Consider the following 53,951-nt stretch of genomic DNA (forward strand, 5'->3'; position numbering starts at 1 on the left):
AGAACAACACTCCATAAAACGTCGGGAACATCCTCACACAAAAACTGCCGGCTCCGACCAGCCTATGGCACTCGAACCCATGTCAAATCGGGCCTCGTCGGCCCCCGCCAGTCCCGCCTAACTCGCGTGTCCTCCAGTCGGACATCGCGAGTCGTCCAGTGGGACATCGCGAGTCGTACGTTCAGGTCGGGTGAGTCGTACGTTCCGGACCGGCGAGTCGTACGTTCCGGTCGGGCGTGTCATGCGTTGGGGACCGGCGTGTCATGCGTTCAGAGCCCGCGTGTCATGCGTTCGGGACGCGTGTGTCATGCGTTCGGGGCCGGTGTGTCATGCGTTGGGCCGGTGTGGGGTTAGAGGAGGTCTTCGCCCTTCAGGCGTTGGCGGAGGGTGTCCAGGCACCTGCCCCTCGTGGGGCCGATCGAGCCGCGGGGCATGGAGAGGGCTTCGGCTACCGCTCGGTAGTCCGCGCGGCCCGCCAGGACGGTGAGGCGGAGGAGTTCCTGGCACTTGCGCGTCATCTTGTTGAACGCTTGCCAGAGGCGGCGGTCGCGGTCGTCTCGCAGGGCTTCCGCTTCCGGTAGCCAGCGGTCGTCCGGCATGTCCAGGGCCGAGTCGGTGGAGAGGGCCGGGCGGCCGTTCTGGTCGCGCCACGCCCGTTGGGCTTCGCGGCGGGTCGCGACGATCAGCCAGCCGGCCACGGCTCGTGGTTCCTGGAGGCGGTCCAGGTGGCGGAGGAGGCTCAGCCAGACCGTCTGCACGACGTCCTCGGCGGTCGTCCGGTCCAGGCCGTTGCCGCGCGCCACGTGCCAGACCAGGGGGGTCAGCTCGGCCACCAGGGTGTTCAGGGCCTCGGTCGAACCCTCCCTGGCCGCCACGACCAGGGCGGCCTGGCGGTCGTGGGGCGAGGACTGCGCCATGATCGCCGCCACGCCCAGGTCGTCGGGGGCGGGGTCCTCCGGGATCGCCTCGGACAGCTCCGCCCGCAGGTGGTCCAGCCGGGGGTCCAGCTCGTCCGTCATCCCGTCCCCTTCCCGCGTCCCCGCACCCGTCGCTCCTCGTTGCCGACCTGCTCGGTGATCCGCGCCCTGGCCTCGGACACGTACCTGCGCACCGACTCGCGCCGGCAGCCCAGGACCTCGGCGATCTCGTCGTCGTCGAAGTCCCAGAACCGCAGCGCCAGGGCGGTGCGCAGGTGGTCCGGCAGGCCCGACACGGCCGCCAGGGTGCTGGTCAGCTCGTGCCACGTCTCGGCGTCCCGGTGGCGCTGCACCAGGACCCGGCACGCGCCGCGGACCTCGTCGGTCAGCTCGCTGGGCCTCTCCCACCGGCGCGCCTGGTCGACGAGCAGGTTGCGGATCACCTTCACCAGCCAAGCACGCCTCGACGTCGCCGTGATCACCGGCCAGTTCCGCCACGCGCTGACGAACGCCTCCTGCACCGCGGACTCGTGGTCCAGGTGCGGTGACATCACCGCCGCGAACCTGAACAGGCGCGTGCGCTCGCGGTGGTAGAAGTCGGTGAAGGTGGCTGCGTGGTCGTCGGGGTCTTCCGCCGTCACGAACCCTCCCCCCTCGTGGTCTGCGCCCGGCAACGGGTAGACGGGTGGGACCGCGGGTTGTGGAGGAAATCCGGTCAGACCTTCCTCTTGGCGAGGGAGCGCAGCAACCTGACCCACGGAGACCACCTGTTCGGGTGAACAGGTGGGTGGCCGGCGGCCCGCGCGGCGTTGTCCAGGAGGTCCTCGATCAGGGCGTCGTGCAGGTGGCGGATGCCCAGTGGCCAGGTCAGGCGGGTCCAGCCCCTGGTGCTGCCGACGAGGGTGTGGCGCAGGCCGCCGGGCACGGCTTCGAAGGTGTGCGTGCCGATCAGGCCGATGCTCGGGTCGAAGGCGAACTCGATCCGCTGGCCCGGGACGTAGCTGGTGCAGCGGTAGCGGACGAACGCGTGGCCGCCGGTCGCGCCCGGACCCAGGGGGCGGTCGAGGACGAGGGCCGGCCACGGGGGCGCCGGCCACAGCTCGGTGATGCGGTCGACCAGCCGGCCGGCGTTCGGGATGAGGCGCGTGTGGACGTTCCTGATCATGTTCCACCCTCCATACGGTGCCGTATGGTCCGGTAGCGTACGGAAGGGTGACGCGGAGGACGCCGGAGGACTGGACCGGGGTGGCGCTGCGGGCACTGGCCGAGGGAGGGGTCGCCGCGGTCGCGGTGGAACCGCTCGCGGCGCGGCTGGGCGCGACCAAGGGCAGCGCCTACTGGCACTTCCCGAACCGCGAAGCCCTGCTCAAGGCCACTCTGGAGCGCTGGGAGCGGGAGCACACCGAGGCGGTCATCGAGCTGGTGCGGGCGGTGGAGGGCCCAGCGGAGCGGCTGCGGCTGCTGTTCGGCACCGTGCTGGAGGCCGTCGAGCACAGCGCGGTCGAGCTGGCCGTGCTCGCGGCCAAGGATCACCCGGTCGTGGCGCCCGTGCTGGCCCGGGTCACCGCCCGGCGGGTCGACTACCTGGAGGGGATGCTCCGGGACCTGGGCTTCGCCGGGGACGTGGCGCGCCACCGGGCCGTCCTCGCCTACTCGATCTACCTGGGCCAGGCGCAGCTGCTGGCGGCCGCGCCGGAGGTGGTCGCGGCCCGGCGCGCGCTGCTGGAGGAGACGTTGGCCCTGGTGACGAGCCGTGGGTGACGGGTTCCGGTTCGCGGTGCGGGTCAAGCCCGGCGCCAAGCGGGAGGCCGTCGGCGGGCGGTGGGGCGACGGCGCGCTGGTCGTCGCGGTCGCCGCGCCGGCCGTGGAGGGCAAGGCGAACGAGGCCGTGCGCAAGGCGCTGGCCAGGGCTTTCGGCGTGCGGGCCCGGGACGTGGCGGTGGTGGCCGGCGAGCGCGGCCGGGACAAGGTCGTGCAGGTGGACCTCGCCCCGGCCACCGGCTCGGAGGTGCTGGAGCGGCTGCTAGGCGGCTAGCGCCCAGGCCGCGTGCGCCATCGCGTCGGCGTTGCGGTCCAGGGCGGTGGCGTTGACGTTGGCCGTGGTGTCGCAGGAGCGGTGGTAGCAGCGGTCGAACGCCTGGCCCGCGGTGCCGCCCCACTTCTGGGCCTGGGCGGCGGTCTTGGTGCCCTCGGCGCCGGTGAACGTGCCGCCGACCGGGATGCCCGCGCGGGCGAACGCCGCGTGGTCCGAACGACCGCCCACGCTGGTCAGCTCGGTCGGCACGCCCAGGGAGCCGAAGTAGCCCTGGAGGAGCTGCTGGAGCTGCGCCGACCCCGCCGGCTGGCCGGAGGCGCTGTAGACGAAGTAGCCGGGGTTCGGCGAACCGGTCATGTCGAAGTTCAGGTACGCCTTGATGCGCGACCGGTCCGTTGTGGACAACGAGTTGACGTAGTGCGTGGAGCCGACCAGGCCCAGCTCCTCGGCGCCCCACCAGGCGAAGCGCAGGCGCTTGCTCGGCTGGAAGCCGGTGGACCGGACGGCGAGGGCGACCTCCAGCAGGCTCACGGAGCCGGTGCCGTTGTCGTTGATGCCCGGACCCGAGGTGACGCTGTCCACGTGCCCGCCGAGCATGACGACGGCGTTCGCGTCGCCGGCGGGCCAGTCCGCGATCAGGTTGTAGCCGGTGGCGCCGTTGCGGCTGAACGACTGGAGCCGCGTGGTGTAGCCGGCGGCGTCCAACTTGGACTTGATCCAGTTCACCGAGGCGAGGTGGCCGGGCCTGCCGTGCGCCCGGTTGCCGCCGTTGGCGGTGGCGATGGCCTGGAGCTGGTCGAGGTCGGCCTGGAGGGCGGCGACCGGGATGTCGGGACCGGCCGGGGCGGCGGTGGCCGGGCCCGAGCCGAGGAGCGCGCCGGCGGTGGCCAGCACGACGGGGATCGTTCGCAGTCTCACGTTTTCTCCCGCAGGGTGTGGAGGTCCTCCTACCGTGCCCGGGCGGGTGCGGTCGCCGGTAGCGTCGTTCGGCTGGTGCCGGATTAGTCCAGATCGGCGGCACCGGGGAGAATGGCGGCGACGTGCGACGACAGGAGGTCGAGTGGGTGGTGTGACGGCGTTCCTCGGCATCGCCGCCGCGGTGCTCCTGCTCTCGGTCATCGCGGTGCGGTTGTCCATCCGGCTCGGCCTGCCGTCGCTCCTGCTCTACCTCGGCATCGGCGTGCTGCTGGGCGAGTCGGTGCTGGGCATCGAGTTCGAGGACGCGGACCTCACCCGGTCGCTCGGCACGGCCGCGCTCGTGCTGATCCTCACCGAGGGCGGGCTGACCACGCGGTGGCGCGACGTGCGGCCGGCGCTGGGGCTGGGCGTGGCACTGTCCACAGTGTCCGTCGGGGTCAGCATCGCGGTCACGGGGTTCGGGCTGCACTTCCTGCTGGACATGGACTGGCGCACGGCCCTGCTGTGGGGCGCGGTGCTGTCGTCCACGGACGCGGCGGCGGTGTTCAGCGTGCTGCGCGGGGTGGGGGTGGGCAAGAGGCTCATCGGGCCGCTGGAGCTGGAGTCCGGCATCAACGACGCGCCGGTCTACATCGCCGTCGTGCTGCTGGCGGCGCCCGACCCGATCACCTGGACCGCGCCGCTGCTGATGCTCTACGAACTGGTCGCGGGCTGCGTGATCGGTGTGGCGCTGGGGTGGCTGGGCGGCGTGGGGCTGCGCCGGGCGGCACTGCCCGCGACCGGCCTGTACCCGCTGGCCACGGTGGCGGTGTGCGTGCTGGCGTACACGGCGGGCGACCTCGCGCACGCATCCGGGTTCCTCGCGGTGTACATCTCGGCGCTGGTGCTCGGCAACGCGCGGCTGCCGCACCGGTCGGACACGCTGTCGTTCGCCGAGGGGCTGGGGTGGCTGTCCCAGATCGGGCTGTTCGTGCTGCTCGGGCTGTACGCCTCACCCGGTCGGCTGCTCGACGCGGTGGTGCCGGCGCTGGTGGCGGGCGTGGTGCTGGTGCTGGTGGCGCGGCCGCTGTCGGTGCTGTGCGCGGCGCTGCCGTTCCGGGTGCCGTGGCGGGAGCAGGTGTTCATCTCGTGGTCGGGGCTGCGCGGGGCGGTGCCGATCGTGTTCGCGCTGATACCGCTGATCCAGGGGGTGCCGGGGGCGCAGCGGCTGGTGGACGCGGTGTTCGTGCTGGTCGTCGTGCTGACGGTGGTGCAGGGGACGACGCTGCCGTGGCTGGCGAAGTGGCTGAAGCTGGTCCGGACGGGTGAGGCGCGGGAGGTGCAGGTCGACTCGTCGGCGCTGGACTCGCTGGGGGCGGAGCTGCTCCAGGTGCGCATCCAGCGGGGGTCCAAGCTGCACGGCGTGTACCTGTCCGAGCTGCGGTTGCCGCCGGGGTCGTCGGTGAGCCTGGTGGTGCGGGACGAGAAGGGGTTCACGCCCCAGCCGACCACGCGGTTGCAGGAGCACGACCAGTTGCTGGTGGTGTGCACGGACACCGCGCGCACGGCCACCGAGCAGCGCATCCGGGCGGTGGACCGGGCCGGGCGGTTCGCCCGCTGGAAGGGCGACGCCGGCCTCCCCTGACCGCGCGAGTCGTACGTTCCGGTCGACCGTGTCGTACGTCCAGGACCCCCGAGTTCAGCGTTCAGGCACCCATGTGGTGACGCGAACGCTGAACTCGGGGGTCCTGAGCGTTCGACACGATGGTCCTGAACGTACGACTCGCGCGTTCCGAACGTACGACTCGCGCGGTCTCAGGATTTGGGCGGGGTGGTGGGAGGGTGGGGAGGCGGTTACGGTGGTGGGGAAGGTCATGAGTGCCAGCGCCAAGCCCGAGCTCGCTGGCCGGCAACCCTCCTCACCGCGGTGGGGTGCCCTCGGTGAGGACCTGGTCGCGCGCGTCGGGCGTGCGGCAAGCGCGGGCCTCCGGTGGGGTCCCGGAACTCCTGGAGGGTGTCGTGACCGTTGCCGTTTCCCCTTTCGTCGGTGTGGCGCTGCCCCGGACGGTGGGCGCCTCGCTCAAGGTGCCGGTGCTGACGGGCGAGCGGGTCGAGTACGCGAACCTGGACCACGCGGCCAGCGCGCCGTGCCTGGAGCAGGTGCGGGACGCCGTGGACGAGCTGCTGCCCTGGTACGCGAGCGTGCACCGCGGGGCCGGGTTCGCGTCGCAGGTGACCACCAGGGTGTACGAGCAGGCGCGGGAGGCCGTGCGGCGGTTCCTGGGCGCCCGGTCCAACGACGCGGTGGTGTTCACGCGCAACACCACCGACGCGCTGAACCTGCTGGCCAGGAGCCTGCCGAAGCGGACGGCGGTGGTGCTGTTCGACACCGAGCACCACGCGGCGCTGCTGCCGTGGCGCGGGCCGCACGTGCGGCGGCTGCGGACGCCCGGTGACCCGGCCGCGGTGGTGCCGGCGCTGGACCGGGCGCTGCGCGAGGCGCCGGTCGGGCCGCGCCTGGTGGTGGTGACCGGGGCGTCGAACGTCACCGGCGAGGTGTGGCCGGTGGCCGAGGTGGTGCGGGTGGCCCGCCACCACGGCGCGCGCATCGCGCTGGACGCCGCCCAGCTCGCGCCGCACCGGCCCGTGGACCTGCGCGCGCTCGACGTCGACTACGCCGTGGTGTCCGGGCACAAGTTGTACGCCCCGTTCGGCGCGGGCGCGCTGGTCGGCCGGTCCGACTGGCTCCAGGCCGCCGAGCCGTACCTGGTGGGCGGCGGCGCCACGGCCCGCGTCACCGACCACGGCGACCGGCTGGGCGTGGCCTGGTCGAACGGGCCCGAGCGGCACGAGGCGGGCACCCCGAACGTGGTGGGCGTGCACGCCCTGGCCACCGCCTGCGACGTGCTGGGCCGCAGCTGGGCGCAGACGCGGGAGCACGAGCGGGTGCTGCTGGAGCGGCTGCGCGAGGGCCTGCGGTCGGTGCCCGGCGTGACGGAGCTGTCGCTGTTCGGGGCCGGGCACGACCGGGTGGGCGTGGTCGGTTTCACGGTGGGCTCGCAGGACGTCGGCTACCTGGCGGCGGCGCTGTCCGCCGAGCACGGCATCGGCGTGCGCGACGGCGCGTTCTGCGCCCACGTGGCCGTCCAGCGGCTGGCCGGCGGGCGCGCGTTGCGGGCCTCGATCGGGCTGGGCACCACCGCGGAGCACGTCGACCGGCTGGTCGAGGCGCTGCGCAAGCTGGTCACCGAGGGCTCGCGGTTCGCGTACGAGGTGCGGGACGGCCGGTGGGCGCCGGTCGACGACGTGCGCCCGCTCCCGCCGTTCCTGCGCTGACGGGGATGCTGGACAATGGGGCAGGTGAGCACTGAGCCCAACACCGAGCCCGACGCCGCGGACCAACCGGAGGCGCCGCTGCCCAAGCGCCGCGTCGCCCTGCTGGCCGTCATCGCGCCGCTCGTGCTGGCGCTCGACCTGGTCACCAAGGTCATCGCGGTGGACCGGCTGGAGGGCCGCGACCCGGTCGAGCTGTTCGGCGGCCTGCTCTACCTGCCGCTGATCCGCAACACCGGCGCGGCGTTCGGCCTGGCCGAGGGCTGGACGGTGATCCTCGCGCTGATCGCGTGCAGCGTGGTCGGCTTCATCCTGTGGATCGCCCGCCGGCTGCGGTCGGTCGGCTGGGCCATCGGCCTCGGCCTCATCCTGGGCGGCGCGACGGGCAACCTGGTCGACCGCATCTTCCGCGCGCCCGGCCCGCTGCGCGGCGGCGTGGTCGACTTCATCTCGGTGCTCGACCCGTGGGGCAACTTCTTCCCCGTGTTCAACCTGGCCGACTCGGCCATCTGCGTGGGCGGCGGCGTGATCGTGCTGATGGCCCTGCTCCAGCGCGACTACGACGGCACCAAGGTGGAGAAGAAGAAGTGAGCGGCTACCGCAACCTGCCCGTGCCGGACGGCCTGGACGGCATGCGCGTGGACGCGGGCCTGGCCAAGCTCCTGGGCCTGTCGCGCACCGCGGTGGCGGCGCTGACCGAGTCGGGCGACGTGGCGCTGGACGGCCGGCCGGCGGGCAAGTCGGACCGCCTGGTCGCGGGCGCGCTGCTGGAGGTCACCCTCCCCGAGCCCGAGCGCCCGGTGCAGGTGCAGGCCGTGCCCGTGGAGGGCCTGGTGGTCCTGCACGAGGACGATGACGTGATCGTGGTCGACAAGCCCGTGGGCGTGGCCGTGCACCCGAGCCCCGGCTGGACCGGGCCGACGGTGGTGGGCGGCCTGGCCGCGGCGGGCATCCGGATCGCCACCTCCGGCGCCGCCGAGCGGCAGGGCGTGGTGCACCGGCTGGACGTCGGCACGACCGGCGTGATGGTGGTCGCCAAGAGCGAGAGCGCCTACTCCGCCCTGAAGCACGCCTTCAAGGAGCGGACCGTCGAGAAGCTGTACCACGCGCTGGTGCAGGGCCACCCGGACCCGATCAAGGGCACCGTCGACGCGCCCATCGACCGGCACCCGAAGCACGACTACAAGTTCGCCGTGGTGGCCGGCGGCAAGCCCAGCGTCACGCACTACGAGGTGGTCGAGGCGTTCCGGGCCGCGTCGCTGCTGGACGTGCACCTGGAGACCGGCCGCACGCACCAGATCCGCGTGCACTTCTCGGCGCTGCGCCACCCGTGCGTCGGCGACCTCACCTACGGGGCCGACCCGGTGCTGGCCAAGCGCCTCGGCCTCACCCGGCAGTGGCTGCACGCCCGCACGCTGGGCTTCCACCACCCGGCCGACGGCCAGTGGGTGGAGTTCACCAGCGAGTACCCGGAAGACCTGGCGAACGCCCTGGAGTTGCTCCGCGTCGAAAGTCACTGAATCGACGTGACCTGAACCATATCGCTGTTCCCCGGTTGCTTCGTCTTGCGAAGCTTTTACCAACAGAACTGGGGGACAGACAGCCATGGACAACAAGGCCCGCCTAGTGGCCCTCCTGGGCACCCTGTGCTGCCTGGGACCGCTCTCCATCGACGCCTACCTGCCCGCGTTCCCGGAGATGGCCCGGGAGTTCGGGACGAGCGAGTCGCAGGTCCAGCTCTCGCTGACCACCTTCATCATCGGCATGTCCCTCGGGCAGCTGCTGGTCGGACCGCTGTCCGACTCGTGGGGCCGGCGGCGACCGCTGCTGGTGGGCATCGGCAGCTACGTCGTCATCTCGCTGGTGTGCGCCACGGCGCCGAGCGCGCTCGCCTTCTCCGGGCTGCGGCTGCTCCAGGGGCTCGGCGTGGCGGCCGGGTTCGTGGTGGCCCTGGCGGTGGCCCGCGACCGGTTCGAGGGCCTGGCCATGGCCCGCTTCATGTCACTGCTGATGCTGGTCAACGGCATGGGCCCGGTGCTGGCGCCGGTGCTGGGCGGGCAGCTCCTGCGGTTCACCAGCTGGCGCGGCACGTTCGTCGCGCTGGCCCTGATCGCGTTCGTGCTGCTGCTCCTGCTGGCGTTCGGCCTGCCGGAGACGCTGCCGAAGGACAAGCGCCGGCCCGCGAACCTGGCGCTGACCCTCCGGGTGTTCGGCGGACTGCTGGCCGACCGGAAGTTCCTCGGCTACGCGCTGGCGTCGGCCCTGGCGCTGGGCTCGCTGTTCGCCTACGTCTCGGGCGCCTCGTTCGTGCTCCAGGGCGTGTTCGGGCTGACGCCGCAGCAGTTCAGCTACGTCTTCGGCGCGAACTCGGTGGCGATCTTCCTGGCGGGCCTGCTCAACACGCGGCTGACCGGCCGGGTCATGCCGCGGCCGCTGCTGCGGGCCGGCCTGGCGGGCGCGGCGGTCGGCGGTGTCGGGCTGGTCGTCGGCGCGCTGGTCGGCGGCGGCCTGGCGACGTTCCTGCCGCCCCTGTTCGTGCTCACCATCAGCGTCGGGCTGCTCATGCCCAACGCGTCCACGCTGGCCATGGCGCGGCACCCGGAGGCCGCGGGCAGCGCGTCGGCGGTGCTGGGCGTGCTGACGTTCCTGATCGGCGGGCTGATGGCGCCGCTGGTCGGCGCGGGCGGGTCCGGGAGCCTGCTGCCGATGGTGGTCGTGATGGGGTCGGCGGCGGTGCTGGCCGGGGTGCTGTTCGCGGTCCTGACCAGGGGCGACGTGGGCATCACCCGGGACGACGCGGGTGACGGCGGCGCGCCGGCCGCGGTGCCCGCGCACTAGTCGTCGATCGTCCAGACCAGCGTGTTCAGGTCGGGCTCCGGGCGGGCGCTCCAGCGGACCGAGAAGATCCCCGTCTCCTCGGGCAGCACGTAGACGGTGTGCCCGCCCGCCGTCTCGCCCGGCTGCACGCCGATCTTGTGCGGCGGCCGGGACGACAGCGACACCGGCGCCTTGGTGACCGTCTCGCCGGTCGTGGTCATCAGCACCAGGTACATGTCCGGCAGCGCGTTGAACGGGACCTTGCCGGTGTTGGCCAGCTCGGTGTGCACGACCACGGCCCGCTCGCCGGGCGCGAGCTTGTAGCCCGCCGCGGTGAACAGGAAGTCGGCCGGGTCCACCACCTCGACGAGCTGGATGGTGAACCGGGCGCCCTCCAGGCCCTCGGTCGCCAGGGTGCTGCCGATCTTGCCGGTGCGGGAGCGCGGCGCGGGCTGCTGGTCGCCCCGCGCCCACCCGGAGGTGCCGGGCACGCCCCACGTGCTCATCGGCTCCGGCACCGGGACGGGACCCGACTGGGGCTGGGCCGGGAACGGCTGGCTGGGCGGGCCCTGGGCGGGCGTGTACGGGGGGTAGGGCCCGGACGGCGTGCCGCGCGCCGCGCCCTGCTGCGGGTACGGGCCGCTGGGCGTGCCGCGGACCTGGCCGGAGGGCTGCTGGCCGGAGCCGCCGGGGCCGGTGTAGCTGCCCCAGGCCACGCTGTTGGCCAGGGCCGTCCGGATGCCGTTCGGGTCGCACTCCACGCCGACCAGCAGGGGCAGCCCGCTGCCGGACAGGGTGATGAGCCGGGTCGCCGCCTCGCGGGGGTCCATGCCCAGCTTCGCCGCCAGCTCGTGGACCGCCGCCCGGCCCGATTCGGCGAGCAGCGCGAGCAGACGTGCGTCGACGGGATCCGGCGTTACCACACCTCCGAACGCTACCCGCCCACCGTGATCTCCGCGCCATCGGCCCGTCGAGTGGTGGCCGCCGACACGGTCGGACTAGTGTGCGACGGGCGGTGGCGCGCCCGTTCCGCCACCCGAGTTCCGTGCGGGTCCGCAAGGGGGTTCTGGCGTGGCTGACTCGTTCGTGCACCTCCACGTGCACACCGAGTACTCGATGCTCGACGGCGCGGCGAAGCTGAAGGACATGTTCGCCGAGTGCGAGCGGATGGGCATGCCCGCCGCCGCGATCACCGACCACGGCAACATGTACGGCGCCTACGACTTCTTCAAGCAGGCGACCGCCGCCGGGGTCAAGCCGGTCATCGGCATCGAGGCCTACATGGCGCCCGACTCCCGCTTCAACAAGCAGCGCGTGCTGTGGGGCGACCCCGGCCAGAAGTCCGACGACGTCTCCGCCAGCGGCGCGTACACGCACCAGACCATCTGGGCCCGCACCAACGAGGGCCTGCACAACCTGATGAAGGTCTCCAGCCGGGCCTCCACCGAGGGCCAGCTCGGCAAGTGGCCGCGGATGGACTCCGAGCTGATCGCCGAGCACTCGGCGGGCCTGATGGCGACCACCGGCTGCCCGTCCGGCGAGGTGCAGACGCGGCTGCGGCTCGGCCACGAGCGGGAGGCCCTGGAGGCCGCCGCCAAGTGGCGCGACATCTACGGCGCGGACAACTTCTTCGTCGAGCTGATGGACCACGGCATCGAGATCGAGCGCCGGGTCCGCGACGGCCTGCTCGTCATCGCCAAGAAGCTCGCCATCCCGTTCGTCGTCACCAACGACTCGCACTACACCTACGCCGAGGACCGCGAGGCGCACGAGGCGCTGCTGTGCGTGCAGACCGGCAAGACGCTCCAGGACCCGAACCGGTTCAAGTTCGACGGCACCGGCTACTACCTGAAGTCGCCGGAGGAGATGCGCGCGATCGACTCGTCCGACGCCTGGCAGGAGGGGTGCCGCAACACCCTGCTGGTCGCCGAGAAGGTCGACACGACCGGCATGTTCGCCTTCCAGAACCTGATGCCGCGCTACCCGGTCCCGGACGGCAAGACCGAGGCGGACTACTTCCGCGAAGAGGTCTGGGCGGGCATGCGCCGCCGGTTCCCGGACGGCGTCGACGAGGTCCACACCCGGCAGGTGGAGTTCGAGATCGACGTCATCCTCCAGATGGGCTTCCCGTCCTACTTCCTGGTGGTCGCCGACTTCATCAACTGGGCCAAGGCCAACGGCATCCGGGTCGGCCCCGGCCGAGGCTCGGCCGCGGGCGCGCTCATCGCCTACGCGATGGGCATCACCGACCTCGACCCGCTGGCCCACGGCCTGATCTTCGAGCGGTTCCTCAACCCGGACCGCGTCAGCCCGCCCGACATCGACATCGACTTCGACGAGCGCCGGCGCGGCGACGTGATCCGGTACGTCACCGAGAAGTGGGGCACCGACAAGGTCGCCCAGGTGATCACGTTCGGCACCATCAAGGCGAAGGCGGCGATCAAGGACTCCGCCCGCGTGCTGTACGGCCAGCCGGGCTACGCGGTGGCCGACCGCATCTCCAAGGCCATGCCGCCCGCCGTGATGGGCAAGGACATCCCGCTGTCGGGCATCTTCGACCCGCAGCACAAGCGGTACGCGGAGGCATCCGAGGTCCGCTCGCTCTACGAGACGGACCCGCAGGTCAAGGAGATCATCGACACCGGCCGCGGCCTGGAGGGCCTGATCCGCAACGCGGGCGTGCACGCCTGCGCGGTGATCATGTCCGCGGAGCCGCTGACGGACCACATCCCGGTGTGGATGCGGCCCCAGGACGGTTCGATCATCACGCAGTTCGACTACCCGACCTGCGAGACGCTCGGCTTGCTGAAGATGGACTTCCTGGGCCTGAGCAACCTGACCACCATCGACGACGCCCTGAAGAACATCGCGCTCAACGGCAAGGGCGACGTCGACATCACGCAGGTCCCGCTGGACGACCGGAAGGCCTACGAGCTGCTCGGCCGCGGCGACACGCTGGGCGTGTTCCAGCTCGACGGCGGGGCGCTGCGCGACCTGCTGCGGCTGATGCGCCCGGACAACTTCGAGGACGTCTCCGCCGTCATCGCCCTGTACCGGCCGGGCCCGATGGGCGCGAACTCGCACACGAACTACGCGCTGCGCAAGAACAAGCAGCAGGAGATCGTGCCGATCCACCCGGAGCTGGAAGAGCCCCTGGCCGACATCCTGGACACGACCTACGGCCTGATCGTGTACCAGGAGCAGGTCATGGCCATCGCGCGGAAGGTCGCGGGCTACACGCTGGCCCAAGCGGACCTGCTGCGCCGCGCGATGGGCAAGAAGAAGAAGGAGATCCTGGACAAGGAGTTCGCCGGCTTCGAGAAGGGCATGCTGGACAACGGCTACTCGCCGGAGGCCATCAAGACCCTGTGGGACATCCTGGTCCCGTTCGCGGACTACGCGTTCAACAAGGCGCACTCCGCCGCGTACGGCCTGATCGCGTACTGGACCGCGTACCTCAAGGCGAACTACCCGGGCGAGTACATGGCCGCCCTGCTCACCACGAACTCGGACAACAAGGACAAGTCGGCGATCTACCTCGCCGAGTGCCGGCGCATGGGCATCACGGTGCTGCCGCCGGACGTCAACGAGTCCGAGCGCGAGTTCGTCGCGGTCGGCGACGACATCCGGTTCGGCCTGGGCGCGATCCGCAACGTCGGCGCGAACGTGGTCGACGCGATCATCAAGGCCCGCAAGGAGAAGGGCCGGTTCACCGACTTCTCCGACTTCCTGCGCAAGGTCGACGCCACGGTCTGCAACAAGAAGGTCGTGGAATCGCTGATCAAGGCGGGCGCCTTCGACTCGCTCGGCCACCCGCGCAAGGGCCTGCACATGGTCCACGTCGAGGCGGTCGACGCGATCATGCTGACGAAGAAGGAGGAGGCGCGCGGCCAGTTCGACCTGTTCGGCGACGGTGGCGGCGACGACGGCGTCGGCGGCGTGTTCGACGTCAAGATCCCCGACGAGCACTGGGAGTCCAAGCACCAGCTGACCCTGGAGCGGGAGATGCTGGGCCTGTACGTGTCCGGCCACCCGCTCAACGGCGTGGAGCAGGTGCTGGAGTCCTATTCGGACGCCTCGATCGCGCGGATCCTGGAAGGCGACGTGCCGGACGGCACGCAGGTCACCCTGGGCGGCATCCTCGCCTCGGTGACCAGGCGGGTGAACAAGAACGGCGAGCCGTGGGCCTCGGCGCAGCTGGAGGACCTGGCCGGTGGCATCGAGGTGCTGTTCTTCCCCAAGAGCTACGTGGTGCACGGCATGTCGGTCGCGGAGGACGCGATCGTGCTGGTCAAGGCGCGGGTGGCGAAGCGGGAGGACCGGATCTCGCTGATCGCCAACGACCTGGTCGTGCCGGACCTGTCGGAGCTGGGTTCCCAGGCGCTGAAGCTGAAGGTGTCCGCGTCGCGGTGCGACCCGAAGCTGGTGACGTCGCTCAAGGAGGTCCTGCGGGCGCACCCCGGCACCACCGAGGTCCACCTGAACCTGATCATCAACAGCAGCCGCAACACGCTGCTGAAGCTGGACGACGCGCTCCGGGTGAGCCCGACTCCTTCCCTGATGGGCGATTTGAAGGCATTGCTGGGACCGGGGTGCTTGGGCTGATCGGGTGATACCTGCCCTCCACGGGGACAAGATCGGTACCCGGATCGTTGGGTTAACAGGGTTAACTCGAATGAAGGGGTTCTCCATGGGGGAGAAGTTCCAGGGCCTGGACGTCCTCGGCGAGGAGTACTTCGCCGACCCGCACGCCTACCACGCGCGGCTGCGCGAGGAACGGGCCGCGACCGAGGTGGTGCTGCCCCGCGGCACCAGGGCGTGGTTGGTCACCCGGTACGACGAGGCGCGGGCCGCGCTCGCCGACCCGCGCTTCAGCAAGCACTACGAGGGCTTCCAGCGGGTGATGGAACTCGCCCAGACGCGCCCGGAGGACACGGGGGCGTTCGAGGAGTCGCTGACCCGGCACATGCTGAACATGGACCCGCCGGACCACACGCGGCTGCGCAAGCTCGTCACCAAGGCGTTCACCGCCCGGCGCGTCGAGCAGCTGCGGCCGCGCGTGCAGGAGATCACCGACCGGCTGCTCGACGACGCGGCCGGGGCCGTCGGGCCGGTCGACCTGGTGGACGCGCTGGCGTTCCCGCTGCCCATCACCGTGATCTGCGAGATGCTCGACGTGCCGATGGAGGAGCGCGACGACTTCCGCGCCTGGTCCAACGTGCTGGTCGGCGGCAGCGCGGAGGTCTCGGAGATCGAGGCGGCGGGCAAGGCGATGGCCACCTACCTGTTCGGGCTGGTGGAGCACAAGCGCGCCAACCCGGGCGACGACTTCTTCTCGGCGCTGGTGCACGCCGACGAGGACGGCGACCGGCTCGACCAGGGCGAGCTGATCGCCATGGCGTTCCTGCTGCTGGTCGCCGGCCACGAGACGACGGTCAACCTGATCGCCAACGGCGTCTACCACCTGCTGCGGCACCCGGACCAGCTCGCGAAGCTGCGCGCCGACCGGTCGCTGCTGCCGGGCGCGGTGGAGGAGTTCCTGCGCTACGAGAGCCCGGTCAACCAGGCCACGTTCCGCTACGCCCTGGAGGACGTCGAGCTGGGCGACGTGGTGATCCCCAAGGACGCCCTGGTGCTGGTGTCGCTGCTGTCCGGCAACCGGGACAGCTCGAAGTTCCCCGACGCCGACCGGTTCGACATCACCCGGCCCACGGGCGGGCACCTGGCGTTCGGGCACGGGATCCACTTCTGCCTGGGCGCGCCGCTGGCCCGGCTGGAGGGCGAGATCGCGGTCGGGGCGCTGCTGGACCGCTTCGACGTGGAGCCAGCGGACGACCTGGACGGGCTGCCGTGGCGACCGGGGACGCTGATCCGCGGGCTCGTGTCGCTGCCGGTTAACCTCAGCCCCCGTGGAGCGCGATGAGCTGCTGAAGCTGGACCGGGAACACGTCTGGCACCCGTACGGGCCGATGCCGGGCGCCCTGGAGCCGTTGGTGGTGTCCTCGGCCTCGGGCGTCCGGCTGCGGCTCGACGACGGGCGCGAGCTGGTCGACGGCATGTCGTCGTGGTGGGCCGCGATCCACGGGTACCGGCACCCGGTGCTCGACGCGGCGGTGCGCGACCAGCTCGGCCGGATGAGCCACGTGATGTTCGGCGGCCTCACGCACGAACCCGCGGTGGCGCTGTGCGCGCGGCTGGTCGAGATCACGCCCGAGCCGCTGCGGCACGTGTTCCTGTGCGACTCCGGCTCGGTGTCGGTCGAGGTCGCGGTCAAGATGGCGCTCCAGTACCAGCGCTCGCGGGGCCGGCCGGAGAAGCGGCGGCTGCTGACGTGGCGCGGCGGCTACCACGGCGACACCTTCCAGCCCATGTCCGTGTGCGACCCCGAGGGCGGGATGCACGCGCTGTGGCGCGGCGTGCTGCCGGACCAGGTGTTCGCGTCGGCCCCGCCGGCGGAGCTGGAGACCTCCTACGTGCAGGAGCTGGCCGACCTGGTCGAGCGGCACGCGGACGAGCTGGCCGCGGTCATCGTGGAGCCCGTGGTGCAGGGCGCCGGGGGCATGCGGTTCCACGACCCCCGGTACCTGCACGTGCTGCGCGAGCTGACGCTGGCGCACGACGTGCTGCTGATCTTCGACGAGATCGCCACCGGGTTCGGCCGCACCGGGGAGCTGTTCGCCGCCGACCACGCCGGGGTCAGCCCGGACGTGATGTGCGTCGGCAAGGCGCTGACCGGCGGCTACCTGTCGATGGCGGCCACGCTGTGCACGGAGCGGGTGGCCGACGGGATCTCGCGGGGCGAGGTGCCGGTGCTGGCGCACGGGCCCACGTTCATGGGCAACCCGCTGGCCTCGGCGGTGGCGCTGGCGTCGGTCGACCTGCTGCTGGGGCAGGACTGGCGGGCGGAGGTCGCGCGGGTCTCGGCCGGGCTGCGCGGCGGGCTGGCGCCCGCGGCCGGCGCGCCGGGGGTGCGGGACGTGCGGGTGCTGGGCGCGATCGGGGTGGTGCAGCTCGACCACCCCGTCGACATGGCCGCCGCCACGGCCGCGGCGGTGGAGCGCGGCGTGTGGCTGCGGCCCTTCCGGGACCTGATCTACACGATGCCGCCGTTCGTCAGCACCGACGAGGACGTGGCGGCGATCGGCGCGGCCGTGGTCGCGGCCGCCGCCGCGTCACGTGCGCAGCAGGGTTGAGCCCCAGACGAGCAGCAGGGTCGCGTAGGCCACGCAGATCCAGCCGATCTGCGCCTCGGTCGGCTCCTCCTCGTGGCCGAACAGCTTGTTGACCACGAGCCACCAGAGCAGGAAGGCCACGAGGACGGCGACGGGGATGAGGAACAGGCCGTACGCGCCCGCGAACACGCCCGCCCAGTAGTCGGTCGGCAGCACGACCTCGTCGGCGAGGCCGACGGGCGCGCACATCAGGGCGACCACCGCCCACGACCAGGCGATGACCTTGAGGCGCTTGACGGTGGCGGGGCGGGCGGTCTTCTCGTTGATCGCCAGGACGCCCCAGGCCATGAACGCGCCGCCGACGAACAGCCAGCCCGTGACCGTCGAGACGACCGGCACGCGGCCGACCAGCTCGCCGATGGCGGGGATCAGCTCGCCCCAGAGGAAGAAGTGGCCGACGACGACCGCCGCGACGCCGCCGAGGACGATGCCCGTCTGGGCCAGGCCCGACTGGCGGTTGAACCAGTTCTTCTGCGCCGCGGCGGCCTGGGCCGCGGCGTTCGCCCGGCGCTCGCGCTTCGCGTCGCCCACCTCAGGCCCCCGGCGCGATCGCGTCGGTCAGCTCGGCGTCGGTCGGCTCGACCAGGACCCGGCCGTCCGGCAGGACGACGACCGGGATGTTCTTCCGGCCGCCGGCGATCTCGACGGCCCGGTCCCGGGCGTCGTCGTCGTGCTCGACGTCCACCTCGGTGAACGGGACTTCGTGCTCCCGCAGCCATGCCTTAGCCCGGCGGCAGTCGCCGCACCAGTTCGCGCCGTAGAGGACGATCTCACCCATGCCGGTGACTGTAGAACGCGGTCGCCGGCAACGCTCCGTGCAGTCCTAGGCTGAACGGTCGTGAGCGTCCTCGTCATCACGGGCACAGGCACCGAAGTCGGTAAAACTGTGGTGGTCGCCGCCGTGGCCGCGCTGGCCGCGGCCGACGGCCGGCGCGTGGCCGTGCTCAAGCCCGCCCAGACGGGCATCCCCGACGGCGCGCCCGGCGACCTCGCCGAGGTGGTCCGGCTCGCGGGCCCGGTGACGACGCGCGAGCTGCGCCGGTACCCCGAGCCGCTGGCCCCCGCCACGGCCGCGCGCCGGGCCGGGATGCCGACCGTGCGCCCGCAGGACGTGGCCGCGGCGGCGGTGGAGCTGGCCTCGTCCCACGACCTGGTGCTGGTCGAGGGCGCCGGCGGCCTGCTGGTGCGGTTCGACGACGCCGGCACGACGATCGCCGACGCGGCCTGGGCGCTGAACGCGCCGGTGCTGGTGGTGGCGCACGCCGGGCTGGGCACGCTGAACACGACCGCGCTGACGGCCGAGGCGCTGCTGCGGCGCGGGCTGGAGTCCGTGGGCGTGGTGGTCGGGCGGTGGCCCGGCGAACCCGACCTGGCGTGCCGCACCAACCTGGTGGACCTGCCCGAGGCGGCCGGCGCGCCGCTGCTCGGCGCGCTGCCGGACGGGGCCGGGCTGCTGGGGCGCGACGAGTTCCTGGCGGTCGCCCGGGAAGGGCTGTCGCCCTGGTTCGGCGGCACCTTCGACCCGGAGAAGTTCGCAGCTCCGCACCCGTGTTGAGACTTCGCCCCGGAGTGACGCACATCGCTGGGCCGTCCGGTCCCCATGCGGCACACTGACCGGCGGACCACCGCCGTCGTTCGTCTGAGGAGATGACGTGACCGCAGCCCCTGAGCAGGTCGATGTGCTGAGCACCGCGCGCGAGCAGGTGCTGGAGCGTGGCGTCGGCCTGTCCGAGGAGCAGGTGCTCCAGGTCCTCCGCCTGCCCGACGAGCGGATCCCCGAGCTGCTGGAGCTGGCGCACGAGGTGCGCGTGCGCTGGTGCGGCCCGGAGGTCGAGGTCGAGGGCATCGTGTCGCTCAAGACCGGCGGCTGCCCCGAGGACTGCCACTTCTGCTCCCAGTCCGGCCAGTTCCCCTCGCCGGTCCGGTCGGCGTGGCTGGACATCCCGGGGCTCGTGCGCGCGGCCCGGCAGACCGCGGAGACCGGCGCGACGGAGTTCTGCATCGTGGCTGCGGTGCGCGGCCCGGACAAGCGGCTGCTGTCGCAGGTGCGCGACGGCATCAAGGCCATCCGCGAGGACGGCAACGACATCCAGATCGCGTGCTCGCTGGGGATGCTCACCCAGGAGCAGGTGGACGAGCTGGTGGAGATGGGCGTCCACCGCTACAACCACAACCTGGAGACCGCGCGGTCGCACTTCCCGTCCGTGGTGACCACCCACTCCTGGGAGGAGCGGTGGGACACGCTGCGGATGGTGGGCGAGGCCGGCATGGAGGTCTGCTGCGGCGGGATCATCGGCATGGGCGAGACGCTGGAGCAGCGGGCCGAGTTCGCGGCCCAGCTCGCGTCGCTCGACCCGGACGAGGTGCCGCTGAACTTCCTGATCCCGAACCCCGGCACGCCGTACGAGAACTACCCGGTGGTCGAGGGCCCCGAAGCGCTGCGCACGGTCGGCGCGTTCCGCCTGGCGCTGCCGCGCACGATCCTGCGGTTCGCGGGCGGCCGGGAGCTGACCTTCGGCGACCTGGGCGCGAAGCAGGGGATGCTGGGCGGGATCAACGCCATCATCGTCGGCAACTACCTGACCAACCTGGGCCGGCCCGCCCAGGCCGACCTGGACATGCTGAGCGAGCTGTCCATGCCGATCAAGGAATTGAGCAAGACGCTGTGACCTACTGCGGCTACTGCGGCAAGCCGGCGGGCGAGGGCGACCACGGGGCCTGCGCGTCGCGCCTGGGCGTCATCGACCCGCCGCGGTTCTGCGCGGAGTGCGCCCGGCGCATGGTGGTGCAGGTGACGCCCACCGGCTGGACCGCCTCGTGCAGCCGCCACGGCGAAACCGCCTCCACCCCTTCTTGACCCACCGCGCACCTCGCAGTGCCCAACCGGACGACACGCAACACCGGACCGGACGACACGCGCACCCCCGCGCGTGTCCTCCACTCCGGCACCGCGAGTCCTCCACTCCGGCACCGCGAGTCGTACGTTCGGGACGCGCGAGTCGTACGTCCAGGACCGGCGAGTCGTACGTTCCGGTCGCGCGTGTCATGCGTTCCGGGCCCGCGAGTCATGCGTTCGGCACCCGCGTGTCATGCGTTCGGAGCCTGTGCGTTGTGCGTTCGGGGTGGTTCGGGGCGCGCGGTAACCTGCCTGCGTCGGATCGTGGCGGGAGGTTTGCGGGTGGCTGAGGAACCGGTGGGCGAGCGGGCTGTGCCGGTCCGGGTGCCGCCCACGCCCGCGTACGAGTACTACTACGTGGTGCAGCGGCCCCGGGTCGTGGTGAAGCGCGACCTGCTGCCCGGCTTCTCCGTGCTCTCCGCGATCTCCCTGGTCGGCCTGCCCGTGGGGTGGCTGTGGGCCCTGCTGGCGCCGCCGCAGAACGTGGTGGTCCAGGCGGACGCCTCGCTGATCCCGGTGACCGGCGAGAGCTACCACCGGCTCGACGGGCTGATGCTGTTCGTGCTGATGGGGCTCGGCGCCGGGCTGCTGACCGGGATCGCCGTGTGGATGCTGCGGGAGCGGCGCGGACCCGTCGTGATGGTGGCGGCGACCCTGGGTTCGGTGGTCGCCGCCTACCTGGCCCAGCGGACCGGCCTCGGCACGGCGGGCAGCCGGTACGCCCTGGAGTCCGCGCCCGCGGTGGGTGACCTGATCGCCCTGGCCCCGGTGCTGGAGACGTGGTGGGGCTTGCTGGCGTGGCCCTTGGGCACGGCCCTGGCGTACGGCTGCCTGGCCGCGTGGAACGGGTTGGACGACCTGGGTCGCCGGCTCGGCTAGAGCACGTACGCCGTGTCGGGCACGTCGGTGACGAACATGTACCCCGGCGCGTGCGTGATGGCGAACGGCGGTTTCGACGCCATCACCGCCGCCTGCGGCGTCACGCCGCACGCCCAGAACACCGGCACGTCACCGGGGTGGGGCTCGGCGGCGTCGCCGAAGTCCGGTGCGGCCAGGTCGCGGATGCCCAGGGCGGCCGGGTCGCCGACGTGGACCGGCGCGCCGTGGACGGCGGGCATCCGGGCGGTGACCGCGGTCGCGGTGTCGACCAGCTCCTCGGGGACGTAGCGCATCGACACGACCACGGGCCCGTGCAGGCGGCCCGCCGGGCGGCACTGGACGTCGGTGACGTACATGGGGACGTTGCGGCCCTGCTCCACGTGGCGGAGCGGGACGTTCGCCTGCTTCAGGGCGGTCTCGAAGCTGAAGCTGCACCCGATGAGGAACGCGACCAGGTCCTCGCGCCAGTGCGCGGTGGCGTCGGTCGGCTCGGCGACGAGTTCGCCGTGCTCCCAGACGCGGTAGCGCGGGATGTCGCGCCGGAGGTCGGCGCCCGCCGCGAGGGTCGTCGTCGTGCCGCCCTCGTCGGTGACGTCCAGCACCGGGCACGGCTTGGGGTTGCGCTGGGCGAACAGCAGCACGTCGTAGGCCCAGTCGCGGGGGACGGCGATCAGGTTCGCCTGCGCGAAGCCGTCGGCGAGGCCCGTGGTCGGGCCGGTGTGCGTCGCGCGGAGGTCGGCGGGGGTGCTCGTCATCGGAGTTCGACGCCTTTCGTCTCGGGGAGGCCCAGCAGGGCCAGGACGGCGATGCCGTAGGCCACCGCGCCGAAGACCATGCCGCCGCCGACGCCCATGCCGGCGGCGAGGAAGCCCACGGAGGTGGGGAAGAGCGCTCCCACGGCACGGCCGAAGTTGTAGGTGAAGCCCTGGCCGGTGCCGCGCAGGTCGGTCGGGTACAGCTCGGCGAGGAACGAGCCGAAGCCGCTGAAGATGGCCGACGTGGTGAAGCCCAGCGGGAACGTGACCAGCAGCAGGACGCCGTTGGCGCCCTCGGGGATCTGGGTGAACAGCACGATCAGCACGGCGCTGAGCGCGGCGAAGAGGGTGAAGGTGCGCTTGCGGCCCAGCCGGTCGGTCAGGTAGCCGCCGGTGACGTAGCCGGCGAACGCGCCGCTGATCAGCAGCGCCAGGTAGCCGCCGGTGTTGACCACGCTGAGGCCGCGCTCGGTCTTGAGGAACGTCGGCACCCAGCTCGCCAGGGTGTAGTAGCCGCCCTGGACGCCGGTGGCGAGGAGCGCGGCGAACAGGGTGGTGCGCCCGAGCGGGCCCCGGAAGATGGCCCGGAAGCTGCCCTTGCGGCTGCTGGACGCGCGCTTCTCGGTGACGGCCGGCGCGTCCTCGACGTGGCGGCGGACGTAGAAGATGAGCACGGCCGGGATCGCGCCGGTCCAGAACAGCACCCGCCAGGCCGCGTCCGGCGGCAGGAAGCTGAACACCGCCGTGTAGACGACGACGCTCAGGCCCCACCCGACCGCCCACGAGCTCTGGATGAACGCGACCGTGCGCCCCCGGTACTGCGGCTTGCAGTACTCGGCGACGAGGATCGCGCCCGCCGCCCACTCGCCGCCGAAGCCGAGGCCCTGGAGGGCGCGGAAGACCATCAGCATCTCGTAGCTAGTGGCGAAGCCGCAGGCCACGGTGAACACGGCGTAGGTGACGACGGTGATCATCAGGGTGCGGACCCGGCCGATGCGGTCGGCCAGGACGCCCGCGATGGCGCCGCCCAGCGCGGAGACGACCAGGGTGACGGTGTTGAGCAGGCCCGCCTGGGCCTGGCTGATGCCGAAGTAGGCGGTGATGGCGAACAGGCTCAGGGGCAGGACCTGGAAGTCGTAGGCGTCGAGGCCGTAGCCGCCGAACGCGCCCGCGAACGCGCGCTTCCCCTTGCTGCCCAGGGTGTGGAACCAGGCTAACGGGCTGGTGGTGTGCGTGGCCCGGGTGCTCATGGTGGTCACCTCGCGACGGTCGGTGGTGTCGTGGGACACACGGTAGGGGATTGTTGAACAATCGAATAGGGGGCCGGGAGGATTGTTCAACAACCGAGCGGCGAAGTCACCCGAGTGGGGTACGGGGCGCGAGGGCGGGTGGAGGCCGGCGAGCGAGAGCGGGGAGGGCGGAAGTCAGCCCTCGTGCCGGCCGTAGTCCGGGTGGAAGAGGCGCATCAGGCGGGACGTCTCGGCGTGGTCGAGCTGGCCGGACGTGGGCGCCGCGCCCAGGAACGTGTAGGTGATCTTGGAGCCCAGGGCGGGGAAGAAGATCCGGGACGCCGTGCCGACCTCGCCCATGCCGATGACGATCAGGTCGTCGCCCTCCAGCAGCACGGTGGCCAGGCGCTTGAGGTCGTCCCGCGAGCGGGCCATCGTGGAGATCTTGACGACGTCCGCGCCCGCCGCCCTGGCGTCCCGCACCGTGGTCCGCAGGTCGTCGAGGGACGGGGTCCGGTCGAAGTCGTGGAAGGAGACCACCGCCAGCACGTCGTGCTCGCGGGCGGTGGCGACGACCTCGTCCAGGATCGCGCGCGACGACAGCTCGACGTCCACCGCGTCGACGTGGGGCGTGACGGCGCGGAAGAGGTCCAGGCGCTCTTCCTCGGTGCCCCGCCAGAAGCCGCCCTCGGCCCGCGACCGGGCGGTGGCCAGGGTGGGCAGGCCCTTGAACGCCTCGACCTGGCGCAGGACGTGCGCGGTCCCGGTGTCCGCGAAGCGGTCCACGCGGATCTCGGCCACGTCCACCCGCGCGGCCCTGGCCTCCTCGGCGGCGCGCTCGACGTCCTGGTCGTCGAAGCTGACCGCGACGAGGGGGACGCCGGTGTCGATCAGCGCCCGCAAGGTGTTCATCCGCGTCCCCAACCTGGTTCCGAGTGCGGGCTGGGAGCTTACCGGCTCAGTTGCGGTGCGGGAGGTGCCCCAGCTCGGACAGCGGCGCGGGCACGGCGTGCAGGGCGGAGACGATGCCCGCCTCGCGGTGCAGGACCTTGCGGACCAGGCGCAGCCTGCGGGCCGCGGACGTCTCCTCCAGCAGCGCCAGGCGGTCCTCGAGGGTGAGCAGGCACTCGCCCGCCAGGGCGTAGGCCAGGTCCTCGACGGCGGTGTCCGCGGTGGGCTGGCGCAGGGCGGTGCTCGTGGCCTCGCGGTAGCGGCCGTGGGCGGCCCGCGCGCTCTCGGCGAGCAGCGGCAGCAGCGGTTCGACCTCGGGCGGGTGCGGCGAGTCCGGCAGCCACTCGACCGAGCCGACCAGGTACGGCGCGCTGTCCTCGTCCACCTCGAGCAGCCGGAACCGCCTGCCGCCCCTGGTGGTCAGGTCGAACCGGCCGTCGGGCAGCCGCTCGGCCTCCTGGAGCACGGCGGTGCAGCCCACCGGGTGCAGCGCCTCCGCGTTCCCCTCGCCGACCTCCCACCCCTGCCTGATCGACACCACCCCGAAGGTGCGCTCCGGCACCGCGCCGCTCACCAGGTCGACGGTGAGCTGCCGGTACCTCGGCTCGAACACGTGCAGCGGCAGGGACGCCCCGGGCAGCAGCACGGTGCCCAGCGGGAACAGGGGGAGCGTCGTGGTCACGGTCCCAAGCTACGGGTGGAAGGTGGCCGCAGCACGGCGAACGGGTCGGTCACCCGCATCTCGCCGGACACGAAGCGGAACAGCGCCGCGGGGCGGCCGCCGGCGGGGCCGGGCGGTGCGGTGGCCCCGGTCGGTTCGAGCAGGCCCCGGCGGGACAGCACGCGCTGCAGGTTCGTCGCGGAGACCTTGTAGCCCAGGGCCGCCGAGTACAGCGAGCGCAGCGCGGAGATGGTGAACGCCGGTGGCGCCAGGGCGAAGCCGAGATTGGTGTAGGAGAGCTTGGCGGCCAGGCGGTTGCGGGCGCGGGCGCAGATGGCCTCGTGGTCGAACGCCGTGGGCGGCAGGGAGTCGACCGGGTGCCAGCACGTGTCCGAGGGCACCACGGGGTCGATGTCGGAGGGCACCAGGCCGAGGAACGCGGTGGCGATCACGCGCGCGCCCGGCACGCGGGCCGGGTTGCTGAACACGGCGAGCTGCTCCACGTGGGAGAGCTGCCTCACGTCGACCTTCTCCGCCAGTTGGCGGCGGATGGAGGTCTCCACGTCCTCGTCGTCGCCGAGCCCGCCACCCGGCAGCGACCACCGGTGAGCGTGCGGCTCCTTTCCGCGCTGCCACAGCATGACCTGGAGTGACCCGGCTCTCACCTGGAGCACTGCGGCCAACACCTCATGTCCCGCGAGACCCACCCGGTGATACTATCGACCCTGTTTTCGACCGATAGGCGAAAACTGGCTCAAGGAGGAAGCATGGTCGCTACCGCCTACGTGGAGCGAGCCTCGGACGGCGCCTACGACGGGGTCGCGCCGGACGCCGACTGGCGGGACGAGGTGCTGGAGCTGGCGCGCAAGCGGGACGCGGTCATCCTCGCGCACAACTACCAGCTGCCCGAGATCCAGGACATCGCGCACCACACCGGTGACTCGCTGGCGCTCAGCCGCATCGCGGCCGCGAGCGACGCGTCCACCATCGTGTTCTGCGGCGTGCACTTCATGGCGGAGACCGCCAAGATCCTGGCCCCGCACAAGACGGTGCTGATCCCGGACGAGCGCGCGGGCTGCTCGCTGGCCGACTCGATCACGGGCGAGCAGTTGCGCGCCTGGAAGGCCGAGCACCCGGGCGCCGTGGTGGTCTCCTACGTGAACACCACCGCGGAGGTGAAGGCGGAGACCGACATCTGCTGCACCTCGTCGAACGCGGTGGACGTGGTGGCGTCCATCCCCGCCGACCGGGAGGTGCTGTTCCTGCCGGACCAGTTCCTCGGCGCGCACGTCAAGCGCGAGACCGGGCGGGACAACCTGCACATCTGGGCGGGCGAGTGCCACGTGCACGCCGGCATCAACGGCCCCGAGCTGGCGGAGCGGGCGGCGGCGAACCCCGACGCGGACCTGTTCATCCACCCCGAGTGCGGCTGCGCGACCTCCGCCCTGTACCTCGCGGGCGAGGGCACGGTGCCCGCGGACAAGGTGAAGATCCTCTCGACCGGCGACATGATCACCGCCGCCCGGCGCACGAGCGCCAAGTCGGTGCTCGTGGCGACCGAGGTCGGGATGCTGCACCAGCTCCGCCGCGCCGCGCCGGAGATCGACTTCCGCGCGGTGAACGACCGGGCGTCGTGCCGGTACATGAAGATGATCACGCCCGCGGCCCTGCTGCGCTCGCTGCGGGAGAACCGGGACGAGGTGCACGTGGACCCCGAGACGGCCAGGCGCGCCAAGGGCGCGGTCCAGCGCATGATCGAGATCGGGCAGCCCGGCGGCGGGGAATGACCGACGTCCTGTGGGAGGCCCGCGCCGACCTGGTCGTGGTCGGCACCGGCGTGGCAGGTCTGACGGCGGCGCTGCGCGCGCGTGAGCTGGGGTTGCGGGTCCTGGTGGTCACCAAGGCGTCCGGCGAGGACGGCAACACCCGGTGGGCGCAGGGCGGCGTGGCGGTGGTGCTGCCCGGCGAGCACGACGAGGGCGACTCGGTGGACGCGCACGTGCGCGACACCCTCGTCGCGGGCGCGGGCCTGTGCGACGAGGACGCCGTGCGGGCGATCATCGCGGGCGGTCCGGCGGCGGTGACCAGGCTGCGCGAGCGGGGCGCGGTGTTCGACGCCGCGCCCGGCGGCGGGCTGGCCCGCACGCGGGAGGGCGGGCACTCGGCGTTCCGCGTGGTGCACGCGGGCGGCGACGCCACGGGCGCCGAGGTCGAGCGCGCCCTGCTGGCCGCGGCCTCCGACGGGCGGGTGCCCGTGCTGGAGGACCACGTCGCGGTGGACGCGGTGCGCACGCCGCTGGGCCAGGTGTGCGGGCTGCTGGTGCTGGACGGCAACGGCGCGCCCGGCGTGCTGACCGCGCCCGCGGTGCTGCTGGCCAGCGGCGGCCTCGGCCAGCTCTACCAGGCGACCTCCAACCCGGAGGTGGCGACCGGCGACGGGCTGGCGCTGGCGCTGCGGGCCGGGGCGGTGGCGGCGGACGTGGAGTTCGTGCAGTTCCACCCGACCGTGCTCTACACCGGGCGCGGCGCGCGCGGCCGGTGCCCGCTGGTGACCGAGGCGGTGCGCGGCGAGGGCGCGGTGCTGGTCGACGCGACCGGCGCGCGGGTCATGCGCGGCGTGCACCCGCTGGAGGACCTGGCGCCCCGCGACGTCGTCGCGGCGGCGATCACCCGGCACCTGGCGGCCGGCGCGGGCGGCGTGGACGACCACGTGTTCCTCGACGCCACCGGGGTGCCGGGCTTCGCGGAGCGGTTCCCGACCGTGCACGCGGCCTGCGCGGCGGCCGGCGTCGACCCGGCGCGCGAGCCGATCCCGGTGGCGCCGGCGGCGCACTTCGCGTGCGGCGGCGTGGTGTCCGATGTGGACGGACGGACCGGCGTGACCGGGCTGTACGCGGCGGGCGAGGTGGCGCGGACCGGGCTGCACGGCGCGAACCGGCTGGCCTCCAACAGCCTGCTGGAGGGCCTGGTCGTCGGCACGCGGGCGGCCGAGGCGGTCGCGGCGGACCTGGCGATGGGCCTGCTGGCGCGCTGCTCGGGCGTCGCGGAGCTGCCGGTCGCGCCGGTGGCGGACCGGGACTCGCTCCAGCGGGTCATGTCCCGGTACGCGGCGATCGGCCGCGACGCCGAGGGCCTGGCCGTGGTCGGCTCGGTGCTCGACCTGTCCGCGACGGACCGCGTGCTGACCACGCGGGAACTGGTGGAGGACGCGGCGCTGACCGTGGCCGCGCGGGCGCTGATCGCGGCGGCGGCCGAGCGCGAGGAGTCGCGCGGCTGCCACGTGCGCACCGACTTCCCGGCGCGGGACGACGTGCGGGGCCGGCGCAGCCAGGTGGTCCGGCTCAACCCCTCGGGTCAGCCCGTGCTGGCGGACCCGGTCGTGGCGGTGGGAGTGGCATGAATCTGGATTTGGACGACGTGCGCCGGGTGATCGCCACGGCGCTGGCGGAGGACCTGCGGTACGGGCCCGACGCCACGACCGAGGCCACCGTCCCCGCGGACGCGGTCGCGGTGGCGGAGCTGACGCCCCGCGCGGCGGGCGTGCTCGCGGGCATCCCGGTGGCGCTGGAGGTGTTCCGGCAGGTCACCGAGGTGGAGGTGCTCGAACAGCGGGCCGACGGCGACAAGGCCGTGCCCGGCGAGCCCGCGCTGGTGCTGCGCGGCCCGACGCGCGGCCTGCTCACCGCCGAGCGCACCGCGCTGAACCTGGTGTGCCACCTGTCCGGGGTCGCCACGCTGACCGCCGCGTGGGTGGAGGCGGTCGCGGGCACCGGGGCCGCGATCCGGGACTCCCGCAAGACGCTGCCCGGCCTGCGGCTGCTGGAGAAGTACGCGGTGCGCTGCGGCGGCGGCGTCAACCACCGGCTCGGCCTCGGCGACGCGGTGCTGATCAAGGACAACCACGTGCGGGCGGCCGGGTCGGTGCGGGCGGCGATGGCGGCCGTGCGCGCCCACGCGCCGGACCTGGCGTGCGAGGTCGAGGTCGACTCGCTGGAGCAGCTGGACGAGGCCGTGGCCGAGGGCGCGGAGCTGGTCCTGCTGGACAACTTCACGCCGGCCGACTGCGCCGAGGCCGTGCGGCGCGCGGGCGGCGTGCGCCTGGAGGCGTCCGGCGGCCTGACCCTGGACGTGGCCCGCGCCTACGCCGAGACCGGCGTGGACTACCTCGCCGTCGGCGGGCTGACGCACTCGGCGCCGGCCCTGGACCTGGGGCTGGACCTGCGCTGACGGACCGCGCCCGCACCCCCGCGCGAGGTGCGGGCGCACCCGGGTCAGGCGTGGCCCGGGTCGTCGCGCAGCTCGTCGCGGCCCAGGTTGCCCCGCCGGTCGTCGCGCTCCACGTCGACCTGCTCCTTGCGGACCTGGTCGCGCACGTGCTCCTGGTCGGCCTTGGTCTCCTTCTCCAGCCGGACCCGCTCCACGGGCTTGGCCGTCTTCTCCACCACCGGCTCCTGCCGGCGCAGCGTGACCTCGGCCTCCTCCTCGGCGAACGCGTGCCCGCCGGCCTCGCCGCCCCGGACGGGCTCGCGCACCACCCGGACCTCCTCGTGCTCCACCGGCACGGTCACGTCCCGCTGCTCGGTCACGGTGTGCTTGACCAGCCGCACCCGACCGGCCTCGACGTCGCGCGTGCCGACCTGCACGTCCTCCTCGTACCGGGTGACCGCGTCGTCGGACGGGCCCGACCGGCGGCCGGCCCTCCCGATCGCGTCCCGGTCCCGCGCCTGGCCCTGGCCCTGGCCCTGGACCGACTCGGTCCCGGAGGTCCTGGGGGTACCGGAGGTCCTGGGAGCCCCGGACCGGACCTGCCCGCCGGGCAGCCGGTCGTGCTCGCCGCTGCGGCGCCCCGGGATCAGGTCGTAGTACGCGTACAGCTCGTCCTGCTGCTCCTGGGACATGTGCTGGTCGGACACGTCGATGCGGGGCGCGTCCTTCACCTTCTGCTTGTCCACGTGCACCGTGATGGTGCCCGAGCCCATGGTCGCGTCCTGGATCGGGACGAACGTCTCCTTGAGCCCGAACAGACCGGTGTGCACGGATGCCCAGACGGGCCGACCGTCGCGGTCGTCGAGCCAGACCTGCTTCACCGCGCCGATCCGCTCTCCGTGCTCGTCGATGACCTCGCACTCGTACAGTTGGTCGACTTCGGCCTGATTGATCATGGCCGGGTTCCCTTCGCTGTGTTGTACGTGCGAACCAAGGGCTTCCCGGGCTGGTCGTGCGGCTATTCGGGTGCCACCCGTACGTGTGACCGTCCTTCCCGCGAAAGAATTTCAGAGCCGGCGGTTGGCCAGCACGGGCAGCGCGCGGCGCGCCCGCTCGACGCTCTCCGGGTCCAGGTCGACCACGAGCACCCCCGGCTCGGCGGCCAGCTGCTCCACCACCGCGCCCAGCGGCGAGGCCACCGTGCTGAACCCGATGCCGGTCGGCGCGCCGCCGTCGTCGGCGCCCCCGGAACCGGCCGGCGGCTCGGCCTGGCCGCACGCCAGCACCCACGACGTGCAGTCCAGCGCGCGGGCGCGCACCAGCAGCTCCCACTGCTCCCGCTTGCCCGGTCCGGCGCCCCACGACGCGCACACCAGCACGGCCGTCGCGCCCCGGTCGGCCAGGGCCCGGAACAGCTCGGGGAACCGCACGTCGTAGCAGGTGGCCAGGCCGAACACGAGGCCGTCCACCGCGAAGACCACCGGCTGCGCGCCGGGCGCGACCGTGCGCGACTCGGCGAAGCCGAACGCGTCGAACAGGTGGATCTTGTCGTACCCCACGTGGTGGCCGCCGCCGGTGACCAGCAGCGTGTTGGCGACCCGGCCGTCCGCCGCCGGGGTGAACATGCCCGCCACGACGACCACGCCGTGCTCGTCGGCGATCCCGCGCACCGCGCCGGCCCACGGCCCGTCCAGCGGCTCGGCCACCGGGCCGAGGGGCACGCCGAAGCGGCACATGGTGGCCTCGGGGAACACCACCACCCGCGCGCCCCGCTCGACGGCTCGCGCGGTCCCGGCGCGCACCAGGTCGAGGTTGGCCGCCGGGTCGGCGGAGGAGTTGATCTGGCACAGGGCGACGCGCATGGCGTCCACTCTAGGTAGTGTCGGGTTCCGTGCGCCCCCTCCTGCCCACGCTCGTCGCCGCCGTCGTCCTCGCCACCGCGGGGTGCACCGGCGACACCACACCGAGCGCCGAGGGCACCCCGGACGGCAGCGCGCTCGTGCTGGCCGACGCGGTCGAGCCGACCACGCTGAACCCGCTGCTCGGCTACGGCCGCGAGGGCGTGTCCAAGATCTACGACGGCCTCGTCGAGCACCGCGCGGACGGCTCCGTGCGGCCCCAGCTCGCCGCCGAGCCGCCGGCGCCCGCCGCGGACGGCCTGAGCTGGACCGTCGAGCTGCGGCAGGGCGTGGCGTTCACCGACGGCACGACGTTCGGCCCCGAGGACGTGGTGGCCACCTACCGGGCGCTGCTGGACCCGGCGTACGGCTCGACCGAGCGCGCCGCCTACGACGGGCTCACGGGCGTGGAGCAGCTCGACGCGGACACCGTCCGGTTCACCCTCTCGCGGCCCCGGGCGGCGTTCCCGCACCTGCTCGTGCTCGGCATCCTGCCCAGCGAGGCCTTCGGCGTCCCGCCGGCGGACGCCCCGCCGGTCGGCACCGGCCCCTACAAGCTGGTCGAGTGGCGCAAGGGCGACCGGATGGTGCTGGAGGCCAACACCGCCCACTTCGACGGCGAGCCGAAGATCCGCAAGCTGACCGTGGTGTTCGTGCCGGACGACAACACCCGCGCCCAGCGGATGCAGGCCGGCGAGTTCGACGGCACCGAGCTGCCGCCCCGCCTGGCCGCGGCCTTCGGCAACGCCAACGGGATGCGCGTCATCACCCACCGCAGCGCCGACCTGCGCGCGGTGACCCTGCCCGCGGGCCCGGTGACCGGCGACGGCGCGATCCGGATGGCGCTCAACCACGCGGTCAACCGCAAGGGCCTGGTGGACAACCTGCTCGGCGGCAAGGGCGCGCCGGAGAGCACGCCCGTGCCCGCCGCGCTGCCGGAGTTCGTGGAGACGTCGGCCGAGTTCGCCCACGACCGGGCGCGGGCGGAGCTGCTGCTCGACCAGGCGGGCTGGGTGCGCGGCGCGGACGGCGTGCGCGCGCGGGACGGCGTGCCCGCCCGGTTCACGCTCATGTACCCGATCGGCGACGTGGTCCGCGCCGACCTGGCCACCGGGTTCGCCGCGGACGCCAAGGCGGTCGGCGTGGACGTCCAGCTCGCCGGCCTGGGCTGGGACGCCATCCCGGCCCGGCTCGGCGCGGACGCCCTGCTGCACGGCGGCGGCAGCCCGTTCGACCCCGACCTCGCCGTCCACCAGCGGCTGCACACCGGCAACCCGTGGGGCTACGCGAACCCGCAGGTGGACGCGGCCCTGGACGCCGGGCGGTCGCTGCTGGACCCGGCGCAGCGGGCGGCGGCGTACAAGCAGCTCCAGCGCGCGTACGTGGCCGCGCCGGGCATGGTCGTCCTGGCCTCCGTGCAGCACACGTACGTGGTGCGGGAGAACTGGAACGGCTACCAGGAGGTCGTGGACCCCTACACGCGCGGGGCGCTGTCGTGGGGTCCGTGGTGGAACCTGGAGAAGTGGACGCCCCGCTGACCCGTCCTCGCCGACCCGTCCTCGCCGACCCATCCTCACCGACTCACCCGGGGGACTTCGCGTGACCGCTTTCCTCGATTCGGCCGGTTCCTCGCTGCCACCGCCGGAGGTGCTGGACGAGGTCGTCGGGCACCTGCGGAGGGAGGCGGAGGTCGGCGGGTACGTCGCCGCGCGGGAGCGGGCCGACGACCTGGCCGCGGGCTACGGCGTGCTCGCCGAGCTGCTGGGCGCCGAACCGGACGAGATCGCCTTCACCGACAGCGCCACCAGGTCCTGGCTGGCCGCGTTCGACGCGGTGCCGCTCGGCCCCGGCGACCGGGTGCTGATCAGCGAGGCCGAGTACGCGGGCACCGCGATCCCGATCCTGCACCGCGCCCGCGAGGCCGGGTACGAGGTCGACGCGGTGCCGTCCGACGCGTCCGGCCAGCTCGACCTCGGGGCGCTGGAGGAGGCGCTGGACGAGCGGGTCAAGCTGGTGTCGCTGACGCACGTGCCCACCAACAGCGGCCTGGTCAACCCGGTGCGCGAGGTCGTCGAGGCGGCGCACCGCGTGGGCGCGCTGGTGCTGCTGGACGCGTGCCAGTCGATCGGGCAGCTGCCCGTGCGGGCTGACGAGCTGGGCGTGGACCTGATCTCCGGCACCGGCCGCAAGTGGCTGCGCGGACCCCGGGGCACCGGCGTGCTGGTGGTGCGCCGCGCGGCGGCCGACCGCCTCCGGCCGCGGCTGGTGGACCTGCACAGCGCCGAGTGGGTGGGTCCGCGCGAGGTGCGGCTGCGCGAGGACGCGCGCGTCTACGAGATCTGGGAGTCGAACGTCGCCGACCGGCTGGGCCTCGTCGCCGCGGCCCGGTACGCGCTGGCCCGCGGCCTGGACGTGATCGAGCGCGAGGTCGCCGACCGCGCCCGGCGGCTGCGGGAGGGCCTGGCCGGGCTGCCCGGCGTGACGGTGCGCGACGTGGGCGAGCGGCGGTCGGGCATCGTCACCTTCACCGTGGCCGGGATCGCGCCGCTGGAGGTGCGGGACCGGCTGCTGGCGGCGGGCGTGGTGGTCAGCACCAGCGGCGCGTCGTCCACGCTGCTGGACATGAGCAGGCGCGGGCTGGACGAGGTGGTGCGGGCGTCGCCGCACTACTTCGTCGAGCCGGCCGAGCTGGACCGGGCCCTCGACGTGATCGGCTCGCTGCGCCCGTGAGCACGGCGCGGGCCCGGCGGAACACCGCCGGGCCCGCCACCGCCCTCAGGCCCCCGCGGCCGTCAGCAGGTGCGCCCGGTGATGCGCGGGACGCAGTCGGTGTAGTCCAGCAGGAGCTGGACCGCGGTGTCGTTGCGCGAGGTCTGCGCCGCGATGAGCGTGTCGCGCGGGTAGAAGCCGCTGGTGCCGCTCGCCGACCTGGGGTACATCTCGAACGTGTAGCTCCAGATCTTGTGCGCGGCCCACATCCAGTCGTCCACCGAGCCGTCGGTGATGTAGAGGTCGCTGGCCTGCTGCGGCGTGTAGCCGTTCAGCGCGGCCAGCCGCCGGCCCATGGTCTGGAACACGTTGGCCTGGGTGGCGTCCAGGCCGGCGGCGGTGTCGTTGTAGGTGTAGCCGTACGGCCACAGCACCAGCTCGGAGAACGTGTGGAAGTCGATGTGCGACTTGATCTGCTGCACACCGCCGACCACGCGGCTGTTGGTGAAGTCGCGGACGCGGGCGACCTCCGGCGCGGAGAACGCCGCGGTGCCGCGGTAGGTGTCGCTGGACCCGCTGCCGCTGGAGCCGCCGCAGCAGCCCCACTGGTGGCCCCAGTTGCGGTTCGGGTCGGTGCCGGTGGCCGTCGAGTTCGGCTGCCGGTTCTTGCGCCACGCCCGGAACGAGCCGGTCGCGATGTCGTACTCCGCGCCGTCCGGGTTGACGCTGGGGATGACCCAGATCTCCCGGTTGTCGACGGTGTTCTTGATCGTCGAGTTGGACGCGTAGTTGTCCGTGTACCGCTTGACGATGTGCAGGCACATCTCCACGGTCAGGTGCTCGCGGGCGTGCTGGTTGCAGGTGAACAGCGCCTCGGGCTCGTTCTCGTCGACCGAGGGGTTGTCGCTGATCTTGATCGCCCACAGGTCGCGGTTCTGGTACGACTTGCCGATGCTGCGCAGCGAGACCAGGTTCGGGTGGTCGGCCACGGTCTGGTTCAGCTCGGCGGTCATCTCCGCGAAGTTGTGGTAGCCGGTGTAGCCGGACGGGAAGTCCCGCGCGCCGACCTCGCCGGTCGGGTCGGTGAAGTCTGCCTCGCCCAGGCCGGCGAGCTGGGCGTCCGCGTCGCCGAGGCTGGTCAGGGGCAGCCCGGTGGCGCGCAGCAGCAGGTGCTGGCGGGGTTCGGCGATCACGGTGAGCTTGTCGCCGGCCTGGCCGAGCACGTCGACCCCGGTCCGGGCGACCCTGGTGCGGGCCTCCGGCGTGGTCGCGGTGACCTCGAAGACGGTCCGGTCCGGCGCCTTGGCGGTCGTCGGCTGCGCGGACCCGGTGTGCAGGGGGAGCACCAGGGTCGCGCTCGCCAGCAGCGCTGCGGCGACGAGGCCGCGTCGCTTGGTGAACATGGATCCTCCATCATGGGCAGGGTTGCGACGGAGACGTGCCCACGCAGCGTTGCCCTTCGGTCACGCATCGAGGTAGCCCCCGTTGGTCGGGTTCACCGCATCGGTCCCGGGGTGACAGTTGACGGAATTCGCGACGCCTTACCCTTGGGGCATGCTCAACCGCATCGACCTGCGAGGTCGGGTCCCGTCAGCAGCCGAACTGCGCGCCGCGCTGCCGCGCGCCGAGGTCGACGTGGACGCGGTGCTGCATCACGTGCGGCCGATCGTGGACGACGTGCGGGAACGCGGTGTCGAGGCCGTGCTGGACCACACCGAGCGGTTCGACCGGGTGCGCCCCGCCGCCGTCCGCGTGCCGGCGGCCGAGCTGGAGCGCGCGCTCGCCGAGCTGGACCCGGCCGTGCGCGCCGCCCTCGAGGAGGCCATCGCCCGCACCCGCAAGGTCCACGCCGACCAGCGCCGGGTCGACACGACCACCCAGGTCGTGCCCGGCGGGACGGTGACCGAGCGGTGGGTGCCGGTCGGCCGCGTCGGCCTCTACGCGCCCGGCGGCCTGGCCGTCTACCCGTCGACCGTGGTGATGAACGTGGTGCCGGCGCAGATCGCCGGCGTCGGGTCGCTGGTGGTCTGCTCGCCGCCGCAGGCGGAGTTCGGCGGCCTGCCGCACCCGACGATCCTGGCCGCCGCCGAGCTGCTGGGCGTGACCGAGGTGTGGAGCGCGGGCGGCCCCATGGCCATCGCCCTGCTGGCGCACGGCGGCACGGACACCGACGGCGCGGCGCTGGAGCCCGTCGACGTGGTGACCGGGCCGGGCAACATCTACATGACCGCGGCCAAGCGGCTGCTGCGCGGCCTGATCGGCATCGACTCCGAGGCCGGGCCGACGGAGATCGCGATCCTGGCCGACGAGACCGCCGACCCGGTGCACGTGGCCGCCGACCTGATCAGCCAGGCCGAGCACGACACGCTGGCCGCCAGCGTGCTGGTGACCACCTCGGTGGAGCTGGCCGACGCGGTGGACGCCGAGCTGGAGCGGCAGGTCGAGGAGACCAAGCACCACGAGCGCATCCGCACCGCGCTGCGCGGCAGGCAGTCCGGGACGGTGCTGGTGAGCGGCGTCGACGAGGGCCTGCGGGTGGTCGACGTGTACGCGGCCGAGCACCTGGAGATCCAGACCGCCTCCGCCCGCGAGGTCGCCGCCCGGGTGCGCGCGGCGGGCGCGGTGTTCGTGGGCGCGCACTCGCCGGTGTCGCTCGGCGACTACTGCGCGGGCTCGAACCACGTGCTGCCCACCGCCGGCTGCGCGCGGCACTCGTCCGGGCTGTCGGTGCAGACGTTCCTGCGGGGCATCCACGTCGTGGACTACAGCGAGGAGGCGCTGCGCGAGGTCGCGCCGCACGTCGTCGCGCTGGCCAACGCCGAGGACCTGCCCGCGCACGGCCAGGCGGTCACGGCGAGGTTCCGCGGATGAGGCCCATCGGAGAGCGGGTGGAGCTGGGCGACCTCCCCCTGCGGGAGGACCTGCGCGGCCGGACGCCGTACGGCGCGCCGCAGCTCGACGTGCCCGTGCGGCTGAACACCAACGAGAACCCGTACCCGCCGACGCCCGGCCTGGTCGAGGACGTGGCCAAGGAGGTCGCGGCGGTCGCGGCCGAGCTGCACCGCTACCCGGACCGCGACGCGGTGGCGCTGCGCGAGGACCTGGCGGCGTACCTGTCGTCGGCCACGGGCGTGGGGCTGACCGCGGCCAACCTGTGGGCCGCCAACGGGTCGAACGAGATCCTCCAGCAGGTGCTCCAGGCCTTCGGCGGGCCGGGCCGGGTCGCGCTGGGCTTCGAGCCGTCGTACTCGATGCACCCGATCATCGCGGCGGGCACGCGCACCGAGTGGGCGCCCGCGCCGCGCCGCGAGGACTTCTCGCTGGACGTCGGGCGGGCGGTCGAGGCCGTCGCCGCGCACTCGCCGGACGTGCTGTTCGTGACCAGCCCGAACAACCCGACCGGGCAGAGCCTGCCGCTCGACGACCTGCGCGTGCTGGTCGAGGCCGCGCCGGGCGTGGTCGTGGTGGACGAGGCGTACGCGGAGTTCTCCTCGCGCCCGAGCGCGGTGGAGCTGCTGGCCGAGCACCCGGCGAAGCTGATCGTGAGCCGGACCATGAGCAAGGCGTTCGCCTTCGCGGGCGGCCGGCTGGGCTACCTGGCCGCCGCGCCCGCCGTGGTGGACGCGTTGTTGCTGGTCAGGCTGCCCTACCACCTGTCCGCGCTGACCCAGGCGGCGGCGCGCGCGGCACTGCGGCACGCGCCGGAGACGCTGGGCTCGGTGGCGAAGCTCGCCGCCGAGCGGGACCGGGTGGTGGCCGAGCTGTCCGAGCTGGGCTTCTCGGTCGTGCCGAGCGACGCGAACTTCGTGCTGTTCGGCTGGTTCACCGACACGCGTGCCGCGTGGCGGTCCTACCTGGAGCACGGCGTGCTCATCCGGGACGTGGGCATCACCGGTCACCTGCGGGTGACGGTCGGCACCCCGGACGAGAACGACGCGTTCCTCGCGGCGAGCAAGGAGGTTGGCCGGTGAGCCGGGTCGGCAAGGTGGAGCGGACCACCAGGGAGTCGTCGGTGCACGTCGAGGTGGACCTCGACGGCACCGGTCAGGTCGAGATCGCCACGGGCGTGCCGTTCTACGACCACATGCTGACCGCGCTGGGCGTGCACGGGTCGCTGGACCTGGTGGTCCGGGCGACCGGCGACGTGGAGATCGACGCGCACCACACCGTGGAGGACGTGGCGATCGTGCTCGGGCAGGCGCTGCGCGAGGCGCTGGGCGACAAGAAGGGCATCCGCCGCTTCGGCGACGCCTGGATCCCGATGGACGAGACGCTGGCGCACGCGGCGGTGGACGTGTCGGGCCGGCCGTACTGCGTGCACGTGGGCGAGCCGGAGCAGTTCAACACCTTCACCATCGGCGGCAACTACCCGTTCGTGCTGAACCGGCACGTGTTCGACTCGCTGGCGTTCCACGCGGGCATCGCCCTGCACGTGCGCGTCGAGTACGGCCGCGACCCGCACCACATCGCCGAGGCCCAGTACAAGGCGATCGCCCGCGCGCTGCGCGCGGCCGTGGAGCCGGACCCGCGCGTGGGCGGCGTGCCGTCGACCAAGGGCGTGCTGTAGATGCCGAAGGAGCTGGTCGTCATCGGCCTGCTCGCGCTGGCGGGTTTCCTGGGCGGTGGTGCCTACAGCACCTGGAAGACCGTCCGGGGCCTGTCGGTGGTGCTCATGGTGCTGACCGCGGTGGCGCTGGGCGGGGCGGTGCTCTGGCTGGTGTAGGGCGCCCGCGGAACGCCGGCAGGGCGCCGGCAGGGCGTCACGCGAGGCGTCACGCGGGGTGTTCGCGCAGGTGGGCGGGCGGTACCGCGGAGGTCAGCCACACGCCGTTCGCGCTCACCCGGAACTCGTGGCCGGCGGCGCGCATGGCCGCCGCGTCGACCTCCAGCACCACCGGCCTGCCCCGGCGCGACCCGACCCGCACGGCCGTCTCCACGGTCGCGGACAGGTGCACGTCGTGCCGCCGCATGGGCAGCAGGCCGTCGCGGAGGATGTCGGGCAGCGCCGCGGCGACCGTCCCGTGGTACAGCACCGCGGGCGGCTCCGCCGCGGCCAGCCCCAGGTCCACGGCCACGGTGTGGCCCTGGCTGGCGCGGATGCGCCCGTCGACCACCTCGTAGCGCTTCTTGTCGTTGCGCGCCACGACCTCCAGCACGCGCTCCCGGCTCACGCCGAGCGCCGCCACGAACTCGTCCAGGTCCACCCAGCCCGCCGCGTCGAGCACCAGGCCCACCCGCCCCGGGTCGTGGCGGAGCACCTTGGACATCCGCTTCGACAAGCGGGTCATCTCTTTCTCCTGCACGCCCCCAGTGCAGCACGCGTCGCAAGCGGGTTTCCTACAGGCCGCCCTCGCTGGCGGGCTTGAGCTTGGGCGCGCCGGGCCCGTTCACGGCCTGCTCGTCCTGGAAGTTGTGCAGGTAGCAGCTGCGCAGCGACAGGCAGCCGCACCCGATGCACGACGTCAGCCGGTCGCGCAGCCGCTGGAGCGCGTCGATCCGGGCGTCCAGCTCGGCCTGCCAGGCGGTGGACAGCCTGCTCCAGTCGGTCTTGGTGGGCGTGCGGCCGTCCGGCAGCGTGGCCAGCGCCTGCTGCACGTCCTCCAGCGACAGCCCCACCCGCTGCGCGGTGCGGATGAACGCCAGCCGGCGCAGCACCGACCGGGCGTACCGCCGCTGGTTGCCCGCGGTCCGCTCGGACGCGATCAGCCCCCGTTCCTCGTAGAACCGCAGCGCGGTGTGCGGCACGCCGCTGCGCTCGGCCACCTGGCCGATGGTCAACATGTCCGGCAGCTTGCTCACGTGCCCATCTTATGGGTTGACTTCGACTTAAGTCGAGGTTGTTCGCTGGTGTCATGACGGTGAGGAACGAGCCGGCCCACGCGGAGCTGCCCGCGTTGTTCCGGCGGATGACAGGGGATGAGAAGCACGAGTGGGCGGCGGCGTCCACGCTCGACGTGCTGTGGGTGCTCTACGACCGGGTGCTGGACGTCTCGCCGGACCGGGTGGACGACCCGGACCGCGACCGGTTCCTGCTGTCCAAGGGGCACGGGCCGATGGCCTACTACGCCGTGCTGGCCGCCAAGGGCTACCTGGAACCGTCCACCTTGGACACCTGGACGGCGTGGGACTCGCCGCTGGGCCAGCACCCGGACCGCGTGCTGGTGCCCGGTGCCGAGATCAGCAGCGGGTCGCTGGGCCACGGCCTGCCGATCGCCGTCGGCACCGCGCTCGGCCTGCGCCTCCAGGGGCGCACCGCGCGCACCGTCGTGCTGGTCGGTGACGCCGAGCTGGACGAGGGCAGCAACCACGAGGCGATCGCGCTGGCCGGCCGGCTGGGGCTCGACCGGCTCACCACCGTCGTGGTGGACAACGAGTCCGGCACGCACGGCTGGCCGGGCGGCGTGGCGCGCCGGTTCGAGGTCGAGGGCTGGCAGTCGTCCACTGTGGACGGCAGGGACCACGACGCGCTGTACGAGGCGTTCACGCAGGAGCACACCGGGCGACCCCTGGTCGTGGTGGCGAAGGTGGAGGAGGGGCGATGACGACCATGCGGCAGGTGTTCGTGGACACCGTCGAAGAGGTGATGCGGCACGACCCGCGCGTGGCGGTGGTGATCGCGGAGATCTCCCGCGACGCGTTCCGGCCCCAGGAGCGGCTGATCAACGTCGGCATCCGCGAGCAGGCCATGGTCGGCGTCGGCGCGGGCCTGGCGCTGACCGGGATGCGGCCCGTGGTGCACACCTACGCGCCGTTCCTGGTCGAGCGGCCGTTCGAGCAGGTCAAGCTGGACTTCGGGCACCAGGACGTCGGCGCGGTGCTGGTCAGCATCGGCGGCTCGTACGACGACCCGGTGTGGGGGCGCACGCACCAGGCGCCCGGCGACGTGGCGCTGTTCGACACGCTGCCCGGCTGGACCGTGCACGTGCCCGGCCACCCGGGCGAGGTGGAGCCGGTGGTCCGGGCCGCGCTGGCCGGCGACGACCGGGTCTACATCAGGCTGTCCCTGCGGCAGAACGCCGCGCCGCTCCCGGTGGTCGAGGGGTTCACCGAGGTGCGGCGCGGCGGGCGGGGCGTGGTGGTGGCGGTCGGGCCGATGCTCGACACCGCCCTGGCCGCCACCGAGGGGTTCGACGTGACCGTGCTGTACGCGTCGCGGATCCGCCCGTTCGACGCCGCGGGGCTGCGCGAGGCCGTCGCGCGGACCGGCCGGGCCGACGTGCTGCTGGTCGAGCCCTACCTGGAGGGCACGTCGGCGCACCTCGCGGCCGAGGCGCTGGTCGACGTGCCGCACCGGCTGCGGTCGCTGGGCGTGCGGCGGGACTCCGAGCTGCGCGCCTACGGCACCGCCGAGGACCACGACTCGGCGCACGACCTCGACGTGCTCGGCGTGGCCGCGGCCGCGCGTCGGATGTTCGACCGCCCGGCGGCTGCGGCATGATCCCTACCCGTGAGCGTGCCGAGAACCCTCATCTGGACCCCCGCGCCGACCGCCGAGCTGCAGCTGAACCTGCACCGCGCGGTCGCGGGCCCGGCCGCCCTGGTGCCGGTGGCCTCCGGGACGGTGCTGCTGCCGCCCAGGCAGATCGGGTTCTCGGCGGCGCTGGGGCTGGCCGAGCAGGTGCGCCTGACCGGCGCGCCGGCCCTGCTGGTGCGCTGGAGCCCGGCCGGTGAGGTGTGGACCGACGGCGAGGCGGCCGGCTACACCGGCGCGCCCCGCCGGCTGGTCGGCCTCGTCCGCTGGTGGCGGCTCGACGCCAGGCCCGGCGCCGCGGACCTGCCCGCGGACGCGGCCGAGGTCAGGGCCCTGGTCGACGAGGGCCGCGCGGACGCCTGGGTGACCAACCTCCCGGCCGGCGCCGGTCTGCCGATCAACGCGGTGCTGCCCGTGGTGCCCGTCATGCAGGGCGGATCGCCGCTGGCCTAGTAGCCTGGACCCGTGGCACGAGTCGTCGTTTTGGACTACGGATCCGGCAACCTCCGCTCCGCCGAGCGCGCGCTCCAGCGCGTCGGGGCCGACGTGGAGGTCACGGCGGACCACCGGGCGGCGCTCGACGCGGACGGCCTGGTCGTGCCCGGCGTGGGCGCCTACGCGGCGTGCATGGAGGGCCTCAACTCGGTCCGGGGCGGGCGGCTGATCGGGCAGCGCCTGGCCGGTGGCCGCCCGGTGCTGGGCATCTGCGTCGGCATGCAGATCCTGTTCGAGCGGGGCATCGAGCACGGCGTGGAGTCCGAGGGCTGCGGCGAGTGGCCGGGCACGGTCGAGCGGCTGGAGGCCCCGATCGTGCCGCACATGGGCTGGAACACGGTCCGGGCGCCGGAGGGCACGCGGCTGTTCGCGGGCCTGGACCCCGACACCCGGTTCTACTTCGTGCACTCCTACGGGGTGCGGAAGTGGGAGCTGCCGGAGGGCGGCCCGCTCCGGGCGCCGCTGGTGACGTGGGCCTCGCACGGCGGTGACGACTTCGTCGCGGCGGTGGAGAACGGGCCGCTGTGGGCGACCCAGTTCCACCCGGAGAAGTCCGGCGACGCGGGCGCGCACCTGCTGGAGAACTGGCTGAAGGCCCTCAACTAGGCTGTTCGCGTGACCTTCACGCTGTTCCCGGCCGTTGACGTGGCCGATGGCCAGGCCGTCCGGCTCGTCCAGGGCGAGGCCGGCACCGAGACCTCCTACGGAGACCCGCTGGACGCCGCGCTGGCCTGGCAGCGCGACGGCGCGGAGTGGGTGCACCTGGTGGACCTCGACGCCGCGTTCGGCCGGGGGAGCAACCGCGAGCTGCTCGTCCGCGTGATCGGCGAGCTGGACGTGAAGGCCGAGCTGTCCGGCGGCATCCGCGACGACGAGTCGCTGGCCGCCGCGCTGGCCACCGGCTGCGCGCGGGTGAACCTGGGCACGGCCGCCCTGGAGGACCCGGCGTGGTGCGCGAAGGCCATCGCCGAGCACGGCGACAAGGTCGCGGTGGGCTTGGACGTGCGGATCGGCGAGCGCGGCTACCGGGTGGCCGGGCGCGGCTGGACCACCGACGGCGGCGACCTGTGGGAGGTGCTGGAGCGGCTGGACCGCGACGGCTGCGCCCGCTACGTGGTGACCGACGTGAGCAAGGACGGCACGCTCCAGGGCCCGAACGTCGACCTGCTGCGCGAGGTGTGCGCGCGCACCGACGCGCCGGTCATCGCCTCCGGCGGCGTGTCGAGCGTGGCCGACCTGGTGGCGCTGGCCGCGCTGAACCGGGACGGGGTGGAGGGCGCGATCGTGGGCAAGGCGCTCTACGCGGGCGCGTTCACGCTCCCGGAGGCGCTGGCCGCCGTGCGCGGCTGATCGCGGCGTCGATCTCGGCGACGACGTGGGCCTCGGCGGCCTCCCTGGTCACGCCCGTGGCGGCCAGGGCCTCGGCCGCCGCGCCCTCGCCCAGGTGGAGCAGGCCCAGCAGCACGTGCTCGGTGCCCACGAAGCGGTGGCCGAGCCGCAGCGACTCGCGCACGGCCAGCTCCAGCGCCTTCTTGCAGCGGGCGCTGAACGGCTGCGGCGCGGGCGGCTGCCTGCCGGTGGGGTCCAGGGCGTTGAGCAGCGCCAGCCGCGTGGTGCCCTCGGCCGCCTCCAGCGCGGCGATGGTCTTGGCCGCCAGGCCGCCGGACTCGTCCAGCAGGCCCAGCAGCAGGTGCTCGGTGCCGATGCGCTCGCTGAACCGGGCGTGGTGGCGGGCGAGCACGATGACGCGGCGGGCGCGGTCGGTGTAGCGGTCGAAGCTCGGCTTCAGCTCCGCCGACTCCTTGGGCACGAACCGCTTCTGCGCGGCCTGCTTGGTCACACCGATGCTCTCGCCGATGTCGGTCCAGCTCGCGCCGGCCCGCCGCGCCTCGTCCACGAAGTGGCCGATGAGGTGGTCGCCCAGCTCGTCCAGCTCGCCGCTCAGCTCGACGGCGGCGGTCAGCCTGCCCAGCACGTCGACGTGCTCCGCCGCGACGGCGACGATGAGGTCGGTCAGCTGGACCGGCGAGGTGACCATCCGTCAACTCTAGGTTGACGCTCTTCCGGCCGTCAACCCGTGGTTGACGTCGTGATCTCGATGCCGATCGAGCCCTCCCGACCTCGCCGCAGGCGGCTGCCCAGCAGCGTAAGCCGCCCCACCAGGCCGTACTTCTCCGCGATCAGCCCCCGCACCCGGTCGCTGCCCGCCAGGTCGAGCAGCCGCGCCCGCGCCGGCACCTGCGGGCCCGTGGGGTTGCCCTTGAAGTCGCACGGCCCGACCTCCACGTCGCCGCTGCGGCGGATGCGCTTGACCTTGCCCGCCTCGGCCGCCGACCAGGCGTAGACCGCCTCGCCGTCCCCGACCACCCACACGGGGGTGGGCACGGGGGTGCCGTCCTTGCGGTAGGTCGTCAACAACAGGTACTTGCCGTCTGCCAGGTCCATGCCCGCCAACGCTAAAGGCCCCGCCCCGGCGATGCCGGGACGGGGCCTTCGAGCACGGGTCAGGTCAGATGACCGTGACGTTCGTCGCCTGGGGGCCCTTGGCGCCCTGGCCGACGTCGAAGCTCACGCGCTGGTTCTCCTCCAGGCTGCGGTAGCCGCCGCTCTGGATCTCCGAGTAGTGCACGAACACGTCCGCGCCGCCGTCCTCGGGGGAGATGAAGCCGAAGCCCTTCTCCGAGTTGAACCACTTCACGGTGCCGTTGGCCATTTTTCTCCTCATACTGCGTCCAGCGGGGCGAATGCACCCGCTGCGGCCGGTCCGGGCGTATGGACCTTGAGAGGAATCCCACGCTCAAACGCGTTTCGCGAGCGTGGATGACACGACACAAAACTAGCGACCTCCACCAGTTAACCACACTCCGCGGCGGAATGCCGGCCGACCCGGCCTCGCGGTGCCCGCGCCGGGTCGCCCCGTAGGCTTTTGGCCATGTCAGTAGCGGTGCGCGTGATCCCCTGCCTGGACGTCGACCGGGGGCGGGTGGTGAAGGGCGTCAACTTCACCAACCTCGTCGACGCGGGCGACCCGGTCGAGCTGGCGCGCGCGTACGACGCCGAGGGCGCCGACGAGCTGACGTTCCTGGACGTGACGGCGTCGTCGGGCGACCGCGAGACCACCTTCGACGTGGTCCGCCGCACCGCCGAGCAGGTGTTCATCCCGCTCACCGTGGGCGGCGGCGTGCGCAGCGCCGAGGACGTGGACAAGCTGCTGCGCTCGGGCGCGGACAAGGTCAGCGTGAACACCGCCGCCATCGCCCGCCCCGAGCTGCTGGGCGAGCTGTCCCGCCGGTTCGGCGCGCAGTGCATCGTGCTGTCGGTCGACGCGCGCCGCGTGCCGGAGGGGGAGCGGCCGACGCCCTCGGGCTTCGAGGTCACCACCCACGGCGGCCGGCGCGGCACCGGCATCGACGCGGTCGAGTGGGCCGCGCGCGGCCAGGAGCTGGGCGTCGGCGAGATCCTGCTGAACTCGATGGACGCCGACGGCACCAAGGCCGGGTTCGACCTGGAGCTGATCCGGCTGACGCGCGCGGCCGTCGACGTGCCGCTGATCGCGAGCGGCGGCGCCGGGCAGGTCGGGCACTTCCCGCCGGCCGTGGCCGAGGGCGCGGACGCGGTGCTCGCGGCGAGCGTGTTCCACTTCGGCGCGCTGCGCATCTCCGAGGTGAAGAAGGGCCTGCGCGACGCGGGCGTGGAGGTGCGGTGATGCTGCGCGGCGCACCCGTGGAGGCGAAGGTCGCCACCCTCATCGGCACGGCGGGCGCGCTGGCGTTCGTCCTCATGGGCCTGGTCCAGGCGCAGGTCGAGTCCGACCCGACGTGGCTGCGCTTCCCGGTGGTCGTGGCGGTGCTGGAGCTGCTGGCCGTGGCGGGGCTGGTGGCCGGGCTGCGCCCCGCGCGGCTGACCGCCGCCTGCCTGTTCGCCCTGGTCGGCCTGATCCACCTGCTCGCGGTGCTCAACGACGGCCCGGTGTGGCTGCGCGTGCTGTCCGGCGTGCTCTCGGCCGTCCACGTGTTCGCCGTGGTGCTGCTCAACACCCGCCCGGCCCGGCTCCACTACCTCGGAGGACAGCGGTGACCAGCGCGCTCGACCCGTCCATCGCCGCGAGGCTCAAGCGCAACGCGGACGGCCTGGTGTGCGCCGTCGCCCAGCGGCGCGGCACCGGCGAGGTGCTGATGGTGGCGTGGATGGACGACGAGGCCCTGCACCGCACGCTCACCACCCGCCGCGCCACGTACTACTCGCGCAGCAGGCAGCGGCTGTGGGTGAAGGGCGAGACGTCCGGGCACACCCAGCGGGTCCACGAGGTGCGGCTGGACTGCGACGGCGACACCGTGCTGCTGGTCGTGGACCAGGAGGGCGCCGCCTGCCACACCGGCGACGCCACCTGCTTCGACGCGGACGTGCTGCTCAGCTGATGTCGCCGGTCAGGTAGCGCTGGAGGTTCGGCGCGATCGCCTTGACCATGGTCTCCACGTCCGCCGAGGCGAACGGCTCGAACCGCACCACGTAGCGGACCACGCCCATGCCGAAGATCTGGCTGGCCAGCAGGGTGGCGCGCAGCTCCGCGTCCGGCGAGCCCAGGTGGCCGACGAGCTGCTTGAGCAGGGTCTGCACGAAGAACTGCCGCAGCACCTCGGCCACCTGCTCCTGCGAGGTGATGCTGCGGACCATGGCGGCGAACTGGCCGCCGCCGGTGGCGTCCCAGATGCCGATGAAGTTGCGCACGATCCGCTCGCCGATCTCCTCGGGCGGACCTTCGAGCAGCCGCCCGATCAACACGTTCGGGTCGATCGGCACCTGGAGCACGGCCTTGGCGAACAGGCCCTCCTTGCTGCCGAACCAGTGGTTGACCATGGCCGCGTCCACACCGGCCCGCGCCGCGATCGACCGCACGGTGGCGCCCTCGAAACCGCGTTCGACGAACACCTCGCGGGCCGCGGCCAGCAGGGCGGCCTTGGTGTCCTCGCCGCCGGCCCGCCGGCCGCGGCGCTTCGGTCCGATTTGTCGGGAGCTCTCGTTCACCCCACCATGATGGGCGAGGTAGGACGTTTTTTCAACGCGTGATGAAATGAGTCGGTCCGGGAGGTCCCGGGGCCACGGGGCACAATGACGCGCATGGTGAGCGTCATCGGTGCAGGCACCGGTCTGGGCGAGATCAGCCCCACGCGCGAGGAGTTCCGCGAGCTCGCCGCCCAGCGGCGGGTCATCCCGGTGGTGCGGCGGCTGCTGGCGGACGCGGAGACGCCCGTCGGGCTGTACCGCAAGCTCGCGGCCGACCGTCCCGGCACGTTCCTGCTCGAGTCGGCCGAGAACGGCCGGTCCTGGTCGCGCTGGTCGTTCGTCGGCGCGCGCAGCGCGGGCGCGCTGACCGCGACCGGCGGCGAGGCGTACTGGCAGGGCCAGCACCCCGTCGGCCTGCCCGAGGGCGGCGACCCGCTGACGGCGCTGCGCGAGACCATCGAGGTGCTGCGCACCGACCCGCTGCCCGGCCTGCCGCCGCTGACCGGCGGCATGGTCGGCTACATCGGCTACGACGCCGTGCGGCGGCTGGAGCGGCTGCCGTCGCTGGCGGAGGACGACCTGCGCCTGCCCGAGTTGGTCATGATGCTGGCCACCGACCTGGCGGCGCTGGACCACCACGAGGGCACCGTCACGCTCATCGCCAACGCCATCAACTGGGACGACTCGCCCGAGCGCGTGGACGCCGCCTACGAGGACGCCGTGACGCGGCTGGAGCGGATGACCCTGGACCTCCAGGCGCCCGCGCCGCCCACCGCCGCCGTGTTCTCCCGGCCCAAGCCCGAGTTCACCCGTCGCCGGTCGCCGGAGGAGTACCGCGGCGTGGTGGAGCGGGCCAAGGAGGCCATCCGGGCCGGCGAGGCGTTCCAGGTCGTGCTGTCGCAGCGGTTCGAGATGCGCACCGACGCCGACCCGCTGGACGTCTACCGCGTGCTGCGCACGTCCAACCCCAGCCCGTACATGTACCTGCTGCGGCTGGAGGACTTCGACATCGTCGGGTGCAGCCCGGAGTCGCTGGTCACCGTGCGGGACGGCAAGGCGACCACGCACCCCATCGCGGGCACCCGGTGGCGCGGCGTGGACGAGGAGGAGGACGCGCTGCTGGAGAAGGACCTGCTGCACGACCACAAGGAGCGGGCCGAGCACCTGATGCTGGTCGACCTGGGCCGCAACGACCTGGGCCGCGTGTGCAAGCCGGGTTCGGTGACCGTGGTCGACTTCTTCAAGGTCGAGCGCTACTCCCACGTCATGCACATCGTGTCCACGGTCAGCGGCGAGCTGGCCGAGGGGCGCACGGCGTTCGACGCGGTCGCGGCGTGCTTCCCGGCCGGCACCCTGTCCGGCGCGCCCAAGCCGCGGGCGATGGAGCTGATCGAGGAGCTGGAGCCGACCCGCCGCGGGCTCTACGGCGGCGTGGTGGGCTACCTGGACTTCGCCGGCGACGCGGACACCGCCATCGCCATCCGGACCGCGCTGATCCGCGACGGCGTGGCGTACGTGCAGGCGGGCGCGGGCATCGTGGCCGACTCGGACCCGGCGGCCGAGGACAACGAGTGCCTGAACAAGGCGGGCGCGGTGCTGTCGGCCATCGCCACGGCGGGCACCATGGCCCCGGCGGCGGAACCGGCCCGTGTCTGACCGGGAACCCGCGCCCGACCGGGAACCGGAGCCCGGACCCGCCGAGGGCGTCGAGACCGCCGAGGGCGAGGAGGAGCGGGCGGAGCGCCGGGCGCGGGCCGCGCGGCGTCGTCCACTGTGGATCGCGGTCGCGCTCCTGCTCGCGGGCGCGGGCGCGCTCGGCGCCGCCTCCGGCCTGACCTGGGACGCCGCCGCCGAGCGCGACGGCGGCGACGTGGTGCCCTCCCTGGTGCCGCTGGCCCTGCTGTGCCTGGCCGCCATCGCCGCCGTGGTGGCGCTGGGCGGGTGGGCGCGGCGCGTGCTGGGCGGCGTGGTGCTGCTCGCGGGCGTCGCGGCCGGGTTCCAGGGCGCGGGCGCCGACGGCCCGCTCACCGGGCGCGGCCTGGTCCTCGCGGGCGCGGCGCTGGTGGTCGCGGCGGGCCTGCTGCTGGTCGTGCGCGGCGCGGCGATGCCGAAGCTCGGCGGCGGCTACCAGACGCCGGGCGCGGCCAAGCGGAGCGCCGATCCCGAGCGCGAGCTGTGGAACGCCCTGGAGCGCGGCGACGATCCCACTGAACGGGACTGACCCCCGACCGCCGCACGTTTGCGCACGTGGGCTCGTGAGGACCCTGATCAGCAGCGTGAACAGCGCGACCCGGTGGCCGGAGCGGGTTCGCGGCGGGGTTAGCATCCTCGTGGCGGGAAGGGGAGCGTGACGTGCGGGAGCTTGCGACTGAACCGGAAGGTCTGACGGAGTCGAGCGAGGTGCTCGGATGACTACCGTGCTCGAATCGATCATCGAAGGCGTCCGGGAAGACCTCGCCCAGCGCGAGGCCGCGCTGCCCTTCGACGTGCTCAGGGAGCGGGCGGCCAAGGTGGCGCCGCCGCAGGACGTGATGGCCGTGCTGCGCGGGCCCGGCGTGGGCGTGATCGCCGAGGTCAAGCGGCGCAGCCCGTCCAAGGGGCAGCTGGCCGACATCCCGGAGCCCGCGGACCTCGCGGTGCAGTACGAGCTGGGCGGAGCGCGCTGCATCAGCGTGCTGACCGAGCAGCGCCGGTTCGGCGGGTCCCTGGAGGACTTCGACGCGGTGCGCGCGGCGGTGGGCGTCCCCCTGCTGCGCAAGGACTTCATCGTCAGCCCCTACCAGGTGCACGAGGCGCGCCTGCACGGCGCGGACCTGGTGCTGCTGATCGTGGCGGCGCTGGAGCAGAACGCCCTGGTCTCGCTGCTGGACCGGGTCGAGTCGCTGGGCATGACGGCCCTGGTCGAGGTGCACACGGCCGAGGAGGCCGACCGCGCGCTGGAGGCGGGTGCGAGCGTCATCGGCGTGAACGCCCGCAACCTCCACACCCTGGAGGTCGACAAGGACGTGTTCGGGCGGATCGCGCCGGGCCTGCCCTTCGACACCATCAAGATCGCCGAGTCCGGGGTGACCGGGCCGGGCGACCTCATGGCGTACGCGGGCGCGGGCGCCGACGCGGTGCTGGTCGGCGAGAGCCTGGTGACGAGCGGCGACCCCAAGGTCGCGGTGAACAAGCTGGTGACGGCGGGTTCCCACCCCGCGTGTCCCCGGCCGAGCCGGTAAAAGGAGAAGGCCCATGTCGCGCGGCCAGTTGGCTCCGACACCACACGACCCGGACGAGCGGGGCCACTTCGGGCCGTGGGGCGGCCGGTTCATGCCGGAAGCCCTCATCGCCGCCGTGGACGAGCTCGCCGCGTTCTACGAGAAGGCGCGGGTCGACCCGGAGTTCCTGGACGAGTTCTCCCGGCTGCTGCGCGACTTCGCCGGCCGCCCGTCGCTGCTCACCGAGGCGCCCAAGTTCGCCGAGCACGCGGGCGGCGCGCGGATCTTCCTCAAGCGCGAGGACCTGAACCACACCGGTTCGCACAAGATCAACAACGTGCTGGGCCAGGCGCTGCTGACCAAGCGCATGGGCAAGACGCGGGTCATCGCCGAGACCGGCGCGGGCCAGCACGGCGTGGCCACGGCCACCGCGTGCGCGCTCATGGGCCTGGACTGCGTGATCTACATGGGCGAGGTCGACACCGAGCGGCAGGCGCTCAACGTGGCCCGGATGCGGCTGCTGGGCGCCAGGGTGATCCCGGTGAAGAACGGCTCGCGCACCCTCAAGGACGCGATCAACGAGGCGCTGCGCGACTGGGTCGCCAACGTCGACGACACCCACTACCTGCTGGGCACCGCCGCGGGACCGCACCCGTTCCCGGTGCTCGTGCGCGACTTCCACCGCGTCATCGGCGTCGAGGCGCGGGAGCAGGTCCTGGAGAAGGCCGGCCGCCTGCCCGACGTGGTCGCCGCGTGCGTGGGCGGCGGGTCCAACGCGATCGGCATCTTCCACGGCTTCCTCGACGACCCGTCCGTGCGGCTGGTCGGCCTGGAGCCCGGCGGCGACGGCATCGAGACCGCCAGGCACGGCGCCACCCTCACCAAGGGCACGCCCGGCTCCCTGCACGGCGCCATGTCGTACGTGCTCCAGGACGCCGACGGGCAGATCGCCGAGGCGCACTCCATCTCGGCGGGCCTGGACTACCCGGGCGTCGGCCCGGAGCACGCCCACCTCAAGGACACCGGGCGCGCCGAGTACCGGCCGGTGACCGACGCCGAGGCCATGGACGCGTTCGCCCTGCTCTCGCGCACCGAGGGCATCATCCCGGCGGTCGAGTCGGCGCACGCGCTGGCCGGCGCCCTCAAGCTCGGCCGCGAGCTGGGGCCCGAGGGGCTCATCCTGGTGAACCTGTCGGGCCGGGGCGACAAGGACATGGACACCGCCATCAAGTGGTTCGGGCTGGGAGTGGACTCGTGAGCGGGCTGGGTTCGGTCTTCGAGACCTGTCGGGCGGAGTCGCGGGCGGCGCTGATCGGGTACCTGCCCGCCGGCTACCCGACCGTCGAGGGCTCGAAGGACGTGCTGCGGACGATGGTGTCGGCGGGTTGCGACGTGGTCGAGGTGGGCCTGCCGTTCTCCGACCCGGTCATGGACGGCCCCACCATCCAGCGCGCGGCCGAGCAGGCCCTGCGCGGCGGGTTCCGGGTGCGCGACCTGTTCGGCGTGGTCGAGTCCGTCGCGGCGGCCGGCGGGCGCGCCGTGGTCATGACCTACTGGAACCCCGTGCTGGCCTACGGCGTGGACCGCTTCGCCCGCGACCTCGCCGCGGCGGGCGGCCTGGGCGTCATCACGCCCGACCTGGTGCCCGACGAGGGCTCGGAGTGGATCGAGGCGACCGACGCGCACGACCTGGACCGGATCTTCCTGGTCGCGCCGTCGTCCACGGAGGAGCGCATCCGGATGACCGCGCGGTCGTCGCGGGGCTTCCTGTACGCGACGTCGGTGATGGGCGTGACGGGGGCGCGCGACGTGGTGTCCTCGGCGGCCCCGGCGCTGGTCAAGCGGGTGCGCGAGCACACCGACCTGCCGGTGGGCGTGGGCCTGGGCGTGCGGAACGGGGCGCAGGCGGCGGAGCTGGCGGCGTTCGCCGACGGGGTCATCGTGGGTTCGGCCTTCGTGTCGGCCGTGCAGGACGACGGGGTGGCCGCGCTGACGGAGGAGCTGGCCAATGGGGTGCGCAGGGCCGCGACGCCCGCCTGAGGCCGCTCGATCGGGTGAACTGGAGGTCCGGGGGTCCGCTGGGCCCCCGGATTTGTCGGTGGGGAGCGCCATGCTCGCCCCATGAACGCGATCACCTCCTTCGCCCGGCTCCTGACCAGCGGTATCCCCTCGGCGCGGCTCCTTGGCCGGCTCTCGGCACCGAGCCCGCGCGGCGCGCTCCACCGCCTGTTCGGCCGCCTGCTCCGCCTGTTCCACCGCTCGGGACTGCCCGGCCCGCCCAGGCCGGTGCGGCCTGGCTCGCCGGGGCCGGGGCTGCTCTGCCTGCCAGGTTCAGGCCCGCCCGGTTCGCCTGGGTTGGGCTCGCCCGGCCCGGGGTCGCCTGGCTCGCCCGGGCTGGGGTCGTCCGGCCCGGGGTTGCCTGGCTCGCCCAGGCCGGGGGTGTCCGGCCCGTCGGGCTCGGTGCCGCCCGGTCCGCCCAGGCCAGGGTTGTCCGGCCCGTCCGGTTCGGTGCCGCCCGGTCCGCTCACGTCGGCGCCACCTGCCTCGACCAGGTCGGGGCCGCCCGGCCGCGGCCCGTGCTCCCGTCCCGTAACAATCGGGCTGTCCGTCGAGCTGTCCGTGTTGGTCCGTTCGCCGGACCCACTACGGTGGTGCCGTGGTGACGAACTACCTCGCGACGATCCCCAGCCCCGACCAGGGCGTGTGGCAGCTGGGGCCGATCCCGCTCCGCGCCTACGCGCTGTTCATCATCCTCGGCATCGTCCTCGCCATCTGGTGGGGCGAGCGCCGCTGGGTCGCCCGGGGCGGGCTGAAGGGCGAGGTCACGGACATCGCCGTCTTCGCGGTCCCGTTCGGCCTGATCGGCGGCCGGCTGTACCACGTGGCCACCGACCACCAGAAGTACTTCGGCGAGGGTCGCAACCCGCTGGACGCGCTGGCCATCTGGAACGGCGGCCTGGGCATCTGGGGCGCGATCGCCCTCGGTGGCGTCGGCGCGTGGATCGGCTGCCGCCGCAAGGGCATCCCGCTGCCCGCGATGGCGGACGCCCTCGCGCCCGGCATCGTCGTCGCCCAGGCGATCGGCAGGCTCGGCAACTACTTCAACCAGGAGCTCTACGGCGGTCCCACCACGCTGCCGTGGGGTCTGGAGATCTACGAGCGGGTAGACCCGGAGACCGGCTTCAAGGACGACCTGACCGGCGTGGCGCTGGACCACACCCCGATCGAGATCGTGCACCCCACGTTCCTCTACGAGCTGCTGTGGAACCTGGGCGTGGCGCTGCTGATCGTGTGGGCCGACCGCAGGTTCCGGCTGGGCCACGGCCGGGTGTTCGCGCTCTACGTCGCGGGCTACACGGCGGGCCGGTTCTGGATCGAGCTGATGCGCACCGACCCGGCCACCGAGGTGTTCGGGCTGCGGATCAACGTGATCACCTCCGCGGTGGTCTTCCTCGGTGGGGTCATCTACTTCGTCCTGGCCGCGAAGCGGGGGCCGAGGGAGGTGATCGTGCGGAGCGAGGCACCTCAGGGTGACTCCGGCGCGACCGCCGCCGACGCCGACCGGGTCGACGCCGACCGGACCGGCACCGATCGGAGCGACGCCGACCGGAGCGACACCGAGCCGGCCGACGCCGACTGGACCGGGACCGGTACCAGGACCGACAGGGCCGGTGCGGGTGGCTCCGCGACGGGCGAGGTCACCACGGTGCCGCAGACCAGTGCCGACACCAATGTCGACACCAAGGCCGCGGACACCGGCGACAAGCCGGAGCAGCAGTAGCGGACATGCGCATCCTCGTCGTCGAGGACGACGACCGGGTGGCGCGAGGTCTGCTGACCGCCCTGCGGCACGCGGGCTACGAGGTGCACCGGGTCGCCACGGCCGCCGCCGCGCTGGCCGCCCAACCGGCGGACGTGGTGCTGCTCGACCTGGGGCTGCCCGACGGCGACGGCCTGGACGTGCTGCGCGAGCTGCGCCGCCGCACCGGCACGGCGATCATCACGGTCACCGCGCGGGGCGAGGAGCGGGAGCGCGTGCTCGGCCTGCGCCTGGGCGCGGACGACTACGTGGTGAAGCCGTTCGGCACGGCGGAGCTGCTGGCGCGCATCGAGGCGGTCCTGCGGCGCACCCGCGCGGCTCGGGCGGCCGAGCGCGAGCACGAGGTCACCCTGGGCCCGCTGACCCTGGACCCCGCCGGCCGGGAGGCCCGGGTCAACGGCGAGCCGGTGCCGCTGACCCGCAAGGAGTTCGACCTGCTCGCCCTGCTGGTGGCGCGGGCGGGCACGGTGGTCAGCCGCGACCTGATCGTGGACCAGGTGTGGCAGGCGCACTGGGAGGCCCCGTCGCGCACGCTCGACACCCACA

Annotated in this window: 59 protein-coding genes and 1 riboswitch (1 of these 60 running past the window's edge); of the genes, 38 read left to right on the plus strand and 21 right to left on the minus strand. The window is 73.2% G+C overall.

All coding sequences use genetic code 11. From position 1 onward, the window contains the following. Positions 1–350 precede the first annotated feature (350 nt). The 3 genes from ACFV4N_RS05770 to ACFV4N_RS05780 form a co-directional block, all read right to left on the minus strand. The gene (locus ACFV4N_RS05770; protein WP_499671408.1) at positions 351–917 is read right to left on the minus strand and encodes an RNA polymerase sigma factor; all 567 of its coding nucleotides are present in this window, start codon (positions 915–917) and stop codon (positions 351–353) included. A gap of 98 nt (positions 918–1,015) precedes the next feature. Further along, positions 1,016–1,558, minus strand: coding sequence for an RNA polymerase sigma factor (locus ACFV4N_RS05775; RefSeq protein ID WP_499671337.1), 543 nt, complete (start codon positions 1,556–1,558; stop codon positions 1,016–1,018). Between the two features lie 74 nt (positions 1,559–1,632). Then, on the minus strand, positions 1,633–2,082 hold the full coding sequence (locus ACFV4N_RS05780; RefSeq protein ID WP_499671338.1) for an SRPBCC family protein: 450 nt from the start codon (positions 2,080–2,082) through the stop codon (positions 1,633–1,635). Between the two features lie 47 nt (positions 2,083–2,129). Between ACFV4N_RS05780 and ACFV4N_RS05785 the strand changes: the two genes are divergently transcribed. Continuing rightward, positions 2,130–2,678 carry a TetR/AcrR family transcriptional regulator gene (locus tag ACFV4N_RS05785; protein WP_499671339.1) on the plus strand — a complete coding sequence of 183 codons (549 nt, stop codon included), beginning with the start codon at positions 2,130–2,132 and terminating at the stop codon, positions 2,676–2,678. After that, positions 2,671–2,952 (plus strand): DUF167 domain-containing protein, encoded by a 282-nt coding sequence (locus tag ACFV4N_RS05790; protein ID WP_499671340.1) that lies wholly within the window; start codon positions 2,671–2,673, stop codon positions 2,950–2,952. Before ACFV4N_RS05785 ends, ACFV4N_RS05790 begins: the two co-directional genes overlap by 8 nt. Here ACFV4N_RS05790 and ACFV4N_RS05795 read toward each other — a convergent pair. Continuing rightward, a complete protein-coding gene (locus tag ACFV4N_RS05795; RefSeq protein ID WP_499671341.1) occupies positions 2,941–3,870 on the minus strand; it encodes a M28 family metallopeptidase in 930 nt (309 codons plus the stop codon). The genes ACFV4N_RS05790 and ACFV4N_RS05795 overlap by 12 nt on opposite strands. Positions 3,871–4,021: 151 nt before the next feature. Between ACFV4N_RS05795 and ACFV4N_RS05800 the strand changes: the two genes are divergently transcribed. From ACFV4N_RS05800 to ACFV4N_RS05820, 5 genes are all read left to right on the plus strand, one after another. Continuing rightward, positions 4,022–5,494, plus strand: a complete 1,473-nt coding sequence (locus ACFV4N_RS05800) for a potassium/proton antiporter (RefSeq protein WP_499671409.1) — start codon at positions 4,022–4,024, stop codon at positions 5,492–5,494. 225 nt (positions 5,495–5,719) lie between these two features. Then, a riboswitch (SAM riboswitch) is annotated at positions 5,720–5,835 on the plus strand. A 33-nt stretch (positions 5,836–5,868) separates the two neighbouring features. Then, on the plus strand, positions 5,869–7,185 hold the full coding sequence (locus ACFV4N_RS05805; protein WP_499671342.1) for an aminotransferase class V-fold PLP-dependent enzyme: 1,317 nt from the start codon (positions 5,869–5,871) through the stop codon (positions 7,183–7,185). A 24-nt stretch (positions 7,186–7,209) separates the two neighbouring features. Further along, the gene (lspA, locus tag ACFV4N_RS05810; protein ID WP_499671343.1) at positions 7,210–7,773 is read left to right on the plus strand and encodes a signal peptidase II; all 564 of its coding nucleotides are present in this window, start codon (positions 7,210–7,212) and stop codon (positions 7,771–7,773) included. Between the two features lie 41 nt (positions 7,774–7,814). After that, positions 7,815–8,702, plus strand: coding sequence for an RluA family pseudouridine synthase (locus ACFV4N_RS05815; RefSeq protein WP_499671410.1), 888 nt, complete (start codon positions 7,815–7,817; stop codon positions 8,700–8,702). Positions 8,703–8,787: 85 nt separating this feature from the next. Beyond that, the gene (locus tag ACFV4N_RS05820) at positions 8,788–10,020 is read left to right on the plus strand and encodes a multidrug effflux MFS transporter (protein ID WP_499671344.1); all 1,233 of its coding nucleotides are present in this window, start codon (positions 8,788–8,790) and stop codon (positions 10,018–10,020) included. Here the strand turns inward: ACFV4N_RS05820 and ACFV4N_RS05825 are convergent. Next, entirely contained in the window at positions 10,017–10,922 is a 906-nt protein-coding gene (locus tag ACFV4N_RS05825; protein WP_499671345.1) for an Lrp/AsnC family transcriptional regulator, read from the minus strand. The two genes, ACFV4N_RS05820 and ACFV4N_RS05825, sit on opposite strands and share 4 nt — an antisense overlap. A gap of 148 nt (positions 10,923–11,070) precedes the next feature. Here ACFV4N_RS05825 and dnaE point away from each other — a divergent pair, with 148 nt between their 5' ends. The 3 genes from dnaE (at position 11,071) to ACFV4N_RS05840 (ending at position 17,192) form a co-directional block, all read left to right on the plus strand. Then, positions 11,071–14,604, plus strand: a complete 3,534-nt coding sequence (gene dnaE, locus ACFV4N_RS05830) for a DNA polymerase III subunit alpha (protein WP_499671346.1) — start codon at positions 11,071–11,073, stop codon at positions 14,602–14,604. Between the two features lie 85 nt (positions 14,605–14,689). Beyond that, complete coding sequence (locus ACFV4N_RS05835) at positions 14,690–15,922, plus strand: cytochrome P450 family protein (protein WP_499671347.1); 1,233 nt, start codon at positions 14,690–14,692, stop codon at positions 15,920–15,922. Then, positions 15,909–17,192 carry an adenosylmethionine--8-amino-7-oxononanoate transaminase gene (locus ACFV4N_RS05840; RefSeq protein ID WP_499671348.1) on the plus strand — a complete coding sequence of 428 codons (1,284 nt, stop codon included), beginning with the start codon at positions 15,909–15,911 and terminating at the stop codon, positions 17,190–17,192. The genes ACFV4N_RS05835 and ACFV4N_RS05840 overlap by 14 nt, the downstream gene beginning before the upstream one ends. Here ACFV4N_RS05840 and ACFV4N_RS05845 read toward each other — a convergent pair. After that, entirely contained in the window at positions 17,172–17,762 is a 591-nt protein-coding gene (locus ACFV4N_RS05845) for a hypothetical protein (RefSeq protein ID WP_499671349.1), read from the minus strand. The genes ACFV4N_RS05840 and ACFV4N_RS05845 overlap by 21 nt on opposite strands. 1 nt (position 17,763) lies before the next feature. Next, a complete protein-coding gene (locus ACFV4N_RS05850; protein WP_499671350.1) occupies positions 17,764–18,009 on the minus strand; it encodes a glutaredoxin family protein in 246 nt (81 codons plus the stop codon). Positions 18,010–18,069: 60 nt separating this feature from the next. On the opposite strand from ACFV4N_RS05850, the gene bioD reads away from it, so the two are divergent. The 4 genes from bioD to ACFV4N_RS05870 all read left to right on the plus strand — a co-directional run bounded on the left by bioD (position 18,070) and on the right by ACFV4N_RS05870 (position 21,006). Continuing rightward, positions 18,070–18,786, plus strand: a complete 717-nt coding sequence (bioD, locus tag ACFV4N_RS05855) for a dethiobiotin synthase (protein ID WP_499671351.1) — start codon at positions 18,070–18,072, stop codon at positions 18,784–18,786. A 97-nt stretch (positions 18,787–18,883) separates the two neighbouring features. After that, positions 18,884–19,900 carry a biotin synthase BioB gene (gene bioB, locus ACFV4N_RS05860; protein ID WP_499671352.1) on the plus strand — a complete coding sequence of 339 codons (1,017 nt, stop codon included), beginning with the start codon at positions 18,884–18,886 and terminating at the stop codon, positions 19,898–19,900. Next, on the plus strand, positions 19,897–20,088 hold the full coding sequence (gene bsaP, locus ACFV4N_RS05865; RefSeq protein ID WP_499671353.1) for a biotin synthase auxiliary protein BsaP: 192 nt from the start codon (positions 19,897–19,899) through the stop codon (positions 20,086–20,088). Before bioB ends, bsaP begins: the two co-directional genes overlap by 4 nt. Positions 20,089–20,409: 321 nt before the next feature. After that, the gene (locus tag ACFV4N_RS05870) at positions 20,410–21,006 is read left to right on the plus strand and encodes a DUF2567 domain-containing protein (RefSeq protein ID WP_499671354.1); all 597 of its coding nucleotides are present in this window, start codon (positions 20,410–20,412) and stop codon (positions 21,004–21,006) included. Here the strand turns inward: ACFV4N_RS05870 and ACFV4N_RS05875 are convergent. From ACFV4N_RS05875 to ACFV4N_RS05895, 5 genes are all read right to left on the minus strand, one after another. After that, on the minus strand, positions 21,003–21,761 hold the full coding sequence (locus ACFV4N_RS05875) for a putative hydro-lyase (protein ID WP_499671355.1): 759 nt from the start codon (positions 21,759–21,761) through the stop codon (positions 21,003–21,005). The genes ACFV4N_RS05870 and ACFV4N_RS05875 overlap by 4 nt on opposite strands. Next, positions 21,758–23,011 (minus strand): MFS transporter, encoded by a 1,254-nt coding sequence (locus ACFV4N_RS05880; protein ID WP_499671356.1) that lies wholly within the window; start codon positions 23,009–23,011, stop codon positions 21,758–21,760. The genes ACFV4N_RS05875 and ACFV4N_RS05880 overlap by 4 nt, the downstream gene beginning before the upstream one ends. Positions 23,012–23,185: 174 nt before the next feature. Further along, complete coding sequence (gene aroD / locus ACFV4N_RS05885) at positions 23,186–23,902, minus strand: type I 3-dehydroquinate dehydratase (RefSeq protein ID WP_499671357.1); 717 nt, start codon at positions 23,900–23,902, stop codon at positions 23,186–23,188. A gap of 46 nt (positions 23,903–23,948) precedes the next feature. Beyond that, positions 23,949–24,623, minus strand: a complete 675-nt coding sequence (locus ACFV4N_RS05890; RefSeq protein WP_499671358.1) for an LON peptidase substrate-binding domain-containing protein — start codon at positions 24,621–24,623, stop codon at positions 23,949–23,951. Continuing rightward, complete coding sequence (locus ACFV4N_RS05895; RefSeq protein WP_499671359.1) at positions 24,620–25,309, minus strand: NUDIX hydrolase; 690 nt, start codon at positions 25,307–25,309, stop codon at positions 24,620–24,622. Before ACFV4N_RS05895 ends, ACFV4N_RS05890 begins: the two co-directional genes overlap by 4 nt. A gap of 60 nt (positions 25,310–25,369) precedes the next feature. Here ACFV4N_RS05895 and nadA point away from each other — a divergent pair, with 60 nt between their 5' ends. From nadA to nadC, 3 genes are read left to right on the plus strand one after another with little or no spacing between them, the layout of a single operon-like run. After that, positions 25,370–26,389 (plus strand): quinolinate synthase NadA, encoded by a 1,020-nt coding sequence (nadA, locus tag ACFV4N_RS05900; protein WP_499671360.1) that lies wholly within the window; start codon positions 25,370–25,372, stop codon positions 26,387–26,389. Next, positions 26,386–28,002, plus strand: coding sequence for an L-aspartate oxidase (locus tag ACFV4N_RS05905; protein ID WP_499671361.1), 1,617 nt, complete (start codon positions 26,386–26,388; stop codon positions 28,000–28,002). Before nadA ends, ACFV4N_RS05905 begins: the two co-directional genes overlap by 4 nt. Beyond that, positions 27,999–28,829 carry a carboxylating nicotinate-nucleotide diphosphorylase gene (gene nadC / locus ACFV4N_RS05910; protein WP_499671362.1) on the plus strand — a complete coding sequence of 277 codons (831 nt, stop codon included), beginning with the start codon at positions 27,999–28,001 and terminating at the stop codon, positions 28,827–28,829. The genes ACFV4N_RS05905 and nadC overlap by 4 nt, the downstream gene beginning before the upstream one ends. Positions 28,830–28,873: 44 nt before the next feature. Here nadC and ACFV4N_RS05915 read toward each other — a convergent pair whose 3' ends face one another. Further along, on the minus strand, positions 28,874–29,764 hold the full coding sequence (locus tag ACFV4N_RS05915) for a DUF2382 domain-containing protein (RefSeq protein WP_499671363.1): 891 nt from the start codon (positions 29,762–29,764) through the stop codon (positions 28,874–28,876). Between the two features lie 111 nt (positions 29,765–29,875). After that, positions 29,876–30,670, minus strand: coding sequence for a carbon-nitrogen hydrolase family protein (locus ACFV4N_RS05920; protein WP_499671364.1), 795 nt, complete (start codon positions 30,668–30,670; stop codon positions 29,876–29,878). A gap of 29 nt (positions 30,671–30,699) precedes the next feature. Here ACFV4N_RS05920 and ACFV4N_RS05925 point away from each other — a divergent pair, with 29 nt between their 5' ends. Continuing rightward, positions 30,700–32,244, plus strand: coding sequence for an ABC transporter substrate-binding protein (locus tag ACFV4N_RS05925; protein WP_499671365.1), 1,545 nt, complete (start codon positions 30,700–30,702; stop codon positions 32,242–32,244). Positions 32,245–32,305: 61 nt separating this feature from the next. Then, on the plus strand, positions 32,306–33,436 hold the full coding sequence (locus ACFV4N_RS05930) for an aminotransferase class V-fold PLP-dependent enzyme (protein WP_499671366.1): 1,131 nt from the start codon (positions 32,306–32,308) through the stop codon (positions 33,434–33,436). 62 nt (positions 33,437–33,498) lie between these two features. On the opposite strand, the gene ACFV4N_RS05935 is transcribed toward ACFV4N_RS05930, so the two are convergent. Further along, positions 33,499–34,818: a M14 family metallopeptidase gene (locus tag ACFV4N_RS05935; protein ID WP_499671367.1), complete on the minus strand. Its 1,320-nt coding sequence runs from the start codon at positions 34,816–34,818 to the stop codon at positions 33,499–33,501. A 151-nt stretch (positions 34,819–34,969) separates the two neighbouring features. Between ACFV4N_RS05935 and hisD the strand changes: the two genes are divergently transcribed. Genes hisD through ACFV4N_RS05955 form a run of 4 tightly spaced genes read left to right on the plus strand, consistent with a single transcriptional unit; the run spans position 34,970 to position 38,138 of the window. Next, entirely contained in the window at positions 34,970–36,286 is a 1,317-nt protein-coding gene (hisD, locus tag ACFV4N_RS05940) for a histidinol dehydrogenase (RefSeq protein ID WP_499671368.1), read from the plus strand. Further along, complete coding sequence (locus ACFV4N_RS05945; RefSeq protein ID WP_499671369.1) at positions 36,283–37,386, plus strand: histidinol-phosphate transaminase; 1,104 nt, start codon at positions 36,283–36,285, stop codon at positions 37,384–37,386. The genes hisD and ACFV4N_RS05945 overlap by 4 nt, the downstream gene beginning before the upstream one ends. After that, on the plus strand, positions 37,383–37,982 hold the full coding sequence (gene hisB, locus ACFV4N_RS05950) for an imidazoleglycerol-phosphate dehydratase HisB (RefSeq protein ID WP_499671370.1): 600 nt from the start codon (positions 37,383–37,385) through the stop codon (positions 37,980–37,982). Before ACFV4N_RS05945 ends, hisB begins: the two co-directional genes overlap by 4 nt. Beyond that, complete coding sequence (locus ACFV4N_RS05955; RefSeq protein ID WP_499671371.1) at positions 37,983–38,138, plus strand: CG2302 family histidine operon protein; 156 nt, start codon at positions 37,983–37,985, stop codon at positions 38,136–38,138. It abuts the gene before it with no gap. Between the two features lie 49 nt (positions 38,139–38,187). On the opposite strand, the gene ACFV4N_RS05960 is transcribed toward ACFV4N_RS05955, so the two are convergent. Continuing rightward, on the minus strand, positions 38,188–38,703 hold the full coding sequence (locus tag ACFV4N_RS05960; RefSeq protein ID WP_499671372.1) for an RNA 2'-phosphotransferase: 516 nt from the start codon (positions 38,701–38,703) through the stop codon (positions 38,188–38,190). A gap of 49 nt (positions 38,704–38,752) precedes the next feature. Continuing rightward, complete coding sequence (soxR, locus tag ACFV4N_RS05965) at positions 38,753–39,214, minus strand: redox-sensitive transcriptional activator SoxR (protein ID WP_499671373.1); 462 nt, start codon at positions 39,212–39,214, stop codon at positions 38,753–38,755. A gap of 53 nt (positions 39,215–39,267) precedes the next feature. On the opposite strand from soxR, the gene ACFV4N_RS05970 reads away from it, so the two are divergent. Genes ACFV4N_RS05970 through priA form a run of 5 tightly spaced genes read left to right on the plus strand, consistent with a single transcriptional unit; the run spans position 39,268 to position 42,731 of the window. Next, positions 39,268–39,957, plus strand: coding sequence for a thiamine pyrophosphate-binding protein (locus tag ACFV4N_RS05970; protein WP_499671374.1), 690 nt, complete (start codon positions 39,268–39,270; stop codon positions 39,955–39,957). After that, positions 39,954–40,853, plus strand: a complete 900-nt coding sequence (locus ACFV4N_RS05975) for a transketolase family protein (RefSeq protein WP_499671375.1) — start codon at positions 39,954–39,956, stop codon at positions 40,851–40,853. The genes ACFV4N_RS05970 and ACFV4N_RS05975 overlap by 4 nt, the downstream gene beginning before the upstream one ends. A 9-nt stretch (positions 40,854–40,862) precedes the next feature. Further along, complete coding sequence (locus ACFV4N_RS05980; RefSeq protein ID WP_499671376.1) at positions 40,863–41,339, plus strand: hypothetical protein; 477 nt, start codon at positions 40,863–40,865, stop codon at positions 41,337–41,339. Between the two features lie 12 nt (positions 41,340–41,351). Then, complete coding sequence (hisH, locus tag ACFV4N_RS05985; RefSeq protein WP_499671377.1) at positions 41,352–41,987, plus strand: imidazole glycerol phosphate synthase subunit HisH; 636 nt, start codon at positions 41,352–41,354, stop codon at positions 41,985–41,987. A 9-nt stretch (positions 41,988–41,996) separates the two neighbouring features. Beyond that, positions 41,997–42,731 carry a bifunctional 1-(5-phosphoribosyl)-5-((5-phosphoribosylamino)methylideneamino)imidazole-4-carboxamide isomerase/phosphoribosylanthranilate isomerase PriA gene (gene priA / locus ACFV4N_RS05990; protein ID WP_499671378.1) on the plus strand — a complete coding sequence of 245 codons (735 nt, stop codon included), beginning with the start codon at positions 41,997–41,999 and terminating at the stop codon, positions 42,729–42,731. On the opposite strand, the gene ACFV4N_RS05995 is transcribed toward priA, so the two are convergent. From ACFV4N_RS05995 to cspE, 3 genes are all read right to left on the minus strand, one after another. Continuing rightward, complete coding sequence (locus tag ACFV4N_RS05995; protein ID WP_499671379.1) at positions 42,694–43,419, minus strand: Clp protease N-terminal domain-containing protein; 726 nt, start codon at positions 43,417–43,419, stop codon at positions 42,694–42,696. The two genes, priA and ACFV4N_RS05995, sit on opposite strands and share 38 nt — an antisense overlap. A gap of 32 nt (positions 43,420–43,451) precedes the next feature. Further along, positions 43,452–43,826: a PPOX class F420-dependent oxidoreductase gene (locus tag ACFV4N_RS06000; protein ID WP_499671380.1), complete on the minus strand. Its 375-nt coding sequence runs from the start codon at positions 43,824–43,826 to the stop codon at positions 43,452–43,454. Between the two features lie 64 nt (positions 43,827–43,890). Then, the gene (gene cspE, locus ACFV4N_RS06005) at positions 43,891–44,094 is read right to left on the minus strand and encodes a transcription antiterminator/RNA stability regulator CspE (RefSeq protein ID WP_344034944.1); all 204 of its coding nucleotides are present in this window, start codon (positions 44,092–44,094) and stop codon (positions 43,891–43,893) included. A 219-nt stretch (positions 44,095–44,313) separates the two neighbouring features. On the opposite strand from cspE, the gene hisF reads away from it, so the two are divergent. The 3 genes from hisF to hisI are packed head-to-tail and all read left to right on the plus strand — an operon-like array spanning position 44,314 to position 45,799. Further along, positions 44,314–45,087: an imidazole glycerol phosphate synthase subunit HisF gene (hisF, locus tag ACFV4N_RS06010; protein WP_499671381.1), complete on the plus strand. Its 774-nt coding sequence runs from the start codon at positions 44,314–44,316 to the stop codon at positions 45,085–45,087. Then, on the plus strand, positions 45,087–45,458 hold the full coding sequence (locus tag ACFV4N_RS06015) for a hypothetical protein (RefSeq protein WP_499671382.1): 372 nt from the start codon (positions 45,087–45,089) through the stop codon (positions 45,456–45,458). The genes hisF and ACFV4N_RS06015 overlap by 1 nt, the downstream gene beginning before the upstream one ends. Beyond that, entirely contained in the window at positions 45,455–45,799 is a 345-nt protein-coding gene (hisI, locus tag ACFV4N_RS06020; RefSeq protein WP_499671383.1) for a phosphoribosyl-AMP cyclohydrolase, read from the plus strand. Before ACFV4N_RS06015 ends, hisI begins: the two co-directional genes overlap by 4 nt. On the opposite strand, the gene ACFV4N_RS06025 is transcribed toward hisI, so the two are convergent. Beyond that, the gene (locus tag ACFV4N_RS06025; protein WP_499671384.1) at positions 45,792–46,406 is read right to left on the minus strand and encodes a TetR/AcrR family transcriptional regulator; all 615 of its coding nucleotides are present in this window, start codon (positions 46,404–46,406) and stop codon (positions 45,792–45,794) included. The genes hisI and ACFV4N_RS06025 overlap by 8 nt on opposite strands. 93 nt (positions 46,407–46,499) lie before the next feature. On the opposite strand from ACFV4N_RS06025, the gene ACFV4N_RS06030 reads away from it, so the two are divergent. The 7 genes from ACFV4N_RS06030 to ACFV4N_RS06060 all read left to right on the plus strand — a co-directional run. Next, positions 46,500–48,041 (plus strand): anthranilate synthase component I, encoded by a 1,542-nt coding sequence (locus ACFV4N_RS06030; protein WP_499671385.1) that lies wholly within the window; start codon positions 46,500–46,502, stop codon positions 48,039–48,041. Continuing rightward, positions 48,034–48,606, plus strand: coding sequence for a Trp biosynthesis-associated membrane protein (locus tag ACFV4N_RS06035; protein ID WP_499671386.1), 573 nt, complete (start codon positions 48,034–48,036; stop codon positions 48,604–48,606). Before ACFV4N_RS06030 ends, ACFV4N_RS06035 begins: the two co-directional genes overlap by 8 nt. 187 nt (positions 48,607–48,793) lie before the next feature. Then, positions 48,794–49,606 (plus strand): indole-3-glycerol phosphate synthase TrpC, encoded by an 813-nt coding sequence (trpC, locus tag ACFV4N_RS06040; RefSeq protein WP_499671387.1) that lies wholly within the window; start codon positions 48,794–48,796, stop codon positions 49,604–49,606. Positions 49,607–49,619: 13 nt separating this feature from the next. Beyond that, positions 49,620–50,843, plus strand: coding sequence for a tryptophan synthase subunit beta (gene trpB / locus ACFV4N_RS06045; protein ID WP_499671388.1), 1,224 nt, complete (start codon positions 49,620–49,622; stop codon positions 50,841–50,843). Continuing rightward, positions 50,840–51,625, plus strand: a complete 786-nt coding sequence (gene trpA / locus ACFV4N_RS06050; RefSeq protein WP_499671389.1) for a tryptophan synthase subunit alpha — start codon at positions 50,840–50,842, stop codon at positions 51,623–51,625. The genes trpB and trpA overlap by 4 nt, the downstream gene beginning before the upstream one ends. Positions 51,626–52,244: 619 nt before the next feature. Next, a complete protein-coding gene (lgt, locus tag ACFV4N_RS06055; RefSeq protein WP_499671411.1) occupies positions 52,245–53,366 on the plus strand; it encodes a prolipoprotein diacylglyceryl transferase in 1,122 nt (373 codons plus the stop codon). A 5-nt stretch (positions 53,367–53,371) separates the two neighbouring features. Further along, positions 53,372–53,951 carry the 5' portion of a response regulator transcription factor gene (locus ACFV4N_RS06060; protein WP_499671390.1) on the plus strand. The gene runs 86 nt beyond the window's last position, so 580 of the gene's 666 nt are visible here — the first part of the coding sequence; its start codon is at positions 53,372–53,374; the stop codon falls past the right edge of the window.

This window comes from Actinosynnema sp. NPDC059797 (assembly GCF_042732085.1).
Taxonomy (GTDB): domain Bacteria; phylum Actinomycetota; class Actinomycetes; order Mycobacteriales; family Pseudonocardiaceae; genus Actinosynnema.

Excerpts from the sequence above, each read along its gene's own strand:
- ACFV4N_RS05770 (WP_499671408.1), bottom strand. The coding sequence starts at position 917 with ATGGCGCAGTCCTCGCCCCACGACCGCCAGGCCGCCCTGGTCGTGGCG.
- ACFV4N_RS05780 (WP_499671338.1), bottom strand. The coding sequence starts at position 2,082 with ATGATCAGGAACGTCCACACGCGCCTCATCCCGAACGCCGGCCGGCTG.
- ACFV4N_RS05815 (WP_499671410.1), top strand. The coding sequence starts at position 7,815 with ATGCGCGTGGACGCGGGCCTGGCCAAGCTCCTGGGCCTGTCGCGCACC.
- ACFV4N_RS05820 (WP_499671344.1), top strand. The coding sequence starts at position 8,788 with ATGGACAACAAGGCCCGCCTAGTGGCCCTCCTGGGCACCCTGTGCTGC.
- ACFV4N_RS05835 (WP_499671347.1), top strand. The coding sequence starts at position 14,690 with ATGGGGGAGAAGTTCCAGGGCCTGGACGTCCTCGGCGAGGAGTACTTC.
- ACFV4N_RS05850 (WP_499671350.1), bottom strand. The coding sequence starts at position 18,009 with ATGGGTGAGATCGTCCTCTACGGCGCGAACTGGTGCGGCGACTGCCGC.
- ACFV4N_RS05875 (WP_499671355.1), bottom strand. The coding sequence starts at position 21,761 with ATGACGAGCACCCCCGCCGACCTCCGCGCGACGCACACCGGCCCGACC.
- ACFV4N_RS05880 (WP_499671356.1), bottom strand. The coding sequence starts at position 23,011 with ATGAGCACCCGGGCCACGCACACCACCAGCCCGTTAGCCTGGTTCCAC.
- aroD (WP_499671357.1), bottom strand. The coding sequence starts at position 23,902 with ATGAACACCTTGCGGGCGCTGATCGACACCGGCGTCCCCCTCGTCGCG.
- nadA (WP_499671360.1), top strand. The coding sequence starts at position 25,370 with ATGGTCGCTACCGCCTACGTGGAGCGAGCCTCGGACGGCGCCTACGAC.
- ACFV4N_RS05905 (WP_499671361.1), top strand. The coding sequence starts at position 26,386 with ATGACCGACGTCCTGTGGGAGGCCCGCGCCGACCTGGTCGTGGTCGGC.
- nadC (WP_499671362.1), top strand. The coding sequence starts at position 27,999 with ATGAATCTGGATTTGGACGACGTGCGCCGGGTGATCGCCACGGCGCTG.
- ACFV4N_RS05915 (WP_499671363.1), bottom strand. The coding sequence starts at position 29,764 with ATGATCAATCAGGCCGAAGTCGACCAACTGTACGAGTGCGAGGTCATC.
- ACFV4N_RS05920 (WP_499671364.1), bottom strand. The coding sequence starts at position 30,670 with ATGCGCGTCGCCCTGTGCCAGATCAACTCCTCCGCCGACCCGGCGGCC.
- ACFV4N_RS05935 (WP_499671367.1), bottom strand. The coding sequence starts at position 34,818 with ATGTTCACCAAGCGACGCGGCCTCGTCGCCGCAGCGCTGCTGGCGAGC.
- hisD (WP_499671368.1), top strand. The coding sequence starts at position 34,970 with ATGCTCAACCGCATCGACCTGCGAGGTCGGGTCCCGTCAGCAGCCGAA.
- ACFV4N_RS05945 (WP_499671369.1), top strand. The coding sequence starts at position 36,283 with ATGAGGCCCATCGGAGAGCGGGTGGAGCTGGGCGACCTCCCCCTGCGG.
- ACFV4N_RS05955 (WP_499671371.1), top strand. The coding sequence starts at position 37,983 with ATGCCGAAGGAGCTGGTCGTCATCGGCCTGCTCGCGCTGGCGGGTTTC.
- ACFV4N_RS05960 (WP_499671372.1), bottom strand. The coding sequence starts at position 38,703 with ATGACCCGCTTGTCGAAGCGGATGTCCAAGGTGCTCCGCCACGACCCG.
- ACFV4N_RS05970 (WP_499671374.1), top strand. The coding sequence starts at position 39,268 with ATGACGGTGAGGAACGAGCCGGCCCACGCGGAGCTGCCCGCGTTGTTC.
- ACFV4N_RS05975 (WP_499671375.1), top strand. The coding sequence starts at position 39,954 with ATGACGACCATGCGGCAGGTGTTCGTGGACACCGTCGAAGAGGTGATG.
- ACFV4N_RS05995 (WP_499671379.1), bottom strand. The coding sequence starts at position 43,419 with ATGGTCACCTCGCCGGTCCAGCTGACCGACCTCATCGTCGCCGTCGCG.
- ACFV4N_RS06000 (WP_499671380.1), bottom strand. The coding sequence starts at position 43,826 with ATGGACCTGGCAGACGGCAAGTACCTGTTGTTGACGACCTACCGCAAG.
- cspE (WP_344034944.1), bottom strand. The coding sequence starts at position 44,094 with ATGGCCAACGGCACCGTGAAGTGGTTCAACTCGGAGAAGGGCTTCGGC.
- hisF (WP_499671381.1), top strand. The coding sequence starts at position 44,314 with ATGTCAGTAGCGGTGCGCGTGATCCCCTGCCTGGACGTCGACCGGGGG.
- ACFV4N_RS06015 (WP_499671382.1), top strand. The coding sequence starts at position 45,087 with ATGCTGCGCGGCGCACCCGTGGAGGCGAAGGTCGCCACCCTCATCGGC.
- ACFV4N_RS06030 (WP_499671385.1), top strand. The coding sequence starts at position 46,500 with ATGGTGAGCGTCATCGGTGCAGGCACCGGTCTGGGCGAGATCAGCCCC.
- trpC (WP_499671387.1), top strand. The coding sequence starts at position 48,794 with ATGACTACCGTGCTCGAATCGATCATCGAAGGCGTCCGGGAAGACCTC.
- trpB (WP_499671388.1), top strand. The coding sequence starts at position 49,620 with ATGTCGCGCGGCCAGTTGGCTCCGACACCACACGACCCGGACGAGCGG.